Annotated in this window: 57 protein-coding genes, 1 tRNA gene and 1 pseudogene (1 of these 59 running past the window's edge); 51 read left to right on the top strand and 8 right to left on the bottom strand. The window is 33.6% G+C overall.

Annotated features, from left to right (window positions below; all coding sequences use genetic code 11):
• From LrDSM24759_RS03565 to LrDSM24759_RS03535, 7 genes are all read left to right on the top strand, one after another.
• Positions 1 to 1173, top strand: the 3' portion of a protein-coding gene (locus LrDSM24759_RS03565) for a peptide MFS transporter (RefSeq protein ID WP_117118130.1). It extends 318 nt beyond the left edge of the window; 1173 of the gene's 1491 nt are visible here — the last part of the coding sequence; its start codon lies beyond the left edge, outside the window; it ends in the stop codon at positions 1171 to 1173.
• A gap of 88 nt (positions 1174 to 1261) precedes the next feature.
• Positions 1262 to 2014, top strand: coding sequence for an amino acid ABC transporter ATP-binding protein (locus tag LrDSM24759_RS03560; protein WP_117118129.1), 753 nt, complete (start codon positions 1262 to 1264; stop codon positions 2012 to 2014).
• A gap of 3 nt (positions 2015 to 2017) precedes the next feature.
• Positions 2018 to 2845: a transporter substrate-binding domain-containing protein gene (locus LrDSM24759_RS03555; protein ID WP_117118128.1), complete on the top strand. Its 828-nt coding sequence runs from the start codon at positions 2018 to 2020 to the stop codon at positions 2843 to 2845.
• Positions 2838 to 3476 (top strand): amino acid ABC transporter permease, encoded by a 639-nt coding sequence (locus LrDSM24759_RS03550; protein ID WP_117118127.1) that lies wholly within the window; start codon positions 2838 to 2840, stop codon positions 3474 to 3476. Before LrDSM24759_RS03555 ends, LrDSM24759_RS03550 begins: the two co-directional genes overlap by 8 nt.
• A gap of 15 nt (positions 3477 to 3491) precedes the next feature.
• Positions 3492 to 4145, top strand: a complete 654-nt coding sequence (locus LrDSM24759_RS03545) for an amino acid ABC transporter permease (RefSeq protein WP_117118126.1) — start codon at positions 3492 to 3494, stop codon at positions 4143 to 4145.
• 104 nt (positions 4146 to 4249) lie between these two features.
• Entirely contained in the window at positions 4250 to 4756 is a 507-nt protein-coding gene (locus tag LrDSM24759_RS03540) for an acyl-CoA thioesterase (RefSeq protein WP_117118125.1), read from the top strand.
• A gap of 136 nt (positions 4757 to 4892) precedes the next feature.
• On the top strand, positions 4893 to 5690 hold the full coding sequence (locus tag LrDSM24759_RS03535) for a DUF4097 family beta strand repeat-containing protein (protein WP_117118124.1): 798 nt from the start codon (positions 4893 to 4895) through the stop codon (positions 5688 to 5690).
• A gap of 36 nt (positions 5691 to 5726) precedes the next feature.
• Here LrDSM24759_RS03535 and udk read toward each other — a convergent pair whose 3' ends face one another.
• On the bottom strand, positions 5727 to 6359 hold the full coding sequence (gene udk, locus LrDSM24759_RS03530; RefSeq protein WP_117118123.1) for a uridine kinase: 633 nt from the start codon (positions 6357 to 6359) through the stop codon (positions 5727 to 5729).
• 297 nt (positions 6360 to 6656) lie between these two features.
• On the opposite strand from udk, the gene LrDSM24759_RS03525 reads away from it, so the two are divergent.
• The 21 genes from LrDSM24759_RS03525 to LrDSM24759_RS03425 all read left to right on the top strand — a co-directional run bounded on the left by LrDSM24759_RS03525 (position 6657) and on the right by LrDSM24759_RS03425 (position 27219).
• Positions 6657 to 8156 (top strand): ABC transporter substrate-binding protein/permease, encoded by a 1500-nt coding sequence (locus LrDSM24759_RS03525; protein WP_117118122.1) that lies wholly within the window; start codon positions 6657 to 6659, stop codon positions 8154 to 8156.
• On the top strand, positions 8149 to 8886 hold the full coding sequence (locus LrDSM24759_RS03520; protein ID WP_117118121.1) for an amino acid ABC transporter ATP-binding protein: 738 nt from the start codon (positions 8149 to 8151) through the stop codon (positions 8884 to 8886). Before LrDSM24759_RS03525 ends, LrDSM24759_RS03520 begins: the two co-directional genes overlap by 8 nt.
• A gap of 117 nt (positions 8887 to 9003) precedes the next feature.
• The gene (locus LrDSM24759_RS03515; protein ID WP_117118120.1) at positions 9004 to 9540 is read left to right on the top strand and encodes a GNAT family N-acetyltransferase; all 537 of its coding nucleotides are present in this window, start codon (positions 9004 to 9006) and stop codon (positions 9538 to 9540) included.
• Positions 9541 to 9644: 104 nt separating this feature from the next.
• Entirely contained in the window at positions 9645 to 10517 is an 873-nt protein-coding gene (locus LrDSM24759_RS03510; RefSeq protein ID WP_117118119.1) for a phosphate ABC transporter substrate-binding protein, read from the top strand.
• 14 nt (positions 10518 to 10531) lie between these two features.
• Entirely contained in the window at positions 10532 to 11539 is a 1008-nt protein-coding gene (gene pstC / locus LrDSM24759_RS03505; protein ID WP_117118118.1) for a phosphate ABC transporter permease subunit PstC, read from the top strand.
• A complete protein-coding gene (gene pstA, locus LrDSM24759_RS03500) occupies positions 11539 to 12429 on the top strand; it encodes a phosphate ABC transporter permease PstA (protein ID WP_117118117.1) in 891 nt (296 codons plus the stop codon). The genes pstC and pstA overlap by 1 nt, the downstream gene beginning before the upstream one ends.
• 10 nt (positions 12430 to 12439) lie before the next feature.
• Positions 12440 to 13252, top strand: a complete 813-nt coding sequence (gene pstB, locus LrDSM24759_RS03495; protein ID WP_117118116.1) for a phosphate ABC transporter ATP-binding protein PstB — start codon at positions 12440 to 12442, stop codon at positions 13250 to 13252.
• A gap of 10 nt (positions 13253 to 13262) precedes the next feature.
• Positions 13263 to 14030 (top strand): phosphate ABC transporter ATP-binding protein PstB, encoded by a 768-nt coding sequence (gene pstB / locus LrDSM24759_RS03490; RefSeq protein ID WP_117118115.1) that lies wholly within the window; start codon positions 13263 to 13265, stop codon positions 14028 to 14030.
• Between the two features lie 21 nt (positions 14031 to 14051).
• Positions 14052 to 14765: a phosphate signaling complex protein PhoU gene (gene phoU / locus LrDSM24759_RS03485; protein ID WP_117118114.1), complete on the top strand. Its 714-nt coding sequence runs from the start codon at positions 14052 to 14054 to the stop codon at positions 14763 to 14765.
• A gap of 90 nt (positions 14766 to 14855) precedes the next feature.
• Positions 14856 to 15308 (top strand): MarR family winged helix-turn-helix transcriptional regulator, encoded by a 453-nt coding sequence (locus tag LrDSM24759_RS03480; RefSeq protein WP_117118113.1) that lies wholly within the window; start codon positions 14856 to 14858, stop codon positions 15306 to 15308.
• A gap of 131 nt (positions 15309 to 15439) precedes the next feature.
• Positions 15440 to 17194 (top strand): ABC transporter ATP-binding protein, encoded by a 1755-nt coding sequence (locus LrDSM24759_RS03475; RefSeq protein WP_117118112.1) that lies wholly within the window; start codon positions 15440 to 15442, stop codon positions 17192 to 17194.
• A gap of 102 nt (positions 17195 to 17296) precedes the next feature.
• Positions 17297 to 17764, top strand: coding sequence for a Dps family protein (locus tag LrDSM24759_RS03470; protein ID WP_117118111.1), 468 nt, complete (start codon positions 17297 to 17299; stop codon positions 17762 to 17764).
• A gap of 101 nt (positions 17765 to 17865) precedes the next feature.
• Positions 17866 to 18792, top strand: coding sequence for a ribokinase (gene rbsK, locus LrDSM24759_RS03465; RefSeq protein WP_117118110.1), 927 nt, complete (start codon positions 17866 to 17868; stop codon positions 18790 to 18792).
• Positions 18792 to 19490: a ribose-5-phosphate isomerase RpiA gene (gene rpiA, locus LrDSM24759_RS03460; protein WP_117118109.1), complete on the top strand. Its 699-nt coding sequence runs from the start codon at positions 18792 to 18794 to the stop codon at positions 19488 to 19490. Before rbsK ends, rpiA begins: the two co-directional genes overlap by 1 nt.
• A gap of 15 nt (positions 19491 to 19505) precedes the next feature.
• Positions 19506 to 20036, top strand: a complete 531-nt coding sequence (locus LrDSM24759_RS03455) for a hypothetical protein (RefSeq protein ID WP_117118108.1) — start codon at positions 19506 to 19508, stop codon at positions 20034 to 20036.
• A 30-nt stretch (positions 20037 to 20066) separates the two neighbouring features.
• Entirely contained in the window at positions 20067 to 20990 is a 924-nt protein-coding gene (locus tag LrDSM24759_RS03450; protein ID WP_117118107.1) for a nucleoside hydrolase, read from the top strand.
• Entirely contained in the window at positions 20990 to 21718 is a 729-nt protein-coding gene (locus tag LrDSM24759_RS03445; protein ID WP_117118106.1) for a GntR family transcriptional regulator, read from the top strand. Before LrDSM24759_RS03450 ends, LrDSM24759_RS03445 begins: the two co-directional genes overlap by 1 nt.
• A gap of 1 nt (position 21719) precedes the next feature.
• Positions 21720 to 22376 carry a DNA alkylation repair protein gene (locus LrDSM24759_RS03440; RefSeq protein ID WP_117118105.1) on the top strand — a complete coding sequence of 219 codons (657 nt, stop codon included), beginning with the start codon at positions 21720 to 21722 and terminating at the stop codon, positions 22374 to 22376.
• Positions 22377 to 22530: 154 nt separating this feature from the next.
• Entirely contained in the window at positions 22531 to 24939 is a 2409-nt protein-coding gene (locus LrDSM24759_RS03435; protein ID WP_117118104.1) for a phosphoketolase family protein, read from the top strand.
• Positions 24940 to 25093: 154 nt separating this feature from the next.
• Positions 25094 to 25744 (top strand): nitroreductase, encoded by a 651-nt coding sequence (locus LrDSM24759_RS03430; RefSeq protein ID WP_117118103.1) that lies wholly within the window; start codon positions 25094 to 25096, stop codon positions 25742 to 25744.
• Between the two features lie 107 nt (positions 25745 to 25851).
• The gene (locus tag LrDSM24759_RS03425) at positions 25852 to 27219 is read left to right on the top strand and encodes a hemolysin family protein (RefSeq protein WP_117118102.1); all 1368 of its coding nucleotides are present in this window, start codon (positions 25852 to 25854) and stop codon (positions 27217 to 27219) included.
• 63 nt (positions 27220 to 27282) lie between these two features.
• Here LrDSM24759_RS03425 and LrDSM24759_RS03420 read toward each other — a convergent pair whose 3' ends face one another.
• On the bottom strand, positions 27283 to 28734 hold the full coding sequence (locus LrDSM24759_RS03420) for an APC family permease (RefSeq protein ID WP_117118101.1): 1452 nt from the start codon (positions 28732 to 28734) through the stop codon (positions 27283 to 27285).
• A 209-nt stretch (positions 28735 to 28943) separates the two neighbouring features.
• Between LrDSM24759_RS03420 and LrDSM24759_RS03415 the strand changes: the two genes are divergently transcribed.
• The 5 genes from LrDSM24759_RS03415 (at position 28944) to LrDSM24759_RS03395 (ending at position 35499) form a co-directional block, all read left to right on the top strand.
• A complete protein-coding gene (locus LrDSM24759_RS03415) occupies positions 28944 to 31043 on the top strand; it encodes a putative ornithine decarboxylase (protein ID WP_117118100.1) in 2100 nt (699 codons plus the stop codon).
• A gap of 19 nt (positions 31044 to 31062) precedes the next feature.
• Positions 31063 to 32328 (top strand): methionine gamma-lyase family protein, encoded by a 1266-nt coding sequence (locus LrDSM24759_RS03410; protein ID WP_117118099.1) that lies wholly within the window; start codon positions 31063 to 31065, stop codon positions 32326 to 32328.
• 141 nt (positions 32329 to 32469) lie between these two features.
• On the top strand, positions 32470 to 33039 hold the full coding sequence (hpt, locus tag LrDSM24759_RS03405; protein ID WP_117118098.1) for a hypoxanthine phosphoribosyltransferase: 570 nt from the start codon (positions 32470 to 32472) through the stop codon (positions 33037 to 33039).
• Positions 33040 to 33384: 345 nt separating this feature from the next.
• Complete coding sequence (locus LrDSM24759_RS03400; protein ID WP_117118097.1) at positions 33385 to 34767, top strand: APC family permease; 1383 nt, start codon at positions 33385 to 33387, stop codon at positions 34765 to 34767.
• A 102-nt stretch (positions 34768 to 34869) separates the two neighbouring features.
• Positions 34870 to 35499, top strand: coding sequence for a phosphatase PAP2 family protein (locus tag LrDSM24759_RS03395; protein WP_117118096.1), 630 nt, complete (start codon positions 34870 to 34872; stop codon positions 35497 to 35499).
• 39 nt (positions 35500 to 35538) lie between these two features.
• Here LrDSM24759_RS03395 and LrDSM24759_RS03390 read toward each other — a convergent pair whose 3' ends face one another.
• Positions 35539 to 36852, bottom strand: coding sequence for an APC family permease (locus LrDSM24759_RS03390; protein ID WP_117118095.1), 1314 nt, complete (start codon positions 36850 to 36852; stop codon positions 35539 to 35541).
• A gap of 108 nt (positions 36853 to 36960) precedes the next feature.
• Here LrDSM24759_RS03390 and LrDSM24759_RS03385 point away from each other — a divergent pair, with 108 nt between their 5' ends.
• From LrDSM24759_RS03385 to wecB, 5 genes are all read left to right on the top strand, one after another.
• A complete protein-coding gene (locus LrDSM24759_RS03385; protein ID WP_117118094.1) occupies positions 36961 to 37671 on the top strand; it encodes a GH25 family lysozyme in 711 nt (236 codons plus the stop codon).
• Positions 37672 to 37682: 11 nt separating this feature from the next.
• A complete protein-coding gene (locus LrDSM24759_RS03380; protein ID WP_117118093.1) occupies positions 37683 to 38936 on the top strand; it encodes a DEAD/DEAH box helicase in 1254 nt (417 codons plus the stop codon).
• Positions 38936 to 40270 (top strand): PTS sugar transporter subunit IIC, encoded by a 1335-nt coding sequence (locus tag LrDSM24759_RS03375; RefSeq protein WP_117118092.1) that lies wholly within the window; start codon positions 38936 to 38938, stop codon positions 40268 to 40270. The genes LrDSM24759_RS03380 and LrDSM24759_RS03375 overlap by 1 nt, the downstream gene beginning before the upstream one ends.
• 48 nt (positions 40271 to 40318) lie before the next feature.
• A tRNA-Arg gene (locus LrDSM24759_RS03370) sits at positions 40319 to 40391 on the top strand.
• A 336-nt stretch (positions 40392 to 40727) separates the two neighbouring features.
• Positions 40728 to 41870 (top strand): non-hydrolyzing UDP-N-acetylglucosamine 2-epimerase, encoded by a 1143-nt coding sequence (wecB, locus tag LrDSM24759_RS03365; protein WP_117118091.1) that lies wholly within the window; start codon positions 40728 to 40730, stop codon positions 41868 to 41870.
• A 22-nt stretch (positions 41871 to 41892) separates the two neighbouring features.
• On the opposite strand, the gene LrDSM24759_RS03360 is transcribed toward wecB, so the two are convergent.
• Complete coding sequence (locus LrDSM24759_RS03360) at positions 41893 to 42417, bottom strand: GtrA family protein (protein WP_117118090.1); 525 nt, start codon at positions 42415 to 42417, stop codon at positions 41893 to 41895.
• Positions 42410 to 42856 (bottom strand): flavodoxin, encoded by a 447-nt coding sequence (locus LrDSM24759_RS03355; RefSeq protein WP_117118089.1) that lies wholly within the window; start codon positions 42854 to 42856, stop codon positions 42410 to 42412. Before LrDSM24759_RS03355 ends, LrDSM24759_RS03360 begins: the two co-directional genes overlap by 8 nt.
• Positions 42857 to 43016: 160 nt before the next feature.
• On the opposite strand from LrDSM24759_RS03355, the gene map reads away from it, so the two are divergent.
• The 3 genes from map to galU all read left to right on the top strand — a co-directional run bounded on the left by map (position 43017) and on the right by galU (position 45720).
• Positions 43017 to 43844, top strand: coding sequence for a type I methionyl aminopeptidase (map, locus tag LrDSM24759_RS03350; RefSeq protein ID WP_117118088.1), 828 nt, complete (start codon positions 43017 to 43019; stop codon positions 43842 to 43844).
• Entirely contained in the window at positions 43828 to 44748 is a 921-nt protein-coding gene (locus LrDSM24759_RS03345) for a YihY/virulence factor BrkB family protein (RefSeq protein ID WP_117118192.1), read from the top strand. Before map ends, LrDSM24759_RS03345 begins: the two co-directional genes overlap by 17 nt.
• Before the next feature lie 63 nt (positions 44749 to 44811).
• On the top strand, positions 44812 to 45720 hold the full coding sequence (gene galU, locus LrDSM24759_RS03340; protein ID WP_117118087.1) for a UTP--glucose-1-phosphate uridylyltransferase GalU: 909 nt from the start codon (positions 44812 to 44814) through the stop codon (positions 45718 to 45720).
• A 30-nt stretch (positions 45721 to 45750) separates the two neighbouring features.
• Here the strand turns inward: galU and LrDSM24759_RS03335 are convergent, their stop codons facing one another.
• On the bottom strand, positions 45751 to 46044 hold the full coding sequence (locus LrDSM24759_RS03335) for a hypothetical protein (RefSeq protein WP_117118086.1): 294 nt from the start codon (positions 46042 to 46044) through the stop codon (positions 45751 to 45753).
• Positions 46045 to 46133: 89 nt separating this feature from the next.
• On the opposite strand from LrDSM24759_RS03335, the gene LrDSM24759_RS03330 reads away from it, so the two are divergent.
• The 4 genes from LrDSM24759_RS03330 (at position 46134) to LrDSM24759_RS03315 (ending at position 50743) form a co-directional block, all read left to right on the top strand.
• Positions 46134 to 47093, top strand: a complete 960-nt coding sequence (locus LrDSM24759_RS03330; protein WP_117118085.1) for an alpha/beta hydrolase — start codon at positions 46134 to 46136, stop codon at positions 47091 to 47093.
• 118 nt (positions 47094 to 47211) lie between these two features.
• Positions 47212 to 48375 (top strand): thiolase family protein, encoded by a 1164-nt coding sequence (locus tag LrDSM24759_RS03325; RefSeq protein ID WP_117118084.1) that lies wholly within the window; start codon positions 47212 to 47214, stop codon positions 48373 to 48375.
• Positions 48375 to 49580: a hydroxymethylglutaryl-CoA reductase, degradative gene (locus LrDSM24759_RS03320; protein WP_117118083.1), complete on the top strand. Its 1206-nt coding sequence runs from the start codon at positions 48375 to 48377 to the stop codon at positions 49578 to 49580. The genes LrDSM24759_RS03325 and LrDSM24759_RS03320 overlap by 1 nt, the downstream gene beginning before the upstream one ends.
• Positions 49580 to 50743 (top strand): hydroxymethylglutaryl-CoA synthase, encoded by a 1164-nt coding sequence (locus LrDSM24759_RS03315; protein ID WP_117118082.1) that lies wholly within the window; start codon positions 49580 to 49582, stop codon positions 50741 to 50743. Before LrDSM24759_RS03320 ends, LrDSM24759_RS03315 begins: the two co-directional genes overlap by 1 nt.
• Positions 50744 to 51024: 281 nt before the next feature.
• On the opposite strand, the gene rlmD is transcribed toward LrDSM24759_RS03315, so the two are convergent.
• Entirely contained in the window at positions 51025 to 52398 is a 1374-nt protein-coding gene (gene rlmD, locus LrDSM24759_RS03310) for a 23S rRNA (uracil(1939)-C(5))-methyltransferase RlmD (protein ID WP_194007994.1), read from the bottom strand.
• 109 nt (positions 52399 to 52507) lie between these two features.
• On the opposite strand from rlmD, the gene recX reads away from it, so the two are divergent.
• From recX to LrDSM24759_RS03295, 3 genes are read left to right on the top strand one after another with little or no spacing between them, the layout of a single operon-like run.
• Positions 52508 to 53323, top strand: coding sequence for a recombination regulator RecX (gene recX / locus LrDSM24759_RS03305; RefSeq protein ID WP_117118080.1), 816 nt, complete (start codon positions 52508 to 52510; stop codon positions 53321 to 53323).
• 33 nt (positions 53324 to 53356) lie between these two features.
• Entirely contained in the window at positions 53357 to 53917 is a 561-nt protein-coding gene (locus LrDSM24759_RS03300) for a DUF402 domain-containing protein (RefSeq protein ID WP_117118079.1), read from the top strand.
• A gap of 1 nt (position 53918) precedes the next feature.
• Positions 53919 to 54410 carry a hypothetical protein gene (locus LrDSM24759_RS03295; RefSeq protein WP_117118078.1) on the top strand — a complete coding sequence of 164 codons (492 nt, stop codon included), beginning with the start codon at positions 53919 to 53921 and terminating at the stop codon, positions 54408 to 54410.
• A 1-nt stretch (position 54411) separates the two neighbouring features.
• On the opposite strand, the gene LrDSM24759_RS03290 is transcribed toward LrDSM24759_RS03295, so the two are convergent.
• Complete coding sequence (locus LrDSM24759_RS03290; RefSeq protein ID WP_117118077.1) at positions 54412 to 54873, bottom strand: hypothetical protein; 462 nt, start codon at positions 54871 to 54873, stop codon at positions 54412 to 54414.
• A 109-nt stretch (positions 54874 to 54982) separates the two neighbouring features.
• Between LrDSM24759_RS03290 and LrDSM24759_RS03285 the strand changes: the two genes are divergently transcribed.
• The 3 genes and pseudogenes from LrDSM24759_RS03285 to LrDSM24759_RS03275 form a co-directional block, all read left to right on the top strand.
• Positions 54983 to 55852: a hemolysin family protein gene (locus tag LrDSM24759_RS03285; protein WP_117118076.1), complete on the top strand. Its 870-nt coding sequence runs from the start codon at positions 54983 to 54985 to the stop codon at positions 55850 to 55852.
• Positions 55852 to 57420: a peptide chain release factor 3 gene (locus tag LrDSM24759_RS03280; protein WP_117118075.1), complete on the top strand. Its 1569-nt coding sequence runs from the start codon at positions 55852 to 55854 to the stop codon at positions 57418 to 57420. Before LrDSM24759_RS03285 ends, LrDSM24759_RS03280 begins: the two co-directional genes overlap by 1 nt.
• A gap of 71 nt (positions 57421 to 57491) precedes the next feature.
• Positions 57492 to 57671: pseudogene (locus LrDSM24759_RS03275) on the top strand (IS3 family transposase); the annotation flags it as partial.

Below are 57671 nucleotides of genomic sequence, written 5' to 3'. Positions count from 1 at the left end.
CCAATGGGAGTTGGTGCTCTATATACTTCAATTGTGTTCATTGTTTTAGGTACTGGTCTGTTAAAACCCAATGTGTCTGATATGGTTGGTCATCTTTATGGGCCTGATGATAATCGACGCGATGCTGGATTCAGTATTTATGTCTTTGGTGTCAATTTGGGAGCTGCTATTGCACCTATCTTGGTACCCTGGGCCAAAGATGGTTTTGGTTTCCATGCCTTCGGTAAAGTAGCAAACTTCCATGCTGGTTTCTCATTAGCAGCAATAGGAATGTTCATTGGTTTGGTTGTTTACTACTTTGGTGGTAAAAAGACACTTTCAGAAAAGAGCTTACATCCTGCTGATCCAATTCCTGCTGATAAATTACGTTCAGTTATTTGGAAGGCTCTTCTCATAATTATTTTAATTGGTATTCTTTTTGGCATTATGGCTGTTTTCAATGCCTTAAATATTGAAAACATTATTAACTTAATTACTATTTTAGCGATTGCCTTTCCAATTTATTACTTTGTAATAATGTTAAGAAGTCCAAAAGTTACAAAACCTGAACGCAAAAAAGTGCTCGCCTATATTCCTTTATTTATTGCTGGTGCAATCTTTTGGGGCATTGAAGAATCAGGTTCTACTGTTTTGGCATTATTTGCACAAAATAGAACTGTTCTTCATATTGGTGCATGGCACTTTGAAGCGGCTAACTTCCAAACTTTGAACCCACTATTTATTATGATTTTAACGCCATTCTTTGTATGGTTATGGGATACTTGGAAGAACCAACCATCAGCAGCTGGTAAGTTTGCCGCAGGTTTGGTATTTGCCGGGCTTTCATACTTATTTATGACCCTTCCAGGTCTTTTGCATCCAGCAGGTCGTGTAAGTCCTTTCTGGCTTGTTGGTTCTTGGTTCATTGTTGAAATTGCTGAAATGCTTATTTCACCAATTGGATTGGCTGCAACTAGTCGCTTAGCTCCAAAAGCCTTTAGTTCTCAAATGATGAGTTTGTGGTTCTTATGTGATGCTGTAGGACAAGCTGCTTTTGCTCAAATTGTTAAATTTTATTCAACTAAGACTGAAGTTCCATTCTTTGCTATTATCGGTCTTGTAAGTATCGTCTTTGGTATTATCCTATTCTTTATGGTAAAGAGTATTGATAAATTAATGGGCGATGCCAAATAAATATTGATGAATAAAAAAGAGATTCTAAATTTGAATCTCTTTTTTTGTAGTAAAATGGAAACGATAAGAAAAAATAGAGGAGAAAAATATGGCTACACCTATAATTGAATTTAAGCATGTAGAAAAATATTATGGGACTTATCATGCTTTAAGAGATATTAATTTAACTATTGATAGTGGACAAGTCGTTTCTATTATTGGACCATCTGGTTCTGGTAAGAGTACTTTAATTAGAACTATTAATGGTCTAGAACCAATTAATTCTGGTAAGTTGATTGTTAATGGCTTTGACTTAGCAGATAAAAAGACTGATCTAAATAAGATTAGAAAAGATGTGGGCATGGTTTTCCAACATTTTAATCTTTATGATAACCATACGGTACTAGAAAATATTACTTTAGCGCCTAAGATTGTTTTGAAGCGCCCTGATAAAGAAAATAAAGAAAGAGCAATGGATCTATTGAAGCGAGTTGGGTTAGAAAATCGTGCTAATATGTATCCCGCACAATTATCTGGTGGACAAAAACAACGTGTAGCAATTGCACGTTCACTAGCGATGGATCCTAAAGTGATTTTATTTGATGAACCTACTAGTGCACTCGATCCAGAAATGATTCAAGATGTTTTGGACGTTATGCGCTATGTTGCGGATCAAGGAATTACTATGGTAGTAGTAACTCACGAAATGGGATTTGCACGTGAAGTAGGAGATCGTTTAATTTTCTTTGATCAAGGTCAAGTTTTGGAGGATGAGAAACCAGAGGAATTCTTTGATCATCCACAATCAGAACGTGCACGTCAATTCTTAAGTAAAGTAATTACTGAGAAGTTGGGTGGCTAAAAAATGAAGAAAATAAAGAAAATTCTGGTTTTACCATTATTTATTTTATTACTGTTGGCAGTGTCGGGGTGTGGTCGCAGGCCAGAAGGGAATGTCTATACACAGACTAAAGAATCTAAGACGATTTATTGGGGTGTAAAGGCAGATACGAGATTATTCGGTTTAATGAATATTAAAACTGGAAAAATTGAAGGATTTGAAATTGACCTAGCCAATGCATTGACTAAACAAATTTTGGGTAAAAATGGTAAGGCTGAATTTGTTCAAACCACGCCAAAAACAAGAATTCCATTATTAAAGAATGGTAATATTGATGCTGCTATAGCAACGATGACTATTACTCCTGAACGTAAAAAACAAGTTGATTTTTCAACTCCATATTTTAATGCAGGACAATCGCTTTTAGTGAAAGATGATAGTGACATCAAAAATATTAGAGATTTAAATGGTAAAACAGCAGTAGCGGTAAAGGGAACAACTGCTGTTGCCAATGTTAAAAAGTTTGCTCCTAAGGCCAAAGTACTTGAGTATGATGATTATGGTCAAGCTTTTGCGGCTTTAAAGGCAGGCCAAGGCCAGGCTATGACCACAGATAATGGTGTTTTAGCGGGTATTGCTAGTGAAAACCCAGGTTATAAACTTGTTGGTGGCACTTATACAACTGAACCGTACGGAATTGCCGTTAACAAAGGACAAAATGACATGCTTAAGCAAATTAATAAAGCTTTAGAAGAATTAAAAGCAAATGGTACTTATCACCGTTTAGTTGTCAAATGGTTCTCCGGCATTCCAGGATTTAATGTAAAGGAGGCTGAAGGTCTCAATGGCTAAAATATTAGTAGATAATTGGCCACAATTTATTCATGGCTTTTGGAATACGGTTTGGTGCAGTTTAATTGCATTATTCTTTAGTCTTCTCTTAGGAGTGATTTTTGCTTTAATGGAAGTTGCACCTTCAAAGTTGGCTAGTGCTATAGCACATATATATATTGAAATTTTCAGAAATATCCCTTTATTGGTTATTACGATGATTTTTTATTTAGTTGTACCTCGATCAGGAATAAAAATGTCTGGTTTTGCTGCAGGTACAATTGGACTAGCTTTATATTCTTCTGCCTTTATTGCAGAAACTGTACGGGCTGGAATTAATTCGGTAGGTAAGGGCCAAATGGAAGGTGCCCGCTCGAATGGTATGACGTATAATCAAGCGATGCGTTATGTCATATTGCCTCAGGCATTGAAAATTGTAATCCCACCATTAGGGAACCAATTTGTTAATTTAATTAAGAATTCATCAGTTTTGGCCTTTGTTGCTGGATTTGATTTGATGTATGAAGCTGATACCATTGCTTTTTCAAGCTTGGAAACAATTAATACATATATCATTGTTGGGGTATTTTATCTTATTTTAACTTTGCCATTAAGTTATTATATGCGTTACTTAGAAAAACGTTTAGCCTAGGAAGGAGAAAGATAAATGGAAACTTTTATTCATGCTTATTCGTGGATTGATATTCGCTTTCTTCTTCAAGGATTGTGGGTAACAATCTATGTTTCATTGATTTCAATTGCCTTATCATTTGTGATTGGAATTATTTTGGGATTTATCCGTTATGTCAATATAAAGTATGTCTCAGCAATCGTTGGTTTTATCATTGATATTATTCGTAATTTACCCTTGCTGCTTATAATCTTCTTTACATACTTTGGATTACCTGAATTAGGATTGGTTACTAATCCAACTGTTGCTTCGATCATCGCCTTGGTAGTATTTGAAGGAGCGATGGTAGCAGAAATTGTTCGTAGTGGTATTGGAGCAGTAGATCCAGGTCAAATGGAAGGTGCACGTTCAAATGGGATGACCTATATGCAAGCAATGACTCATGTGGTATTGCCACAGGCCTTGCATAAAATGGTGCCATCATTGTTATCACAATTTGTATCTTTAGTTAAGGATACTTCTTTGGCAACAATCATTGTATTACCAGAGTTGCTATATCATGCCCAAATTATTTACGGTCAAAATTCTACTTATTTAATTCCGATGTATATAATCATTGCTGTAATGTACTTTATTGTATGCTTTTCATTGTCAATGTTTGCTAACCATTTACAAAAAACCGGTTGGTAAAGTAAGTTACATCAATAATAAAAGAGCTAACAATAGTTAGCTCTTTTATTATTGAGAATTTAAATTTGTTAAAATTAAGATAAAACGATAAGAGGAAAAGGTTTATGAAAACTATTAGCTGCAATGATACTTTAGTAGTGTCAAATCATCGAGTTTTAAATGCCGATTTAAATGAGCATGGAACAGTATATGGAGGAAGAATTCTTGAATTGGTGGATGGTCAGGCATCTATTGCTGCAATGCGAGTTGCGCGAAGGATGACTGCAACGGCTGCTATTGATAATGTTCAATTTCTGCGGCCTTTTGATTTGAAAGACTCAATGTGTATGGAGGCATATGTAACGGGCTTTGGTAAGCGTTCCATCGAAGTATTTGCTAAAGTAATTGGTGAACATTTAATGACAGGCGAACGTTTTTTAGGATTTTATTGTTTTATGACCTTTGTAATTCTTGATGCTAATAAATCGGTTCAATATGAAAAATTAATTGCCGAAACACAAGAACAAAAAAAGCTAACTGAGCTCTATTTGCAAAGAAGAAAATCACGGCAGGATCAACAACAAACACAACAGAATTTTTTATCAGATATTTCTGTTGAAAAACCATGGTAAATAGGCAAAATGCTCTAATTATGAAAAAGTATAAAATAGTTATTAATGAGATTTTGCCACTAAATAAATAAAGTAGTACAATAGTCAAATCAAAATCTTATTTTATGAATTTAGAAGTTTAACAAGAGGAACAACAATGAGTTTTTACGACATTCTTGGAATTAAATGTAAAGCTTATAATAAAAAAGTTTTTAAGTTGAATCCATTTTCCAATATCGTAGGAAAATTTACTAAGATAACAATTTTAGTTGAAACTGGAACAGATTATAAACTTATATTTGCCGGAAATGAAAATCTTTTACCTACATTTAAGGTTGAGGACGATACACTCTATATCGAGCAAACTCATCGTTTCAATAAACAGGGAATCCTAGCAAACCAAATTTTAAAAATTATTGTTCCGGCTTCAATCCAATTACAAAATTGTCGGCTTTATAATAAATTAGGCAATATTAACTTAATTAATTTAAAGATAAAAGAATTACAAATTAATTGTCATGCAGGAATATTGAAGGTATGTCATGCTAAAATCGAAAATGCGGATCTTAAAATTGGTCGTGGCAATTTAGAGATCCATAGTTCACGAATTAATTTAGGTTTATTATCGACTTATGATGGAGAATTAAAAGTACTTTGTTCTACTTTAAATGACGTAAAATTAAATGTCACTGAAGGAAATATTATTATGACTGATAATATTTTACAGGGTGGTTCAAGTCAATTATATTCAGGAAATTTTGCCTTAACTAATACTACTTTAAAGAGTGATTATAGTGTAAAAAATAGTGATGGTAATAATACCGCTTGGAATGTTAATGTTAAAAAAGCTGATCTTCAAAGTGAAAATGGCAACAATACTATGAAAGCAAAGCCTAATTCCACAGGCTTTATTTTGAAGATGATTGCTCGTGATGGTGATAATTTAGTCAAATAACAAAGAGGGAACCCATTTGGGTTCCCTCTTTGTTATTTATCGAGTTAATACAGAACGTATTTTTGTTGTTAACATATCAATCGCTACTGTATTTTCTCCACCTTCAGGTACGATTATATCTGCATATCGTTTTGTAGGTTCAATAAATTGATTATACATTGGTTTAACAGTTGAAAGATATTGCTTGATAACTGAGTCAACAGAACGACCACGTTGCTCGGTATCACGTTGCAGACGACGGATAAATCTAATATCTTCATCGGTATCGACAAAAACTTTTATATCCATTAAATTACGAAGACTTTCATCTGAAAGAACTAATATTCCTTCCAAAATTATAATATCTGCTGGTTCAGTATGAATTGTCTCTTTACTTCTAGTGTGGGCAGTAAAATCATAAACAGGCATTTCAACTGCTTTATAATTCATTAAGTTTTGTAGTTGTTCAACTAAAAGTTCCATATCAAAAGCATCAGGATGATCATAATTTATTTTCTTTCTTTCAGTCATTGAAAGATTATCATTATTTTTATAATAAGAATCTTGCGTAATAGTTAAAATACGATCATTTTGATGAAGTTGATTATAAATTTCATGTGCAATAGTTGTCTTACCGCTACCAGATCCACCGGCAATTCCAATAATAATTGGTCGTTCACTTTTAAGCATTACAAGTTCTCCTTTTTTAAACTATTACAATAATACTCTAAAAAGCACATAAATGGGGAATTTATCTAGATATATTTGGAATATTTTTTATTGAGGGTAAATTATTACTCAAATCACTTTATAAAATTATAGCCGGGAAAATAATCAGGTTATTTGCGGAATTAGCTAGCTAAATGCAAACGGGATATGATACTATATTAAAAATAATTTAAAATTTTTCTTTGGAGTGAAATTTTATGAAACGACGACGTAATTAAGTAGAAATAAGATTATTTAATGAATAAGGAGTTTATATTAATGCAAAAATACAAATTAACAAAATTTATTTTAATTTTAACTCTGCTGGTTACGCCAATTTTAGGTATTTTTAATTCAAAATCAGTTCATGCCGCCGATGAAAAAACTAAGACCGTGGCAACTGGTAGTATCATGAAAAAGATAAAGAAAAGTGGACAATTAGTAGTTGGAACCTCTGCTGATTATCCCCCGCTTGAATTTACTAAAACTCGCAATGGAAAAACTCAGTATGTTGGTGTAGACATGGAATTGGCTAAGGATATAGCGAAGGATCTTCATGTCAAACTAGTCGTTAAAAATATGAGCTTTGATTCTCTTTTGGTTGCACTGGAAACGGGAAAAGTAGATATGGTAATTTCTGCAATGTCACCCACAGCAGAACGCAAGCAAAGTGTAGCTTTTTCTAAAATATATTATCGTGCTAAGGGTGACTATTTCCTAGTAAACAAAAAAGATGCCAAGAAATACACCACAATAGCAAGTTTAAAGGGGAAAAATGTAGGTGCTCAGACTGGAAGTATCCAATATAATGAAATTAAAAAGCAAATGCCTGATTCTACAGTTAAGGGATTAGGAAAGGTTAATAATCTAGTACTAGCACTTCAATCAGGTAAAGATTCGGCGTTAGTTTTAGAAGAGCTCACTGCAAAAGCTTATCAAAATAATAATAAAAATTTAGTTGCTATTAAATCTAATTTAAAAACAAGCCAAACTGGTAATGCAATTGCCATGGCTAAGGGGCAACCAGACTTAGTAAAGGCTGTCAATAAAACTATTGATCGTGTGCAAAAAGAAGATTTAATTAATAAAAAGTATTTACCGGCAGCCGCAAAAGAAATGCAAACTGCTAATAAGCAAAGTACCATGCTTGCATATTGGAACTACTTCTTAAAAGGTGTTTGGTACACGATTGTTATTACTATTTTTTCAGTATTAATCGGTATCATTCTTGGAACATTGTTAGCTTTAATGAGATTATCCAAGAATCCCATTCTTCACTGGATCGCAGTTTGTTACATTGAATTTATTCGTGGAACGCCTCAAATGGTCCAAATTTTGTTTGTTTACTTTGGAATTGGATATTTAATTTCAAATATGTCTGCTTTATTAGCTGGGATTATTGCTATTGGATTAAATTCGGGAGCATATGTAGCAGAAGATATTCGTTCAGGAATCAACTCCTTACCTAAGGGTCAAAGTGAAGCTGCAAGATCTCTCGGATTGAGTAGAAGTAAAACATACCGCTACGTAATTATTCCCCAGGCAATAAAGAATATTTGGCCAGCTCTAGGTAATGAATTTATTACTTTGGTAAAGGATAGTTCTCTAGTATCAGTAATTGGTGTTGGTGAATTAATGTATGAAACACAATTAGTTCAAACTTCTACCTATAAAGGAGTGCTACCGCTTTTTATAGCAATGATAATTTACTTTATCTTGACGTTCTCGTTGACTAGATTATTGAATCACTTTGAAAAGAGGATGAAGACGAATGGCTAATAAAATGATTGAAGTAGAACATTTAAAAAAGAATTATGGAGAAAAAGAAATTCTGAAGGATATTTCTGAAACTGTTGATAAAGGGCAGGTTATTTCGATTATTGGTCCATCCGGAGCAGGAAAATCAACGTTTTTACGTTGTTTAAATGTTTTAGAAACGCCAACTGCTGGAAAAGTAATCTTTGAAGGCAAGGATTTAACTCATATTGATGAAAAAGAATTAGATGAATTACGTGAAAAAATGGGGATGGTTTTCCAAAATTTTAATCTATTTCCTAATATGAATGTAATTGAAAATGTTAAGTTAGCCCCAATGAAAGTTAAAGGTGTTAGTGATGCGCAAGCTACTAAGACCGCTATTCATCTTTTAAAGAAGGTTGGTTTAGAACAAATTGCCAACCAATATCCAACTAGCCTCTCTGGTGGGCAACAACAACGTGTGGCAATTGCCAGAGCTTTAGCGATGGATCCAGAAGTAATGCTTTTTGATGAACCTACTAGTGCCCTTGACCCAGAAATGGTCGGTGAAGTTTTAAAGACAATGCATGATTTAGCAGATTCAGGGATGACTATGGTAATTGTTACGCATGAAATGGGATTTGCTAGAGAAGTATCTGATCAGATTTGGTTTATGGCTGATGGATATGTAAAAGAAGTGGGTACTCCAGAAGAAATTTTTGATCATCCTCAAACAGAACGTGCTAAAGAATTTTTATCAAAGGTTTTATAACAAAAATAGTCTATGGATTGACATAGACTATTTTCTATTAATAAGTAAATAATTTTTACATAAAAATTACTTTTTCGTATAATAGTCATTTGTAAAGAATTGAAAGGGATGATAAGTATGAAGCTTAGACAAGCAACTAGTTCAGATTTTGATAAAATAATGACTATCTTAAAAGATGGTGCAAACCAACTTGCTGAACGTGGTGTGGAACAATGGCAAGGTGATTATCCATCTCCAGATCAAATTAAAGAAGATATCAAAAATGGTTGGGCCTATTTGGCACAATCCGATGATGGACAAACTGTCGGTGCAATTGCAATTGTTCCTGGTCCTGATCATGTTTATGATAATTTACATGGTAAATGGCTGTTAGATACAAATGATTATTTGGTGATTCACCGAGTAGCAATTCATTCAGATCATGCTGGACATGGTTACGCCACTCAATTGTTAGAAGGAGTAATTAATTACATTCGAAATCATCGTTCTGATATTGATTCAATTCGAATTGATACCCATGAAGATAATAAAGCAATGCAGCATTTAATTGATAAAATGGGCTTTACTAAAGTGGGAGAATTACATGGTGTTTATCGCCCTGATGAAATATCTTATGTATATGAAATGCTAACCAAGGATGAAAAGTCAAAATAGAGATAGGGTAACCTATCTCTATTTTTATTAGACTTAACAGTCTATAGGAATATTGTATATGGTAAAATACTAATTGTTTGTAAGAAATTTTATATGGAGTAGCCATGCGTAGACTTAATTCTAAAAAAATATCTTTTCTTTTTATTGCTTTCTTCTTAATTACTACTTTTACTACAGCCTGCTCTAATTCGAGTGCTAATAAAGTAACGGTAATGGGATCATCTGCCATGCAAGTGCTAGCTGAACAAGCTGGGAATGACTTTCATAAAGATCATCCCGATAGCAATATTATTGTTCAAGGCGGAGGATCAGGGACCGGATTAAGTCAAGTGCAAGCTGGGGCAGTAGAAATTGGAACTTCAGATGTATTTGCTGAAAATCAAAAGGGAATCGATGCTTCTAAATTAAAAGATTATAAAATTGCTGTTGTTGGCATTATTCCAATTGTGAATAAGGGAACTGGCGTAAAAGATTTATCGACCAAGCAATTAGCTGATATTTTTACTGGAAAAATTACTAATTGGAAGCAAGTCGGAGGTAAAAATCTCCCAATTACTGTAATTAATCGTTCAAAGGGAAGCGGAACTCGTTCTACCTTTGAAGGGTTAATTTTAGGAAAACAAAAGCCAATGAAGGCACAAGAGCAAGATTCAAATGGTACAGTAAGAAAAATTGTAAGTTCAACTCCTGGAACTATTTCCTATATTTCAGCTCCTTATGCTAAAGATAGTAATATTCAAAAGTTAAGTTTGAATGGAATTAAACCTAATGAGCAAAATATTACGACTAATAAGTGGCAATTGTGGTCATATGAACATGCATATGTTAAAGGAAAACCAAATAAGATGACTAAAGAATTCTTAAATTATTTACTTTCTAAAAAAGTTCAAAATAATCTAATTCCCCAATTAGGTTATATCAGTATCAATGCAATGAAAGTTACTCGTGATAGTAATAATCAAGTTATAAATAATTAAGGGTCGGAGAGTTAATGAATTTAGAAAATAATAACAAAGAAAATTTAAAAGATGTTGTTAATCAGGCCTTAGAAGACCAAACTATCAAACATGTTAAGTTAAATAAAATTGGTCCTGATAAGGCTAACGTTGATAAATTAACTAAACCTTCTAAAGAAACTCGTCAAGAATACTGGGGCAAAGGCTTAACTGCTGCGGCTATTTTGTTAATCATTATTTTAGTAGTATCAATTATTGGATTTATTGCTATTCATGGATTAGCAACTTTTACTCAAAATCATGTTAATCCTTGGAAATTTTTGACATCTTCAGATTGGGATCCTGGTGCAGGTAAAAATTTTGTTGGTGCTGCACCAATGATTGTTACTTCATTTGCCGTAACATTGTTTTCTGCAATTGTGGCAACCCCCTTTGCAATTGCTATTGCTCTATTTATGACTGAATATGCTTCTAAAAGAGGAAGTAAGTATTTGCAATTTGTAGTAGAGCTCTTAGTTGGTATTCCTTCAGTAGTTTATGGATTTTTAGGCTTAACAATTGTTGTGCCTTTTATTCGTAATATTTTTGGTGGAACAGGATTTGGTATTTTAGCAGCAACATTGGTCTTATTCGTAATGGTTTTACCAACTATTACTTCTTTAACAGTTGATGCTTTAAAGGCTGTTCCTGATCATTACCGTAAAGCATCTTTGGCCTTAGGAGCCACTCATTGGCAAACTATTTATCGGGTCGTGTTGCGTGTTGCTACGCCAAGAATTTTAACTGCTGTAATTTTTGGAATGGCTAGAGCATTTGGCGAGGCATTGGCTGTGCAAATGGTAATTGGTAATGCAGTATTAATGCCAAGCAATTTAATTAGTCCATCCGCTACTTTAACCAGTCAATTAACTAGTCAGATGGGTAATACAGTAATGGGAACTTTACCAAATAATGCATTGTGGTCTCTTGCATTATTATTATTGATTATGGCCTTATTCTTTAATTTCTTAGTGAGATTAATTGGTAGAAAGGGAGAAAAATAATGCATGCAAAGACAGCCAATAAGATTGCTACAGCTACTATTTATACCTTAGTGGGTATTGTAGTAATTATTTTGATAGGAATCTTGGGTAATATCTTGGTATCTGGTGTACCTCATTTATCCTGGCACTTTTTGACTTCTGAAGCTTCTTCTTTTCAAGCAGGTGGAGGAGTTAGAGATCAATTATGGAATTCTCTCTACCTCTTAATAATAACCCTAGTAATTTCGATTCCCGTAGCCATAGGAGCTGCAATTTATCTTTCTGAATATGCGGCCGATAATTGGTTAACAGGTTTGATCAAAACCACAATTGAAATATTAAGTTCATTACCTTCTATTGTAGTAGGATTGTTTGGTTACTTATTATTTGTAGTGCAATTTCATTTTGGCTTCTCTATCTTAGCCGGCGCTCTTGCTTTAACCTTTTTTAACTTACCTACTTTAACTAGTAATATTCAACAGGCCTTAGAAGGAGTTCCTCAAACACAACGGGATGCAGGACTAGCATTGGGACTATCTAATTGGAAGACTATTCGTGGAATTGTACTACCAGCAGCCTTACCTGGAATATTAACAGGAGTAATTTTAAGTGCTGGTCGTATTTTTGGGGAAGCAGCAGCTTTAATTTATACTGCGGGACAAAGTGGTTCAATCATTAGTTTCACTAATTGGAATCCATTTAGTCCTACCAGTTTCTTAAACGTAATGCGTCCGGCTGAAACACTAGCTGTTCATATTTGGCGTGTTAATACAGAAGGAATTATTCCAGATGCAAATATGGTTTCAGCTGCTACCGGTGCATTATTAATTATTGTAGTTATTTTGTTTAATTTAGGTGCACGTATATTGGGTAACCATTTATATAGTAAAATGACGGCAGCAAAGAGTTAGAGGTATTTTGATGGAAAATAAAACTCCTAGTTTTACTAAGGAACAACCACATATTATCAATTTTGATAAAAAAGATTGTATTTTATCAACAAAAGACTTAAGCGTATTTTATGGTGGAACCACGCAAAAATTATTTGATGCCAGTTTACAATTTAAAAAGAAAACAATAACTGCATTAATTGGCGGATCGGGTTCAGGAAAATCAACCTTTCTACGTTGTCTTAACCGTATGAATGATAAAGTTGCACGAGTAGACGGTGAAATTAATTATCATGGTTTAGATATTAATAAATCTAATATTAATGTTTATGAATTAAGAAAAAATATTGGCATGGTCTTTCAACGGCCCAATCCCTTTCCAAAATCTATTCGTGACAATATTACTTATGCTTTAATTGCTGACGGCGAAAGAAATAAGAAAAAGCTTGATCAAATTGTTGAAGAAAGTTTACGGGCTGCTGCTTTATGGGATGAAGTGAAAGATAATTTAAATAAGAGTGCTTTAGCTTTGTCTGGGGGACAGCAACAACGTTTATGTATTGCTAGAGCTTTGGCTTTGAAACCTGAAGTGCTTTTACTAGATGAACCAGCTAGTGCCTTGGATCCAGTCTCTACTTCAAAGCTTGAAGATACTTTAAAGCAATTACGTAGCGATTATTCAATGATTATGGTTACTCATAATATGCAGCAAGCTTCAAGAATTAGTGATTATACAGCCTTTTTCCATTTAGGACATGTAATTGAATATGATACAACAGCCAATATCTTCACGAATCCACAAGGAAAATTAACTGAAGATTATATTCGTGGCAGTTTTGGATAAGGAGAAAAACATGGTAGATAATGCAGGAGCAATTATTACTACTAAGGATGTACATTTAAGTTATGGTAGTCATGAAGCATTACATGGTATTAGCTTAGATTTCAAAGAAAATGAATTAACTGCTCTATTAGGTCCTTCTGGATGTGGTAAATCTACATTTTTACGTTGCTTAAACCGGATGAATGATGATATCCCGAATATAAAAATTACCGGTAATATTCGTTTTGAAGGCAAAAATATTTATAGTCCCAAAATGGATCTCGTTTGGTTAAGAAAAGAAGTAGGAATGGTTTTTCAGCAACCAGCTCCATTTCCCTTTTCTGTTTATAAAAATATTGCCTATGGGCTACAATTAGAAGGAATAAGAGATAAAGAGTTAATAGATCAACGTGTAGAAGAAAGTTTGAAACAGGCTGCAATTTGGAATGAAGTCAAAGATGATTTAAATAGAAATGCGCAGGACTTTTCGGGTGGTCAACAACAAAGAATTTGTATTGCACGAGCTTTGGCAGTACATCCTAAGGTCGTATTGCTGGATGAGCCTACGAGTGCACTTGATCCGATTTCAAGTTCTGAAGTAGAAGAAACTTTAGCAAACTTAAAGCATGAATTTACTTTCATTATGGTTACCCATAATTTGCAACAAGCAAGTCGAATTTCAGATAAAACGGCCTTTTTGATGAATGGAAATCTTATTGAATATGGGCCAACTGAAAAGATGTTTTTGAATCCTCAGAATCAAATTACAAGTGACTATCTCAATGGACGTTTTGGTTAGTAAAGGAAGGAGAGAAAGAAAATGCACGAAGTTTTTTTGGATGAATTAAAGAAGTTGAATACCAGGTTTATGAATATGGTCATTGATGTCAGTGAAGAAATTGATGATTCTACTCAAGCTTTTATTGACCATGATAAAAAGGCAGCCCAAAAATTAATTAAAGATGATAAAGATATTTCTGCTGATGCTCTTAAAGTAGAAAAAAGAACTTTAAAATTAATGGCTTTACAACAACCGGTTGCTAGTGACTTTAGAAATGTTATTGCTATTTTAAAAGCAACGACAGATTTGGAACGAATTGGTGAAAATGCAATGTCAATTTCTGCTGAAACGATTCGGGTAAAAGGTAATAAACGAATTGAAGCAACAGAAAAAATTATTACCGAAATGTCCCAAAAAGTAACATTTATGTTAGATCAAGTTTTAAAAGCATTTATTCAAAATGATGAAACTTTGGCACGTCAAGTGGCCAAAAAAGATGATGAAATTGATCAACTTTATGTAAAAGCTCGTCACTCTATTATTGATGGTGTTAAGGCGGATAATACTGCCGCTATTGCGGCTGCAAGTTATTTTATCGTGATTAGATTATTAGAACGCATTGGTGATCACGTAGTTAACTTGGCTCAATGGGTCGTCTATAAAGTATCAGGTGAATTGATTGACTTAAATGAAGATGAAAGTGTTGAAGATGAATTAGATCTTGACACTAATAATTCAAAAGATAAAAATTAAAAAATCTTCCTCTGGGAAGATTTTTTTGTTGAGCAATGACTATTAGATATCTAACTGTTATAATAATAAAAAACATGAAGGAATGATTTGATGCCAAGTAAAAAAGAAAAATTCGAACAAGCTAATCAGCTTTTTAGAATCTATATGAAAAATACACAGCGAATTTTTGATGCTTATGCATCGAAATTAGACTTAACATCACAACAAGCACGTTCCATTGCCTATATTAATCGGCATCCCGGCTTAATCCAACGTGAATTAGGAGAAAGATTTCGAGTAAGAAATGCCTCAATTACAAATATGCTTAAGAATCTTGAACGGGATGGATATATTGAACGTAGAAAAGATAAAGATTCTGCGCGAATAAAGCGGATTTATTTAACTCAAAAAGGAGAAGCCAGCGCAGAAAAAATTAACTTATTTTTTACTAAGATTAATGATCAACTATTGTTCAATATTGATGAACACGATCTGGATATGATAAATGAAGCGATGAAACATATTATCAAAGATATGAAAAATATCGAACTTGACTTTACATAAAGATATGCTTGAAAAGATATCTTTATTTTTTTAAGCAAATATTAGTTAGGCAATTGACAGTTAGATATCTACATGTTTAAATGTAAAACATAAGTTAGATATCTAACTATTTTTAAAAGGGAGAAATAGATATGGATAATCGAAATATGGCAAGAGGTCGAGAGGCCAAATCCAAATTTAGCATAAAGGATTTTTTTAGTTTAGTTAATAAATTGCATCCCCATTATTCACGTTTAATAATTGGCGTACTTTTAGGACTCTTAGGTACCGGAGCAAATTTAATTGTCCCTCAATTAGCACAACGCTTGATTAATAATTTTAAGTCGTTAAAGCCACAACTAATTATTTTAGCTGTTATTGTCTTTGTTGGTGGATTGATTGTTAGCGCTATCTCTGGCTACGTGTTAGGAGTCTTTGGTGAGAATGTTGTTTCTAACTTACGAAAGTTAGTATGGAAAAAATTACTAGCTTTGCCAGTCAAATACTTTGATAATAATAAAACAGGTGATACTACTTCACGACTTGTAAATGATACCTCGCAAGTAAAACAATTACTTGCCTCAACCTTACCGAATGCTTTAACCTCATTATTTCAATTTTTCGGTGCATTGATAATTATGATTGCTATGGATTGGCAAATGACAGTTATCATGTTTGTCGGAGTACCACTTCTGGTTTTGGCAATGTTACCAATCATGAGACAATCACGAAAAATTGGGCGTCAGCGCCAAGACGAATTAGCTAATTTTTCTAGTGAATCAACTACTGTACTAAGTGAAATTAGACTAGTTAAATCTTCTAATAGTGAGCAACATGAATTATCAAATGGACATCATCGAATTCATCAACTATATGATGTTGGAGTAAAAGAGGCATTTATTAATTCATTAACACAACCAATTACGAATATGTTAATGATGATTTTATTTTTAGGAATTCTGGGTTATGGTGCTATTCGGGTGATGAATGGTTCGATGACCATGGGTGCACTGGTTTCATTTTTAATGTATCTTTTTCAAATTATGAGTCCGGTCATTATTATCAGTCAATTTTTCAATGAATTGTCAAAAACTAGTGGTTCTACTGAGCGATTGCAACAGATTCTTAATGAAAATGAAGAATTTTTACCCGATAAAGAAGAAGTAGATATTGCAAATAAAGAATTAAAATTTGAAGATGTTAACTTCTCTTATGAAGATGGTAAGCAAATCTTGCATGACATTAATTTACATGCTGATCCAAATTCAGTAGTTGCATTTGCTGGACCATCTGGTGGAGGAAAATCAACTATTTTTGCTTTGATTGAACGCTTTTATCAGCCAACATCTGGTGAAATTAAGATTGGAAAAAGTAATATTAATGAAATTAACTTAACTAATTGGCGTAAGCAGATCGGTTTAGTAGGACAGGATTCAGCTGTAATGCCTGGAACAATTAGAGAAAATCTTGTTTATGGACTAGAAAAAGAAGTTACTGAAGATGAATTATGGCATGTATTGAAGTTAGCTTATGCAGATGGTTTTGTAAAAGAAATGGAAGAGGGTCTCAATACTCAAATTGGTGAACGAGGTATTAAATTATCTGGTGGGCAAAGACAGCGAATTGCCATTGCGCGAGCATTTTTACGTGATCCCAAGATTCTAATGCTTGATGAAGCAACGGCAAGTCTTGACTCTGAATCAGAAGCAATGGTGCAAAAGGCTTTAAACCAATTAATGAAAAATCGAACTACATTAGTAATCGCCCACCGTTTAAGTACTATTGTTGATGCAGATCAAATTTATTTTATTGATCATGGAACAGTGGATGGAGTCGGAACACATGAAGAATTAATAAAATCTACGCCAAAATATGCTCAATATGTAAAAAATCAATTTAAAAAATAATCTCATAATTAAAAGTGCTTATCTTTTTTGATAAGCACTTTTTGGTGTTAGGATAAAGCTGAATAAGGTAAGGAAAGAAGAAAAAATGAGGAGGTAGTAGTTATGGCATATCCTAAAACTGAACAAGCATTAAACCAAATAGTAGCAGATTTAACTCAAGCACACATGGTAGTGCACCAACACCACTGGTATATGTTAGGACATAGATTCATTAAGTTACATTTTTACTTAGATAAAGTAATGGCTGAACTTGCTGATCAACAAGACACAGTAGCAGAACGCTTGATTGAAATTAATGGTAGCCCAATTTCAACTTATGAAGAAGTTCTAGATGCAACTAAAATTCCTGACCAAAAGGGTTCTTGGGATTTAAGCATGGACGAAAGATTCCAAATTATTTTAGATGCTTATAAGACTATTCGTGATGATTACGAAGAAGGTATTAAAGTATCTGCCGCTGAAGGTGATGATTCAACTAATGATATGTTAATTGAATTCCATACTGCCGTTGAAAAGAGAATTTGGCTTCTTGCTGCTGAACTTGGTCAACGTCCTGGTGCCGGCGAATAAAAGTAAATTACAATTAAATATTATTGAAAGCATCTCAAGTAGGAGATGCTTTTTTTGATATAATTAAGTTACTAAAAGCTCATGAAAGGATATAGCAACTGATGAATAAAGTAACTATTATTGGATCAATCAATGTTGACAATATTTTACATATAAAAAAATTGCCTCAACCTGGTGAAACCATAGCTATGACAGAATTTTCTAAGGCAGCTGGTGGTAAGGGTGCAAATCAAGCTATTGCCAGTGTGCGTGGAGAAAATGAAACTGTATTTGTTGGTCGAGTAGGTGATGATGAAAATGGCAATTTTATGTTAAATCAATTTAAAGATAATGGCATTAAAATTGAACATATCGTTACTAGTAAGAATCAACAAACTGGTCAGGCCTATATCTTATTGCAGGAATCAGGTCAAAATTCAATTATTATTCAACATGGTGCTAATTTTGATTTAAGTGTTGAAGATGTTGAGGCCGCCAAAGAAGATATTACTAGTAGTGATTTTGTGATAGCACAATTTGAAACACCACTTGAAGCTACAATTGCAGCTTTTAAACTAGCCCATGAGGCTGGAAAAATTACTATTTTGAATCCTGCTCCTGCTAGAGGAGATATCCCCGAAGAATTATTAAAGCTAACTGATATTATTACTCCTAATGAAACAGAAGCAGAAAGTATTACGGGGATTAAAGTAACTGATGAAAATTCAATGCAAGCAAGCGCAAAATATTTTCATAATTTAGGGGTAAAAGGAGTAATTATTACCCTGGGAAGTATTGGTTCTTATGTCTCTTACGGAGAAATCTCAGAAGTAGTACCTGCTTTTAAAGTAAAGGCGGTAGATACAACTGCAGCCGGAGATACATTTATAGGTGCTTTAGCCAGTGAATTAAAAACTGATCTAAGTAATATTAAAGAAAGTATAATTTATGCATCTAAATCCTCTTCATTTACTGTGCAAAAGCTTGGGGCTTTTCCTTCAATTCCAGAACGTACAGTTGTAGAACAAGCTTTAAAGGAGGGAGAATAATGGATAAAAAAGAACAAGACCAACTAAAACGCGAAGCAGCCACCAAAGCGGCTGCCTTAGTAAAAAATAATTCTGTACTAGGAGTTGGTACAGGGTCAACAGTTGCATTTTTTATTGATGCTTTAGGACAACGAAAAGATCAAGAGGGGTTAACTTTAAAGCATATTGTTACTACGTCTAATCGTAGTAAAAAACAGTTAGAGAGTTTGGGTTTTAAAGTAGATGAATTAAAAGATATCGATCAAGCTGACTTAACTGTTGATGGTGCTGATCGTGTAGCTGATACCCTTGATGGCATCAAGGGTGGTGGTGGCGCCTTAACTTTAGAAAAAAATGTTGCTATTAATTCAAAACGTAATGTTTGGATTGTGGATGAATCTAAAGTTGTAGAACATTTAAGTGGGTTCCCACTTCCTGTTGAAGTTTTACCAATTTCAGCAGAGCAAAATTTTAGAAAATTTGCTGCTGAAGACTTGAAGCCACAATGGCGCGAGAATGAAGATGGTAGTCGCTATATTACTCATTATGGAAACTACATAATTGATTTGGCGATCGATCCAATTCCCGTACCTGAAGGACTAGCTGCTTATCTAGATAAAACCGTTGGTGTAGTTGAGCACGGACTATTTTTAGGAATTTGTAATGAAGTAATTATTGCTAAAAGTAATGGTACTATCGAAATCAAAGAAAGAAATTAAAAAGTGGATCATAAAATGAAAAATAATGAAGAAAATCAAGTAATCTCATCGCAACCACCAAAGGCGAAAAAACACTTTAACTGGCTTATTATCTTAGTAGTCATTATTGTTGCAGGAGTGGGTTACGTAATTTATCGTAATCACCAAGAAGCGACTACATTAAATGGTGCCTACAAAGTTACAGCTGAGGATGTTTTTATTGCAGAAAAGGGCGATAAAAGACCAGATTATTTCTATTTTAAAAAAGATGGTACCTTTCTTTATATGATGCCAGAAACCAAAAATTATTATGCTTCTTATGCAAGCGGTAGTTGGGTAAGTTTAGGTAATAATAAATTTAAACTTAATTTTGATTGGAATGGTGATAACGATCATTTTTCAATTACTGCTGAAAAATCTGGTAATTTACTAAAAACGTTTAAAAAGAAGGATTATTGGCCAACAAATGACATCTATAGCAGGATGAACATTCCAGAAACTCAATTTAGTAAAGAATATCAAAAAGCGCGTGAGTCAGCTGCAAAATATTCTGAAGATGATGATTAAAAATAATGGCTGAAAGGACGGAATAAAACAATGACAAAAAAGAGAGTAATTTTAAGTACCGATCCAGGAATTGATGATATTGCTGCAACAACGTTTTTACTATTTGATCCTCAAGTTGATTTACGTATGATTGTAGCTACCTGGGGCAATGTATCTTTGAAGTATACACTTCAAAATGCTTTGAAGTTAGAAACTTTTTTACATACTAAAGTTCCAGTTGTAGTTGGAGCTAATCAACCTTTAGTGCGTCCTGCAATCAGTGCAGCATCGGTTCATGGTGAAACTGGAATTGCAGGTTATGAATTTCCTAAAGAAGATACTAGTTTAATAAAAAAGGGCTTGGCTGCAACTTTAATGCACGAAGAAATTCAAAATAGTCCTGAAAAGGTCACTTTAATGGGAATTGGACCTTTGACTGATTTCGCTTTGCTCTTTAAGCAATATCCTGAAGATCTTGAAAAAATTGAAGAGATCGTAATTATGGGTGGAAATATTGGTCATGGCAATCACAGTCCTTTTGCAGAATATAATATTGCTGGAGATCCTGAAGCTGCCCAAATTGTTTTGCAAAGTGGGTTACCAACAAAAATTGCACCACTAGAAATTGGAAATAAGGCTCATATTACGGCATCTGAACTAGATAAAATTAAGGCATGCGGTGAAGTAGGTAATATGTTATATTCCTTATTTTCTAATATTCATGAGCCCGATGGTGATACACGTATAAAAATTTATGATCCAACTGCTGTAGGTATTTTACTTCAGCCTGAGTTCTTTAATCTTAAGCCTGCTCATATTGAAATTGAATTGGCTGGTCGTTACACTTATGGTGCTAGTGTAATGGACTTTTTGAGTGATAATCCTAATACTGAAGTTGCTACTGATGTAGATACCCATAAGTTTGCTGAATGGTTTATTGAAGAAATTAAACAAGCAGACCAAGGGAGAAAGTAATGGCCGATTTAGTTTATCGCTCAGTGATGCGTGACATCAAACAAAAAATTCTTAATAAAGAATATGATGGCATGCGTCTTCCCGATGAAAGATCATTAAGTGAGCAATATCACGTGAGTCGTTCTTCGATGAAACGTGCATTAGGATTACTTGCACAACAAGGAATAGTTTTTAAAAAACGTGGCAGCGGAACTTTTATTAATCCCCTTTATCTAAAAAATCAGGCCTTATTTAAATATGACGGCTCTAACTTGGGAATTACTGATTCTTTTAGTGTTCCGGGCAAAAAGCAAAGTATTGAATTACTAGATTATCAAGTAATTAAGGCAAACGATGATTTAAAACAAGATCTTTTTTTAAAAGATTCTGATTTTGTTTATCAAATTAAGCGTTTGCGTTTATTAGATGATCAACCTTTTATGATTGAAACAGGATTTATTCCGATTAAGATTACACCTGAATTAAATCCAGAAATATTAAAAAAATCATTATTTAATTACCTGGAAGATACCCAGTCAAAAACAGTAACTAGATCCTTTTTAACAATTACTGTTGAACCTTCTAATTTAGATGATCAAACAAAATTAATGCTGACCCCAAATGAACCAGTTGGAGTAATGGAAGGGATCTTTTTCCTCGATGATGGAACCCCATTTGAGGTGTCAAATATGCGAATTCACTACAAATATATGAAGTATAATACTTTTGTGAATTTGAATGGGGAATAAGATGGACTTTCAAAATTTAAAAGAAAAATTTATGCAAAATGCTGATGCTGGTGTAGCTGGCGAAATGCACCAGTATATGAAGAATAAATTTTTGTTTTATGGCTATCATACTCCTGCACGGTGTAAAATTTATGCGGAAAATCTAAAGCTGGAAAAGAAAAATAAAAAGATTGATTGGGATTTATTAAATCAAGCTTGGAATGATCCTTATCGAGAGATGCAGTATTTTGCTTGTGATTATTTAATAGCTTTGAAAAAGTATCTAATGTTTTCAGATATGGATAAAATTGAAAATTTCGTTCGAACAAAATCATGGTGGGATACAATAGATAGTTTAATTAAGCCTGTTGGTTATTTGGGATTACATGATGAACGGGTAAATGATTTAATGCTTAAATGGTCCCAAGATGATAATATCTGGATACGACGCTTTGCGATTGAACATCAATTACTGCGCAAAGATCAGATGAATACGGCATTATTGGCAAAAATTATTAAGAATAATCTTAATAGTAAGGAATTTTTTATCAATAAAGCTATCGGATGGGCTTTACGTGATTATTCAAAGACTAATCCCCACTGGGTTAAAAGTTTTATAAATGAATATTCTGAACAATTAACTCCACTTTCGATCAAAGAGAGTAGTAAGTACTTATAATAAAACAGGGCGGTTTTGACCGCCTTTTTTGTTTATGTTAAGAAAGCATAAAATTGGAACCTACCAATTAACTGAATGGTTGAATAAATGATTTAATTATTTTATTATTAACATGTAGGAATAAAAGTTTACACATAACTTTAAGGAGAAAATTATGGCAGTAAATTACGATTCAAAAGAATATTTAAATAGTGTAGATGCATATTGGCGCGCAGCCAACTATTTATCAGTTGGTCAATTATTCTTAATGTCAAATCCACTTTTAAAAGAAGAATTAAAAGCTGAAGATGTTAAACCTAAACCAATTGGTCACTGGGGTACTATCGTGCCACAAAACTTTATTTATGCCCACTTAAATCGTGCGATTAAAAAGTATGATTTAAATATGTTTTATATTGAAGGTTCTGGTCACGGTGGCCAAGTAATGGTTTCAAATTCATATCTTGATGGTTCATATACTGAAAGATATCCTGAAATTACCCAAGATGAAAAGGGTATGACTAAATTATTTAAACAATTTAGTTTCCCAGGTGGAGTTGCTTCACATGCTGCTCCTGAAACACCAGGTTCTATTCATGAAGGTGGGGAATTAGGTTATTCACTTTCTCATGGTGTGGGTGCAATTTTAGATAATCCAGATGTAATTGCTGCTGTAGAAATTGGTGACGGTGAATCTGAAACTGGTCCATTAGCTGCATCCTGGTTCTCAAGTAAGTTTATTAACCCAATTAAAGATGGTGCAGTAATTCCAATCTTACAAATTAATGGATTTAAGATTTCTAACCCAACTATTGTCTCACGGATGAGTGATGAAGATTTAACTAAATACTTTGAAGGAATGGGCTGGAAACCATACTTTGTATCTGCTTATAAAGATGGTGAATTTAATGGCTACAAGGACCATATGGAAGTTCATGAAGAAATGGCTAAAACTATGGATCAAGTAGTTGAAGAAATTAAGGCTATTCAAAAGAATGCTCGTGAAAATAACGATGATTCTCAAGTTAAATGGCCAATGATTGTCTTTAGAGTTCCTAAGGGATGGACTGGTCCTAAGTTTGATCTTGATGGTAATCCAATCGAGAATAGTTTCCGTGCCCACCAAATTCCAATTCCAGTAGCTCAAGGTGATATGGAACATAAAGACATGTTGATTGACTGGATGAAGAGTTACAAGCCAGAAGAATTATTCAATGAAGATGGTTCTCCAAAGGATATTGTTTTGGAAAACACTGTCCAAGGTGACCAACGAATGGCAATGAATCCTGTAACTAATGGTGGTATTGATCCTAAAGTCTTAAATATGCCAGATTATCGTGATTTTGCGATTAAATTTGATAAGCCAGGATCTGTCGAAAAACAAGATATGGCTGAATGGGCAAAATATTTAGATGAAATTGCTAAATTGAATCCAGATAATTTCCGTGGTTTTGGTCCAGATGAATCAAAATCTAACCGTTTATTCCAATTACTTGATAATCAAAAACGCCAATGGATGGAAAGTATCCACGAACCAAATGATGAAGATTTAAGCAAGACTGGTCGCTTAATTGACTCACAATTATCAGAACATCAAGATGAAGGTTGGCTTGAAGGATACGTTCTTACTGGACGTCATGGCTTCTTTGCTACTTATGAAGCCTTTGGGCGTGTTGTAGATTCAATGCTCACGCAACACATGAAGTGGTTGAGAAAGGCAAAAGAACAAGAATGGCGTCACGATTACCCTGCATTAAATATTGTAGATACTTCAACTGTTTTCCAACAAGATCACAACGGCTATACTCACCAAGATCCGGGTCTTCTTACTCACTTATTTGAAAAGGGACGTGCAGATTTAATTCACGAATATCTTCCAGCAGATACTAACTCCTTACTTGCTGTATCTGATAAGGCATTTAGAGATCGCGAAGTAATCAATGTTTTAGTTACTTCAAAGCAACCTCGTCCACAATGGTTTACAATTGAAGAAGCCAAGAAATTAGTAGATAAGGGTTTAGGTTATGTTGATTGGGCATCTACCGATAAAGATGCAAAGCCAGATATCGTATTAGCATCGACCGGTACTGAACCAACAATCGAAACTTTAGCAGCAATCGATTTACTTCACAAGCGTTTCCCAGAGCTTAAGATCCGTTACGTGAACGTAATTGATGTCATGAAGATGATGACTCCAGAGAAGAACCCTGAGGCAATGAGTAAGGAAGAATTTGACCGCTTATTCCCTAAGGATGTTCCAGTAGTATTTGCTTGGCATGGTTTCAAACCAATGATGGAATCAATTTGGTTTGATCGTGGTCGTGGTAAAGACGAAGTCCATATTCATGGCTATGAAGAAAATGGTGACATTACTACTCCATTTGACATGCGTGTTTTGAACCACATGGATCGTTTCGATTTGGCAAAAGATGTCATTGAAAGTGTACCAAGAATGGTAGATAAGAATGCTGCTTTCCTTAGTGAAATGGATGATTTAATTTCAAAACACCACCAATATATTCGTGATAATGGTAAAGATATGCCAGAAGTTACAGAATGGAAATGGGCAGGTTTAAAGAATTAAATAAAGGAGACTACAAATCGTAGTCTCTTTTATAATATATTTATAATGAATAACTAAATTTATTTGTAAAAATACTTGCAAATATTATATGAAATTACGTAATATTAAAGTAAGGGTATTTGGAAGAATATTTAGTTGTTAGGAGAATAATTATATGGAATTTGAAGAAGTTTTAGAAAAAGAACGGGCTGTAAGAAAATTTACTGATCAGAGGGTCAGTGAAAAAACAGTTCGTGCTATTTTAGCTGATGCGCAACGTTCACCTTCTTTATTAAATTCTCAACCATGGCGTGCCTACGTGGCATCTGGTGATGTAGTTAAGGAAATAAGAGCAAAATTCAAAAAATTGACTGAATCAGGTGAACAACCAAGGGAAGATTTTGCCTCAGTAATGAAAGTTGAATGGGATACTTATCCAAGTCAAAATATGGCTACTATGAGTGATACGTTAAATTATTTTCTTCGTGGAGAAATGAAACAATTTGATGAGGCTCAAATTACTTTGTTTAATGCTCCAACTTTGGTTTTCTTAACAATTCCTAAGAAATCACCAGCATGGTCAATTTTTGATCTGGGTGCATTTGCACAAACTTTAATGTTATCTGCAGTTGATCACGGTATTTCTGCAATGCCTGCTCACGCGATTGTTCGTTATCCTGATATTATTCGTCAATATATGCCAATTGGTGAAGATGAAGCAATTGGGATGGGAATTGGTTTAGGTTATAAAGATAAACGCGCATCAATTAATGATTACCGTTCTGTACGTGAAAACTTAGATCGAGTTGTAAAATTTATTAAATAATTAATAATCTTGAAAAGAACTAGAATCCGCTAGTTCTTTTTATTTTCAAAAAAATATTTAATGCTAGAATATAAGTGTGAGAATGTAAAAATATAAAGGTGAAAAATTTGTCTGCAAATACAATAACAACTAATTTAATTATCATACTTATTACTTTTGTAATTGCAACATTCTTTGTAATTGCGGAGTTTGCTTTAGTTACTACTAGACCAAGTCAATTAGAGGAAATGCTTGCCAACGGAACCGGAAATAAAAAGAAGGTTCAGCGTGCTTTGCACATGGTGCATAATTTAAATGAATCCTTGTCAACTACGCAAGTGGGGACAACTTTAGTCGGAGTTATTCTTGGCTGGTTTGGTGAATCTACCATTGAAGAATTGTTAACCGATTTATTTGGAATCGGACATTTTTTTGGAGAAAAAACTGCTGGAGTACTAGGAGCTGTTTGTGGGATTATCTTGCTTACTTATTTAGAAGTTGTGATTACTGAGATAGTTCCTAAAAATATTGCGATTGATATGCCAGTCAAATGTTTAATGGCAATTGTTAATCCATTAAATGTTTTTCATTGGCTAGTTTATCCTTTTGTATGGTTGTTAAATGTTTCGGCAAGTGGCATTTTACATTTGTTAGGAATGGAATCGGCAGATGAAGAACAGCAAGTTTATTCACAATCTGAGATTTTAAAACTTTCTAAGAATGCTGTTTCGAGTGGTTCCCTAGATAAAAATGATCTCGTTTATATGGAGCGTGCCTTTGAATTAAATGATAAGGTAGCTAAGGATATTATGACTGACCGAACAGAGCTAGAAGTACTAGATGTTACTGATAATGTAAGTAAAGCTCTAAAAATGTATTTAAAAGAGGGTTTTAGTCGGTTTCCAGTTGTACGTGATAACGATAAAGATGATGTAGTAGGATATGTCTATGCCTATGATATTATTAGCCAATACCAAGATGATCCTAAGGCGCCTATTGCACGGATTATTAGGGCAATGATCACTGTACCAGAATCAATGTTAATTCAAGAAATTTTACAATTAATGATTAAGCGTCATACGCCAATTGTACTAGTAGTAGATGAATATGGTGGAACGAGCGGTATTGTAACGGATAAAGATATTTATGAAGAATTATTTGGAACCATTAAAGATGAAATTGATGATGTTTCTGATGAATATATTATCCGGGATGATCATGATCAAATTCATGTATCTGGTAAAACTACACTTTATGATTTTGAACGTTATTTCCATGTGAAAATTAAGGCTTTTCAAGATAGTGATGTTATCACAATTGGTGGTTATATGATGGAACATTATCCAGATCTTGAACAAGGACAGAGTATTGAGTTCGGTGGGTTTAAATTCAAATTAAATAGTGTTGAGCAAGGTTTTATGCGTTGGTTTATTGTTTCAAAGCTAGAAGAACCAAAATCATCAGAAAAGCCAAGCTCAGATGAAAAAGAAAGTTAAGCATCAATGCATTAAATAAAAAAATACCTATTTCGATTATCCGATCGAAATAGGTATTTTTATTTAATTATTTTCTCGTATTTTTTCTCTTTTTCTAAGCCAAGGCATCACAAAGCCAAGTCCAAATAAAACAAGGACAGTGATAATATTCATGATTAATTGGTGATTAAATCCTTTAGTACCAAAGGCAATATTTTGAGGAATAAATCCTAAAGTTGCACAGATAAAGGTAAAAATTAAACACCAGAAACCCATAGTTAGAGCACCAGTTTTATTTTTAATAAAGACATAGCTAGAATGATATTTTTCCTGATGCATCCGCATTGCAACAAAGGCAAAGAACACCCAACAAGTTTTATATGGGGAAATAATCCCGTTCACATTTAAAAGCCAATTATAAATAGTATTAATGTTAGGTAAAGTACCGGTTAAGAGTAATAAGAATAAACTCAAACCAGCAGTAATAGTGTAACTATGAATTGGACGGCCGTTTTTGTTCTTTTTAGTAAGCCATTTAGGCATAAATTTGTCAGCAACATCTCCAGCAAAGACACGACTAGAAGCATCTAGAAGAACAGCAAGTTGTGCCATCATAAAGACTGCTTGAACTACTGCAAAAATATACATTAAGACTTTACCCATTCCTAAACTTTCACCAAGTAATTGGAAGGCATAGTAAGGTCCATTCATCTTAAAGTCATGAGGAATATGATGAGCATTAAAGAACATGGCTAATGCCAAAGTACCAAAAATAGTTAAGAAACCAGTCATAAGGGCTAATAGCCACATTGATTTAGGAAAATCACGCTTAGGATTCTTCATTTCGGAGACATAAGGTGCAGCTAATTCTGCTCCAGAAATAGCAAAAATTAAAAGTCCAGTAGTTGAGAAGTAATTTAAACTGAAGGAAGGCTTAAATGCACTCCAGTTAAACGGTTGGGTAGCAATATGATGTCCATGCATTACTGCATATCCTGCCAACAATACAAATAAGAATGACATGATAAACATTGCACCACCACCAATAAGTGATAAAACTTCAAGAGAATTCTTGAGGAGATTTTCCAAAAGAATAAAAACTAGGATAATAATAAATGTTAAAATACCAAACCAAAATGTAGACATTCTTTTATCTAGTGAATTATTTCCTAAAATCATCCAACTAAAAGATACGATTACTGAGTTTGACACATCAACAATATAAGGTACGCTTTGTACCCAATACATCCAACTGGTCCAATAGCCCAAGGTATCATTACTACTACGTCGTACCCAAGAGGCCAAGCCACCAGCTTGGTTATCAAAAGTTAAGCTCATTTGAGCCGAAATAAGTGCATATGGTAATACGTAAGAAAAGAATAGAAATATCCATGAAATGACTACTGAAAGTCCTTGATTTTGAAAAGGATAAAAAATATTCTCAAAACTAATAATTGTTACAAAATCGATTAAGGCAATAACTGGCCATGCCATATAGTGTTTTTTCTGTGGCTCAATATATTCCATATGTTCCATAAAAACCTCCAAAATAACTTCTTAAATCCTATTAATAAATTTACAGAATTATATTAGGAGGGCGTAGAGGTAAAAGTGGACTTAATATTTTCACTTGTACTTGTCTCCAAAATCTTTATAATTTATCCCTAAAGGATACCCGTCCCAAAATTATATAGTTTTTCATAAATAATTCAAGGCGGATTAGTTATCGTTATAGGAGGCATTTTTTGAATTTTTTAGATATTGCGGTGGGAAAAGATATTACCTTACCACAAAATTCAGAATGGAAATATGTTAGTTTAAACTCAAATCTTAATTTAGCCAGTGTAGCTGCTATTGTAATTAATTCTGATAATAGTCAGGATCTGACTTTAGTTAAAGAATTACAGGATTCATCAGGATTAAAGCCTCCAATTATTCAAGTCATTCCCAATAAGTTAGAAAAGAATATTAATTCTATTTTTACGCAAGCAACTAATTATCGCGATCAAATGGTGCCCCAATATTTACGTGATCTGATTCATTTTGCAACTGATCGACCAGTTAGTTTTACTACCCCGGGTCATCATAATGGACAATATTATGATAAACATCCCGCAGGAGTAGTATTTAATCGTTTTTTTGGGAAAAATTTGATGTATGCTGACACTAGTGATACAGTACCTGAACTAGGGGACATGATGATGCATGATGGCAGCCCCTTAACCGCCGAAAAACAAGCGGCTTTAACCTATAATGCTGATAAAGTTTATTTTTGTACTAATGGGACAACTAGTGCCAATTCAATTTGTGCTAGTGCATTATTAACTGATGATGATTTAGTATTGTTTGATCGAAATAATCATAAATCACTATATAATAGCGCATTGGTAATGACAGGGGCACGTCCAGTTTATATTCCAACAGATCGTAATGCTTTAGGATTAATTGGTGAAATGGATCCGGCCAAGCTATCAGATTCTGCAATTAGAGCTGAAATTGCCAAAGTTGATCCAGAAAGAGCAAAAAAGAAGCGACCTTTTCGTTTAGCAATTATTCAACTTGAAACTTACGATGGGATTTTTTATCGTCCTCAATGGATTATTGATAAAATTGGTCATCTATGTGATTACATTTTATTTGACTGTGCTTGGGGTGGCTTTGAAGGTTTTTTACCAGTGATGCATGAACTTTCACCACTTGATTTGAAGTTGGGTCCCGATGATCCAGGCATTTTAGTTACCCAGTCTCTGCATAAACAACAAGCAGGAATGGGCCAAGCTTCACAAATTTTAAAAAAAGATAGTCATATTAAAGGTCAAAAACGTTATGTAGATCATAAACATTTTAATAATGCTTATCTTAAATTCGTGACAACGAGCTATTCTTATCCTCTTTATGCTTCACTTGTACTTAATTCAGCTTTAACTACTGGTGCTGGCAACAAAAAGTGGTGGGATGATATTTTGCGTTTGGGGATTAAATTTAGAAAGCAGTTAATTAAAAAATCTGACCTATTTACTCCATTTGTCCCTAAAGACTTTATCAATCATTCAACTGATGAATTGGCTACTAATTCTACATTATGGCAAATAAATCCTGAAGATAAATGGCACGGGTTTAACAAAATTACCACTGGTGAAGCAATGATTGATCCGATGAAAATCACTTTGGCTACTACTGGTATTAATAATACGAATTCAATTTATGAATCTCGTGGTCTGCCAACACCAATTGTTTCTGAATTTCTAATGGAAAAAAGAATTATTCCCGCAAAGCATGATCTTTATTCATTATTATTTTTGTTAACACCAGGAGATACAAAAAAGGATTTAGATATTTTATTAAATGCTTTGCTAGAATTTGAAGAACTTTATAAGCAAAATGCAAATTTAGAACAGGTATTACCTAAATTAGTTGACCAATATCCTGACCGCTATCATAATTATTCAATTCAACAACTTGCTCAAGAAATGCATGATTATTATCGTGAGAATAAGACTTTCACCTTACAAAAGGAATTATTTGCCAAAAATAATTTGCAAAAGTACCCTCTTACTCCTAAAGAAGCAGATTATGAATTTATGAAAAATAATAGCGAATTAGTTGATCTTAAAGACGTAGAAAATCGCATTGCACTTGAAGGCGCGTTGCCTTATCCACCTGGTATTTTTGTTGTTGCGCCAGGAGAGCGATGGAGTAAAGTGGATAAACAGTATTTTGAAGTTTTACAAGGAGCAATTGAAGAATTTCCAGGTTTTGTACCAGAAATCCAAGGTGTCTATTTTAAAACAGATGAAAATGGTAAACTAATAGTTCAAGCAGAAGTTTTGAAAGAAAATAATTAGTAAAAGGAGATCATGAAAAGTGGTTTTATCTTGGAAAGAAAATTTACCACAAGAATTACAAGAAAAGGTTGCGAAAGTAGAAAAGAAAATTCAACCAAAGCTTGATGAAATTGATGAACAAGTTCTTTACAATCAACAAAGAGTTTTGGAATTGTTCAGAAAGCATCATGTTGGTGAAGAAGATTTGGTGCCATCAACAGGATATGGCTATGATGATATGGGACGTGACAAATTAGAAGAAATTTATGCTGATTATTTTAAAGTAGATGATGCCTTGGTGCGTCCTCAATTTGCTTCTGGTACTCATGCAATTGCAGTCGCACTTTTTAGTATGTTACGTCCAAATGATACTTTATACTATTTAACCGGCATGCCCTATGATACTATTCAAGAAGTGATCGGTTTAGCTGGGAATAAGCCGGGTAATATGAAAGAATATAGTATTAATTTTAAAACTACTGAATTGGTAGAGGGTAATGTTGATTATGAACAAGCACGTAAAGATATTATGGATCCATCGATTAAAGTGGTGGCTATTCAACGTTCTCTAGGTTATTCTACTCGTGCTAGCTTTACAGTTGACAAGATTAAAAAGATGATTGAATTTGTCAAAGAAGTGCGCCCAGACGTTAATATCTTTATTGATAATTGTTATGGGGAATTCTCAGAAAGTATTGAACCTACTTTTTATGGCGCAGATCTTATGGCCGGTTCATTATATAAAAATGCTGGTGCGGGATTAGTAAAAAGTGGTGCATTTTTAGTTGGACGTCAAGATTTAATTGACGGCGCTGGAAGTCGTTTAACGGTTCCAGGAGCAGGAAAAAGCGAAGGTGCTACTTGGGGCTATTTACGTGATATGTATCAAGGTTTCTTTATGGCGCCACATACTACCGGCGAAGCACTTAAAGGAATGATTTATACAGCGGCCTTATGTGAAGAAATGGGAATGGATGTTGCACCAAAATGGGATGCACCAAGAACGGATATTGTACAAACTGTTACTTTTGGTCAACCAGATCCAATGGTAAAGTTTTGTGCTGCTATTCAACATTATTCACCAATGAATTCTTTTGTAGATCCCATTCCTTATCACCAAGAGGGATATGAGGATGATGTTGTAATGGCTTCTGGTAGTTTTATTGAAGGCTCAACAATTGAATTATCTTCTGATGGTCCATTACGCGATCCTTATATGCTTTATATTCAAGGTGGTTTGTCATATGCCCATGACAAAATTGCGATTACTCGTGCTGTAAATGATACTTTTTATAAAAAAGGTTAAGTTTAATAATATAGATAGTAAAAACCGAATAATAATTGAAAAAGTACTCAGAATGAGTGCTTTTTTTAATTAGTAAATGTTATAATTCAACTAACAATTCCAACAAGTTTAAGCTTTAAGATATTGATAGTGGAGGGAAAAATGACAAAAAGCGATAATATCGATCAAATTATTGATCGAGTTTTATATAGTCAAGATGATATTCAAAAAATGTGTCAGAAATTAGGTCAACAATTAACTCAAGACTATGCAGGAAAAGATCCAATTGTTGTTGGTGTCCTAAAAGGTGCTGTTTTCTTTTTAACAGATTTAGTTCGTCAAATGGACGTTAAGATGCAAAATGATTTTATGGATGTATCTAGTTATGGTGACGGCTTTGAATCAAGTGGTAAAGTAAGACTAGATATTGATGTAGAAGCAGATGTAAAGGGACGCGATGTTCTTTTGGTTGAAGACATTGTAGATACTGGCCATACTTTGAAGTTTATGAAAGAACATTTACTCAAGCGTGGAGCCAAGAGTGTAAAATGTTGTGCACTTTTGAATAAGACTGAGCGTCGTGAAGAAGATGTAGTAGTTGATTATTACGGGGCTGATGTTGAGAATGAATTCGTTGTTGGGTATGGCCTAGATTATTTAAATGAGTACCGTAATTTGCCATATATTGGTGTTTTAAAACCTGAAGTAATTCAGGCTAACTTGAATCGTTAAAATAAAAATAAATTTAAATTAAAATTGACAATAATATAGTGTCATGTTTTAATAATTATTAATTAAAAAGAAGGGAGAAATACGATGAATAACTGGCATACCATGCAAAACTTTTTTAACTTTGCTTACTTTATGTAGAGTTTGTACTCGTGATTTGGGTACAAACTCTTGGCTGTTTGTACCTGAGCAAAGTATTTTGTTTTGGAGCTTTGCTAGGTAGTCTAGTAAAGCGAAAGTTATCATTGCGTTTCTTTACGTAAATAAAATTTGCAAAAGCTAACTAGATTATTCAGGTACAACTAGTTAGCTTTTTTTGATTGAAATTTTATGAAGCGAGGATAGATTATGAAATTTGATCTTCTTAGGAAGGAAAGTATTGGGAGATATTTAAATACTGATAAAAAATTTGCAAAAACTTTGGGAGCAAAAGACCTGTTAGCATTGGGAATTGGTGCGGTTATTGGAACAGGAATATTTATTTTACCTGGTACGGTTGCAGCCACAACTGCGGGTCCTGGAGTTACGCTTTCATTCTTGGTAGCAGCTCTGGTGTGTGGTTTATGTAGTATGTGCTATGCTGAATTGTCTTCAAGTATTCCGGTCGCGGGGTCTGCTTATTCATATGGCAACCTTCTTTTTGGAGAAATAGTGGGATGGATTTTAGGATGGGCCCTAATTTTGGAATATATGCTTTCAGTAGCGGCTGTTTCTTCAGGATGGGCAGCATATTTTAATGCTTTATTAAATAGTGTCAGTATCTCACTTCCTCATGCATTAACAAATGCTTATAATCCAACACAGGGTACATATTTTAATTTAATGGCCGCAATAAGTGTCCTATTGATTGCGCTTATGTTGTCAAGAGGACTAAAAGAATCAATGCGCGTTAATAATGTTGCCGTGGTATTAAAAATAATAATTATTTTTGTCTTTGTTGGAGTGGGCTTATTCTTTATTAAACCTGCAAATTACAAGCCATTTTTACCTTTTGGAACTAATGGTATTTTCCATGGGGCTACTACAGTTTTCTTTGCATTTTTGGGATTCGATTGTGTCTCGGCCTCTGCAGCTGAAGTGAAGAATCCAAAAAGAAATATGCCAATTGGAATTATTGGGACCTTAATAATTGCTGCCGTTTTATATATGGCTGTTTCGGTTGTCTTAACTGGAATGGTTCATTTTGATAAATTAAATATAGCTAACCCAGTTGCTTTTGCCTTGCGTCAAGTTAACCAAGGATGGTTAGCTGATTTGCTATCATTAGGCGCATTAGTGGGAATGAGTACGATGATGATATCAATGACTTATTCCAGTTCTCGTTTAGTTTATTCAATTGGTCGTGATGGGTTATTGCCTCCCCAAATTGGTAAAATTAATAAAAAGGGCTTACCGGGAAATGCTTTATGGTTAGTTACTTTAATTATTGTCTTAATGGGAGGATTTTTCTCATTAGATGAGCTAACTCATTTAGTCTCAATCGGTACTTTACTTGCTTTTACTTTTGTTTCATTTGGTGTTCTTTTACTTAGAAGAAGAAAAGACTTACCCGAACCCAGTTTTAAAGTGCCATTTTATCCTGTTTTGCCGATTATATCTGGCTTGGCCTGTATAGGAATGATGTGCTTTTTACCGCTAAATACTTTTATCTTTGCCGGAATATGGTTTGGTATTGGACTTATTATTTATCTAGTATATGGCTATCGTCATAGTAAAATTAATTCTAATTAAACATTACTCAAGAAATATTAGTTTGATTATTTGATCAAATCTTTTCAGTCCGTTTTTAAGATGATAAAATTAAAATATTGATTTTAAAGAAACGAGTAGATTATGAAAAGATTTAAAATAGCAATTTATTTTGGATTACCAATATTTTTGATTTTAGCCTGCTCAATTATGATTCAGGCCAGTTGGATCAGTAGTTTTGATAATTTTTATCAACAGTTGATTAGAAGTGTTGGTGGTCTCCATGGTTTTATGGTGGGAGTATCATTTCTTGCTTCACCAAAGATGAATATAGTGTGGATGGTTATTTTGGCAGTTATTCTCTGGTTAAAGAAGATGCGGCCAATGGCTTCTAGTATAGTAATCACGTTGCTTAGTGCAGACGCAATTGGTTTTGTAGTAAAGCATCTTATTCAGCGCGCAAGACCTGCCGGACATATGCCTATAGATGATGGCTTTAGCTTTCCAAGTGGCCATACCTTAGGTATGGGAATTCTAGTAATTTGGTTAATAATGGTATTGTTACCTAAAATTTTGAAAAATCGTACTACTAGAATTTGGGTAGATGTGGTTCTACTTATCTGGTTAGGATTAGTGATGTGTTCAAGAGTTTATTTACTTGCTCACTATCCATCAGATGTGTGTGGATCATTAGCGTTTGCTTTAATGTGGGTTGGAATAGTTGAATTATTCCTTCATAATATGGCAAAGAAATTGTGGAATATAAATATCTAACAAAATAAAAGTGGTGGATTCAATTTGAATCCACCACTTTTATTTTGTATCATGATTTGCTTTGCGACTGAAATAATAAATAGGTAGTCCGAGTAGGGTAATCACAATGCCTGTTAAGGAAAGCCAGAACTGGTTGATAAGGGTAAAGATAATAATAAAAAGCCCACCACCAATTGAAATAATTGGAACAATTGGATACCACGGGACCACATAAGGTCTTTCTAATTTCGGTTCTCGGAATCGCAAAATGACAACTGCTATGGAAATTAAAGTGGTAAAAACCCACATTACGAAAACTAGCATATTAGTTAACATATCGAAAGTTCCTAAAAGAATCATTAAGATTGAAAAGAAGAGAATTATTAAGGCCGAGATTGTTGGTACCCCGGTATTAATATTGGTTTTACCAATTTTATCGGCGAAAGGAAGAAATCTATCCTTTGCCAGTGTATAAGGAATCCTAATTCCAGTTAAAATAAAACCATTGATTGCTCCATAGACAGAGATTAATATTCCCAGGGTAATAATTTTACCACCTAAGTTTCCAAAGAGTTTTAGGGAAGCTAAGTAAGCTGTATTTTCATTGCCAATTATTTGATTAAAAGGTACCGTTTCAATAAAGGTATAATTAACTAAAAAATAAATAATAGTGATTGCAGAAAGGCCAATAATAATTGCACGGGAAAGATTTTTTTCGGGATGTTTTATTTCTCCCGCTAAATTAGTGACGTTTACCCAGCCATCAAAAGCAAATAGGGCCGCAAGCAATCCACCTGATAGTGCATTGGCAAAATTTTTACCGGGTGCAGTTTGAATAGGAAAGAAGCTGAAATTAATTTTATTGGTATTAAAGAGACCAAAAAGAACAATTAGGGCAATCGGTATAATCTTTAAGATAGTCATGATTGATTGCATTTTACTAGCAAATTTAGTTGAAATAAAATTTAACATCATTAAAAAGATAGCTAGTGCGAGTGCAATCAAAGTATTAAATTTGCTTGGAATATTAAATAAAACAGCAAATTGTTGAGCAAATATTACACTTAAGGCTCCGATATTTGCTGGAAAGTAAATTACCATTTGGGCCCAACCAAAAAGAAAGCCCCATGCTTTACCATAAGTGTATTCAATATATTTGATCGAGCCTCCAGTAACTGGAATAGCAGCAGCAATTTCTGAAACGGTTAAACCAGAAGCAATTGAGACAATTCCTGCTAATATCCAAACCAAAAGAGTTAAAGAAGGTGTGCCAGTTTGACTTGTAATCGCACTGATTTTAAAGAATACACCACCACCAATTACTGTTCCAACAACAGTGGCCAGTGCTTGACCGAAGCTTATTTCACGTTTCAATTTCTTACTCCTTTCGGCTGGTAATTTTAATTTCTATTATACTAAATTCTACTAATTCTGGTATCGAAGGATAGAATTAGTTAAAATAAGCGATAGGAGGAATGTCCTGTGCATCGTTTTCAGCATCGTTTTACTTTGCCTGCTATTATTATTCTTTTACTTATTGTAATTTGTGGTTTTTTATTTGCATTTTTTAATATGCGAACTAATACAACTGTACCGCGAGGATCGAATATGAGTGTCTTGGGAGTAGAGTTAGATCAAAATACTGATGGGGTAGATCTCCATAAATTGGAACATAATGGCATTTCTTTTGTCTATTTGCGAGCTACTCAAGGTAAAACATATTTTGATGATAATTATTTAATCTACCGTGATCGATTACAGGGAACTAAGCTTTCTTTTGGCTCAATCGTAACTTTTAGTAATCAAAGTAGTGCGACAGAACAATTCAATTATTTTGAGCAACAAGTCGGACAAAATACTGGAAACTTGCCAGTCATGATTGTACCAGCTGTAAAAGATAATTCTGCTAAATATTGGAATCAAATTGCACAGTTTAGTCAAAAATTAAATAATATTGGAAAACGTGTTCTAATTGCCGGTGATTATACTAAGAAAAAATATTTTCCGCACGGAACAGATTTCTTATATACTGGCGCAAGTTTACATAATAAAAAAGAGTATAGTTTTTGGTGCTATACACAGGCTGGTCGAGTAAAAAATGTTGATAATTTAAATAGTAATGTAACCATGTTTGCTTATATTGGTGGGATGAGTAATTATCAAGCACAATATGGTAGTAATTTTACACAGTAAGGAAATCTAAAATGTATCCAAACTCAATTAATCAAGTCTTAGAGAGAGAAAATAAAACTAACCCCACTTTAATTCAAGCTCGTACTTATGATGCAATCAAAAATGGCGCTAGTTTAGTTGCTTTAGCTAAAACTGGAACTGGAAAAACTCTTGCTTATGGTTTACCAACTTTGGTGAGAACAAAAGAATTAGCCGGTTTAACAATTATTCTCGAACCAACTACGGAATTAGCGATTCAAACGCGTAATGCCCTCCTTCCTTATGCCAAAGCGCTTGATTTAAAAATGTTAGCTTTAGTTGGTGCTGGAAATCGTAGACGACAACTAGAGCGATTAAGAAAAGAAAGACCGCAAATTTTAATTTGTACTCCTGGAAGATTATTTGATTTTATCTCTGATAATAAGATAAAAGTATCTTCGATCACTAGTCTAGTAGTAGATGAGGCAGATGATATTTTAGAGTTTACCAAAGCGGATTTGATTTCGTCATTAGGGCAAAACTTAAGCCCACAGGCTCAAATTTTACTGTTTGGCGCATCTGAATCTCAAATGACTAAAAGTGCAGAGGCATTATTTAATCGTACATTTTTACTGATTGATGTTAGACCAGAGCAACATTCTATCGTGAAACATTATTTTCTAAAAGTTTCGAATGAGTTTAAACTTCAGTATTTACAGCGTCTAGTTAAACTAGATAATTTTAAAGGTCTTTTATTTTTTGATTCCAATGACACTGAGGCCCGCACTGCTAGAATTTTTGCCCATAGTAAAAGTTCCTTTGAAGTTCTAAATAATGCTATTAATAAACAAAAAAGAGAAAAAATTTTAAAAAAATTTAAGCAGGGAAAAATTAGATTACTGTTTGCAACTGATATAGCGGCTAGAGGATTAGATATTCCTAATGTAACTTATGTGATCAATTTTGAAGTTCCAAGAGAATTAAATACATATATTCACAGAAGTGGAAGAACTGGGAGAATGAATCAAGCTGGAACAGTTCTTACTTTGGGAGATGATCATGATTGGCGAAATTTACGTAAGTTAGTTGGTGATAATTATGACATTGAACGCGTATATTTTGACGGCTATCATTTAACCACCACTCCCCCTCAAGAGCAGAAAAATAGAAAAATTGCTCAAGAAAAAAGTACGGCAAAAAACAAGCAAGAACAGAAGCAAGTTAAAGTTAAACATAAGAAAAATCGGTGGAAAAACAAAAAAAATAAGGGTTATCATCCAAAAAAGAACAATGGAGTTAAAAAATAATGGCAAAATTAGTAAAATGGCTTGAAACCTATATTTTACCTTTAGCTGCAAAACTAGCTTCAGTAAAATGGTTAGTTGCAATGCGAGATGCATTTATCACTTTGCTTCCAGTAACGATGGCAGGCTCGCTAGCAATCTTATTTAATAGCATGATTAATGTTTTTAAATTACAGTGGGGATGGGATGAATTAGCGCATATTCTACAACCCTTAATGATAGTTGATAACATTGTTTGGAATGGAACATTTGCTCTTTTTGCAATATATTTTGCTATTTCGTGGGGTTATCACCTAGGAAAAGCATTTGAAGTGAATCGATTTGTTACAAGTATAGTTGCATTAATTGCATTTGTAATGAGTATTACCAATATTGTTAAATTGAAAATTTCAACTGAGGACACTGTTGATTTAAAAAATGCAGTTGACGTTTCTCAATTTTCAACTTCTGGATTATTTACGGCGATTTTATTTGGGGCTCTAGGGGCCGGTTTATTTATCCTTATTTATAAAGCAAGGATAACGTTAAAGGTTCAAAGTAATATGCCACATGCAGAATGGGTGGCCTTATCAACTTTGTTGCCCTCTATTTTTGCAATATTTGTTGTAGGAATCGTCAACTATATTTTCCAACGTTTGACCGGAACCTATTTCGGAAGTTGGTTACTTAATGCAATTCAATCTCCACTTGTAAAACTAGGACAAGGTTTTGGAGTCGTGCTCTTAGTTACATTTTTAGTACAAATTTTTTGGTTCTTTGGAATTAATGGTGTAAGTGTTTTTACTCCAGTAATTGATTCATTATGGTTGACCCCAGAAAATAGTAATGTTAGTGCCGTTCATAGTGGGAGTCACATTCCCTTCATTTGGGTGAAAGATTCATTCAATGTTTTTGCATGGTTTGGCGGAGCAGGAGGAACTTTAATCTTAGTAGTAGCAATTTTAATTTTCTCTAAACGAGCTGATTTTAGAACGATTGCTAAAATGTCTCTGGCACCATCAATTTTTAATATTAATGAACCAGTCCTTTTTGGATTACCAGTTATTTTTAATCCCGTGTACTTAATCCCATTTGTGGTTGCACCTTTGGCGAATGTTTCTTTAGCGTACTGGGTAACAAAAATTGGCTGGGTTAATCCAGTACAAATTTTTGTTCCTAGTATAATGCCACCGATTATTGGTCCATATTTGGCATGTAACTATGATTGGCGCGCAATTGTCTTATCAATTGTAAATATGATAATTGCTCTTTTTATCTGGATGCCATTTGTTTTTGCTGCAGATAAAATTGCTAGTGAAGAAAATAATAAGCGAAATTTTTATATGCCACAATATTAAGAATAAGATAGTGTATTAACTAGTTTTATGATAAAGTAAAACTAGTCTGACCCCCTAGTTCATCTGGATAGAACAATGGTCTCCTAAACCGTAGAGGTGAGTTCGAATCTCACGGGGGTCATAAATAATAAAGGGCCTCTTTGTTTTCAAAGAGACCCTTTTATAATCCTAACCATGGTTTTGAAAGAATTAAATAAGATAAATAAATAGAAATGAATAAAGATATAATACCGCATATGCCTAAATATAAGCGTGTTCTTTTATCATAGAATGTATTAAAACTAAAAACTAGTAAAAAGACAGTAATTATTATCATAAAACCTGTAAAAAGCAAAAGCCAGTTCATAAAAGCCTCCTTATTAATAATTAAAGCAAAATATGCATAATATTTAAATATGACTGGTACAAAATCTATTGACTTTAGGGTATAGTAGAAGTAATTGTATGGAGGTATTATATGAAGAAGATCAAAGTAATGACTGTTTTTGGAACCCGGCCAGAGGCGATAAAAATGGCTCCCTTAGTCTTAAAACTGAAGCATGATGACAGATTTGAAGAAGTAACGGTGGTAACAGCACAGCACCGTGAAATGCTAGATCAAGTTTTAGATATCTTCAAAATTAAGCCCGATTATGACTTTAACATTATGCACAAAAACCAAACCTTAGGTGATATTACTGCTAAAGTTCTTTTAGATATGGGAAAAGTAATTAAGGAAGAAAAGCCCGATATTGTTTTGGTCCATGGAGATACAACTACAAGTTTTGCTGCTGGGTTAGCAACATTTTATGAACAAACAACTTTAGGACATGTTGAGGCTGGCTTAAGAACTTGGAATAAATATTCACCTTATCCTGAAGAAATGAATCGTCAAATGACAGATGATATGACAGATCTTTACTTTGCTCCAACAGAATTAAGTAAAGCAAATTTGATTAAGGAAAATCATAATGCAGACAATATTTTTGTTACAGGAAATACTGCAATTGATGCTTTACAACAAACAGTTCAAAAAGATTATCACCATGATGTGCTAGATGAAATTAAACCAGGAAATCGCGTGATTTTGGTAACTATGCACCGTCGAGAAAATCAAGGAGAACCAATGAGACGTGTCTTCAAAGTGATGAAACAAGTAGTTGATTCACATGATGATGTTGAAATTATTTATCCTGTTCATTTATCTCCAAGAGTTCAAGAAGTTGCGCAAGAAGTTCTAGGTGGAGATCCAAGAATTCACTTAATTGATCCACTTGATGTGGTAGATTTCCATAACTTAGCTAAACGTTCATACTTTATTATGACAGATTCTGGGGGGGTTCAAGAAGAAGCACCGTCTTTAGGTAAGCCTGTTTTGGTATTACGTGATACAACAGAAAGACCAGAAGGAGTTAAAGCAGGTACTTTAAAGCTTGTTGGAACTGAAGAAAATGAAGTTAAGACAGAAATGCTGCGCTTACTAGAAGATCAGACTGCTTATGAAGAGATGGCAAACGCTAAAAATCCATATGGTGATGGTCATGCAGCTGATAGAATTATGGATGCAATATATTATTATTTTGCTAAAGATACTGAAAAACGTCCAAATGATTTTGAATAAAAAGGCCATAAGTAGCTTTTGACTACTTATGACCTTTTTTTATCGGAGAATTTGTCATCTTTTTAAACATTTTTGCGAATTTACTACTAGATTCAATAAAGATAGATTTTGTAGTAAAGTAATTAAATAATCCGACTCCAATTTGATCAATTGATTTAACAAAAATGGTGTTCCAATGTAGCAAAGAAAGACCACAAAACATGATTAAGTTATCTGGTACTAAACTCAAAATTCGATAAAAAAAGAAAAGAACCAATTGGTAACAGACCCCATGACTTAGGTCTTTATTATGAGTAAAAACTCCATGTTTGTTAAAAGAAAAAGAAGAGAAGGTTGAAACAATGAATGCCATAATATTGGCCCAAAACCAGGGAATCTTTAACCAATTATGAAAAAGTGCAAACGCGATAATATTAATGATCGAAGCTAAGAAGCCAAAGAAAGTATAGGCATAAAAGTCATGATGCCGGGCTACTAGTCGATTACCTAATTTACGAATTTCTCCCTTATTGATAGATTTGCTCTCAGAGGGATAATCTTTAGCCATTTAAAGAACCAGCCATTTCCTTTGCGGCTTGATCAATTAAGGCTATATCATCATCTTCAACTGCATTTTCAATGGTTACAGGTTTAGCAGCTTCAATTGCACCTATTTTGGTGAAGGCTTTCTCAAAATCGTAAACATTTTCACAATAATGGTCCTTATAAGTTTTATCTCCAGAACCCATTACAGCAAATTTTTTACCAGTTAAGTCTAGTTCTAATAATTGATCATAAAAATCTTTTAATTCATCGGTCATTACACCTTCACCATAGGTATAGGTAACAACAATGCAAAGATCAGCTTCTTCAAATGAACTTGCATCAGCAAAGCTAATATCAATACTTTCGACATCAATACCAAGATCTTGTAAATCTTCTTCCAGTATTTCTGCCATATCCTCGTTATTACCTGTCATACTTGCGAATACGATCTGTGCTTTCATTTTTTAAACTTCTTTCCTCAATAGATATATTTTATTATACTAGATGGGAATTCGTTATGGGTAAAGAGATAAAGAAAAAGTTTAAAAAAAGCTTTATAATAATAATTGTATTTAAATAATGTTAAGTAAGTAAATTTTTTAAATTTAAGGAGATTGTATTTTGATTACTATAAAATCTAAACGTGAACTACAAGGTATGCAAAGATCTGGTCGCCTTTTAGCATCAATGTTTGAAGGCTTACGTGATGTAATTAAACCAGGTATTTCAACATGGGAAATTGAAGAATTTGCCCAAGACTTTATGAAAAAACATGGTGGTCGTTTATCTGAACAAGGTTTTGAAGGATATAAATATGGAACTTGTGTTAGCGTAAACGATGAAATTGCTCATGCTATTCCGCGTAAGGATAAAATCCTTAAAGAAGGAGATTTAGTTAAAGTTGATGTAACTTGCAATTTAGATGGCTATGAAACTGATTCATGCACTACTTATGCGGTAGGAAAGATTTCTGAAGAAGATCAAAAATTGATGGATGTTACCAAAAAAGCAATGTACATGGGAATTGATCAAGCCGTTGTTGGTAATCGAATTGGTGATATTGGTAGTGTAATTCAAAAATATGTTGAAGAAGACAATGGCTTTGGTGATGTACGTGAATTAGTCGGTCATGGGATTCAACCTACCATTCATGAAGATCCTGAAGTACCTCATTTTGGAAAAGCTGGGCATGGTTTACGATTACGTGAAGGGATGACCATTACTGTTGAACCGATGGTTGAAGCTGGTGGTGATTGGCGTATTAAGCAAACTACGGTAAATGATCCTAATGATGATTGGGTTTACTATGCTACTCCAGATGGTTCAAAATCAGCCCAATTTGAACATACTTTTGCTATTACTGAAGATGGTCCTAAGATTTTAACTTTACAGAAGCCATATGATGGGCTTGAAAAATATATTCCTCATTTTGATGAAGATGAAGATTAGTTTTAGTAAAAAAATAAAACTTTATTTAAATGAGTTAATCAAAGTTATTGCTCAAGGTGAAATAAATCAACATTCGATTATTATTGCTTATTATGCTTTATTTAGTATTTTTCCAATTATTATTATCGTAGGAAATATTTTACCTCTATTTAAAATTGATACGCGACCAATTACAGATTATTTGAAATTAATCTTTCCGGCGCAAATTTCTGAATTGGTGATTCCAATTATTAATACCTTGTTGAAAAAACGCTCTAGTGGATTTATTTCTTTTGGTATTATTTTATCTATTTGGTCTTTTTCGGGACTAACCAATTCGATACGGCTGGCAATGAATAAAATATATGGAGTCGATCAAAAAGAAAAACAGCGAGCATGGTGGTATGTGTTGTTTGCACGAACATTAACATTTATTATCACTGCTCTACTTGTACTCTCTTTTTCAGGAATACTGTTTCTTTTTATGTTTGGTCGACAAATAATGGAATTTTTAGATCCTATTTTTAATTTCTCATTAGGGTGGGTTTATAAAATTGAAAGTTACAAGTGGCCGGTAATTATTTTAATGATTGTGGTCATTAATTTGTATATTAATCTTGCCTTGCCAAATATCGATACAGCTAAAAGAAAAATCTGGCCTGGAGTCTGGGTTACTACAATATCATGGCTCGGTTTATCTTATGTTTTTGGTTTATACTTGCGTAATTTTGGAGTACGTTGGCAAAACTATGGCATTATCGGCTCATTTATTGTATTTATGCTTTGGTTAAATTTGGGAGCTTTATTATTGCTATTTGGGGTTTGTGTTAATGCAACTAGTGATCAATTAAAGTATGGTCCTACCAAATACAGCACTAATAGTTTAATTTCTTTTTATAAAAGAAGACGAGATAGTTCCCATTAAAGAATTTATTAGTAGTATAATTAAAGAGAATTACAAACTTACTTATTGAGGAGAATTAATAGTATGAAAGTCAGAAAGGCAGTTATTCCTGCAGCAGGCTTAGGAACAAGATTTTTACCTGCAACTAAGGCGATGCCAAAAGAAATGTTGCCAATAGTTGATAAACCAACAATTCAATTTATTGTTGAAGAAGCAAAAAAATCTGGAATTGAAGATATTTTGATTGTTACTGGAAAGTCAAAACGAGCAATTGAAGATCATTTTGATTCTAATCCTGAACTCGAAGCTGATCTTGAAGAAAAGCATAAAGACAAACTTTTGAAGTTAACTCAATCAATTACTGAATTAGGAGTTAATCTTTACTACACCCGTCAACCGCATCCAGCAGGTTTAGGTGATGCTATTTATCGTGCCCGTAGTTTTGTCGGTGATGAACCTTTTGTTGTAATGCTTGGTGATGATTTAATGGACGATCAACAACCGTTAACTCAGCAATTAATTGAACGTTACAATAAAACTCATGCTTCAACTATTGCAGTAATGAAAGTCCCTCATGAAGAAGTCTCTAAGTATGGGGTAATTGATCCATCAGGCGAAATTGAAGATGGTTTATATAATGTTGAATCATTTGTAGAAAAGCCTGCAGTTGAGGATGCACCAAGTGATCTTGCAATTATTGGTCGTTATCTTTTAACTCCTGAAATTTTTGACATTCTAGCTCATCAAAAACCAGGACGTGGAGGAGAGATCCAATTAACTGATGCTATTGATACAATGAATAAAACCCAACGTGTATTTGCACATGAATTTAAGGGAGCTAGACATGATGTGGGTAATAAGGAAGGCTACTTAGAAACTGCAATCCAATATGGTTTAACTCACCCAGAAACAAAGGATGCTCTAAAAGAATATATTATTAATTTAGGTGCTGAACTTGCTAATAGTGATAAGGCTGAAAAGAAAAATAATTAAGACAAAAGATCGAGTAAGAACTCGATCTTTTTATTTTAAATAAATTTGTTTATTTTCATTGTTAATTTGTAAGCCAAAAATATTATAGGTTGAATGTAAATATTCAATAAAAACTGGAATATTTTTTTGCTTAATTTTACCTAGTAAAGAGTTAAGATCTCTTAAGGTTCTAGGATTACCTTCTTTGCAAATTAAACAACATTTATCAGAAGTTAAATTAATTTTGCGGATGGGTATAGCGTGTTTTAATGAATCATTTGAATAAAATAAATTAAGATTTTTATCTAAATCTTGAGTTAATTGGAATAAATTTGTTAAAAGCATGGTATACTGTTGAATATTAGTTTGATAGTCTAATTATTTATTTTAGCTATTCTAATTTTACTTTAAAAAGTTAAGGATCGAAATACACAATGTTCAAAAAGCATAAAAAATTATGGATTGGAATAATTTCTTTAATAACAGTTTTAATTGTTGGATTTGCTGGAGCTGGCTATTATTTTTATAATGTAGCGATTGTCCCTGGACATAAAAGCTTTTTAAGTAAAAAACAACCATTAAAAAAGAGTGATCCCTTATATAGGCAGACTAAATGGTATAATAATGCCAAAAAAGAAAAGTGGTATATAACTTCAACCGATGATAATTTAAAATTGGATGCAAATTATATTCCTGCTATCCATAAAACGAATAAAACAGTAATTCTTTTGCATGGTTATATGAACACGAAGGATACAATGGGGCCTTATGCAGCCATGTTTCATCAATTAGGATATAATACATTACTTCCGGATGCGCGTGGACATGGTCAGAGTCAAGGTAATTATGTTGGTTATGGCTGGCGTGAAAAGGGTGATGTACGCAAGTGGGTAAATAAAGTAATCAAGCGTAATGGAAAAAATAGTAAAGTAGTAATATTTGGTGTAAGTATGGGTGGAGCAACCACGATGATGACAAGTGGTCAAAAAATGCCAAAACAGGTAAAAGCCTATATTGAAGATTGTGGTTATACTAATGCCAAAACGGAAATAGAACATGAAGCCCAGAGTATCTACCATATGCCAGCTTTTCCGCGTTTTCCATTGGTGGAAGTTTTGAGTGGCTATACTAAACTTAAGGCTGGATATTTTTTAAATGATGCTGATAGTCTTAAACAACTTAAGCAAAATCATAAGCCGATGCTCTTTATTCATGGTGAGAAAGATACTTTTGTTCCTACGAAGATGGTTTATGCTAATTATCATGCAAGTTCAGGACCGAAGGAATTATGGCTTGTTCCGGGTGCATCACATGCAAAATCTTTTGCTACGCATCCTTCTGAATATCAGCAAAAAATTGAAAAGTTTTTAAATAAATATGTATCTAAAAAGTGAAGTCGCGGGACTTCACTTTTTTCTTTAGTTTTGTTAAAGTTTTTAATTTTTCTAAATTAATTAGTTATTATTTTTAATGGAGTATATAAAAATTTATATTTAAAAGTGAGAAGTAACTATGGAAGAAATATATCTTATTGGAGCTCAAAGAACTCCTTTTGGCCGTTATCGTGGTTTTTTCAAAGATAAAAGTGCAATTGATCTAGGTGTAATGGCCTTAGAAGGGCTAATTAAAAAAACGGGAATCGCCAGAGATAAAATTGATAGTGTTTTAGTTGGGAATGTATTAAGTGCCGGGTTAGGCCAAAATGTAGCTCGTCAAATTGCTTTAGGTGCAGGCCTTCCTGAATCTGTAGTAGCAAGTGTAGTAGATGACGTCTGTGGTTCAAGTTTGAAAGCACTTCGTTTTGCTCAAGGACAAATGGCCTTAAATGATTTTGGTGTAGCTGTAGTAGGTGGAGCCGAAAGTATGACTAACGCTCCATTGGTCTTACCAAAGGCAGAAAAGAAGAGTGAAACTCCTAATTTTAAGGATACTTTACAAGTTGATGGTATTGGTGATGTATATTCACAAAAACCAATGGGTCTTACTGCTGAGAATGTTGCTGATCGTTATCATGTTACACGAGAAGAAATGGATAAATTTTCTTTAAAGTCTCATCAAAAGGCTGCCAGAGCGGTAGAAAATGATTGGTTTAAGGATGAAATTATTCCGGTGACCTTAAATGGGGAAACTTTGACTAACGATGAAACCATTCGTTCAGATACAACCATGGAAGCTTTGGGTAACTTAAAGCCAGTTTTTAAAGAAGATGGACGTGCAACGGCAGGAAATTCATCTCCTTTAAGTGATGGCGCCAGTATGTTGTTAGTAGCAACTAAAGCAAAAGTTGAAGAATTAAATCTTAAACCAATCGCTGTAATCAGTAATTTTGCTGAAATTGGTTGTGATCCTGCCTATATGGGTTATGCACCTTATTTTGCAATTAATAAATTATTAAAAAAGACTGGCACTACGGTTGATGATTATGATTTATTTGAAATCAATGAAGCCTTTGCTGCACAAGCTGTTCCTGTTGCACGTGATTTAAACATTCCAGAATCTAAGCTAAATATTGCTGGTGGAGCTATCAGCTTAGGCCATCCATTAGGAGCTACTGGGGCACGTTTAATTGGTGGCATTGTTAACAGTCTCAAACAAATCAATGCAGAACGTGGAATCGTTTCTCTTTGTATTGGTGGTGGACAAGGAATAGCTTATGAAATCAGGCGAGTGGATTAATGAAGTTTTATAAATTATCACCTACCGAACGTCGAAAAGTTTTACAGGAAAAGGGAGTCGAATTAAGCCCTATTACTTCACAACTGCTTAAAAATTTAAATAATCTCAGTGAAAATGTTGTTGGAAGCATTTCATTACCCTTAGGACTAGTAGAGAATTTACTAGTTAATGGAAAAGAATATATGGTGCCGATGGCAACTGAAGAACCTTCTGTTATTGCCGCTGCCAATCATGGTAGTAAAATTTTTGCTCGTCATGGTGGGGTCTCAGTTATTAATCGACGTGATGGAATTTATGGACAAATTGTTTTACAGGTAAATAATGATTTTAAGCTTGAAGATTTGAATAAAAAAGTACCTGAATTAATTAATCTGACCAATAATAATTTTGCTAGTTTAGTTCACCATGGTGGTGGAGTGAGAAAGATTACTAGTAAACAAGAGAATAGTTTAGTGTATTTAAAAGTTTTAGTAGATCCTGCTCAGGCAATGGGAGCAAACAAAACTAATGCTATTTTAGAGTTTTTAGCTAATACTTTATTAGATTTTACTGGAGTTGAAGAAAAACTTTTCGCAATTTTGTCTAATTATCCTAGTCAATTAGCAACTGGGAAAGTATCATTGCCATTAACAAGTGTAGGTGGCAAAGAAGTAGCCCAAAAAATAGTTTTATTGAGTGAGATAGGGATGCAAGATCCATATCGTGGTGCCACTAATAACAAAGGAATTATGAATGGTGTCGATGCAGTTTTAATTGCAACAGGAAATGATTTTAGGGCAGTTGAAGCAGCAACAGCAGTTTTAGCTAGTGAAAATGGTTATCATAGCTTAAGTAATTGGAAAATAGAAAATAATCAATTAATAGGTGAACTTACATTGCCAATGCCAATTGGTGTAGTAGGTGGATCTATTTCGGTCCGACAGGATATTCAAGATTCTTATCAAATTTTAGGAAAAATCGATAGTGAAACTTTGGCTTCAATTATTATTGGAATAGGTTTGGCTAATAACTTAGCAGCCTTGTTGGCAATCTCTACTGCTGGAATTCAAGCCGGTCATATGAGTCTACAAGCAAGAAATCTAGTTGCTACTTTAGAAACAAGTGATAAAAATAAAGAAGTTATTTTAAAGAAAATGCGTAAATCTAAAAGGTATACATTAGAAGATGCACAAAATTTTTTACAAGAACTCGAGGAGAAAAAATAATGCAAGTTGGTATCGATAAAATAGGTTTTTATACCCCTAATAAATATGTAGATATGGTAGATTTGGCTAATGCTCGTAATGAGGATCCGAATAAATTTTTAATCGGAATTGGTCAAGAAAAAATGTCTGTTGCTGATGAAACGCAAGATGCAGTTTCAATGGGAATTAATGCTACCTTAGATTATTTAGATGAAATTGATAAAGATAAAGTAGGATTGATGATTTTTGGTACTGAATCAAGTGTTGATCAATCTAAATCGGCTTCATTATTTGTAAAAACTGCTCTTAAGTTACCTCCAGAAGTTAGAACTTTTGAAGTAAAAGAAGCTTGTTTTGGCCTAACAGCGGCTTTGATGATGGCTACGGATTTTGTGAGATTACATCCCAAGCAAACCGCAATCGTCATTGGAAGTGATATTGCCCGCTATGGTATTAATACTAGTGGTGAAGTAACTCAAGGAGCAGGAAGCATTAGTATGCTAATTAAAGTTGATCCTAGTATCTTATCTCTTAATGAGGGACATAGTGCATATAGTGATGACATTAATGATTTCTGGCGCCCCAATAATTCTAAAACTGCCTTGGTTGATGGAAAATATTCAACACAGGTATATTTAGATTTCTTTACAAAGACTTTCGAAGATTATAAAAAGCAAAAACACCTTCAAACAAGTGATTTTGATGCTTTGATCTATCATTTACCATTTACTAAAATGGGACTTAAGGCCAACCGTTTGGCTTTAGCTGATCAAAATGAAGCAATAAGTGAAAAATTAGGGCAAAGTTTTGAAGCAAGTAAACACTTAAGTGCTAATGTGGGTAATATCTATACTGCTTCACTTTATTTAAGTTTACTTAGTTTATTGCAAAATGGTGAATTAAAGGCAAATGATTTAATAGGATTATTCTCTTATGGTTCAGGTGCAATGGCAGAATTCTTTACTGGTAATGTAGTAGAAGGTTTCAAAAAACAATTACGGCCTGAAAAAGTTCAAGCAAGATTAGAAGCAAGAACTAAGCTTACTGTGCCAGAATATGAAGCAATTTTTACAAAAGCATTGGCAGATCCAATCGAAGGAAAAGAATTAGATAGTGATGAAAAACCAGGAACTTGGTATTTTGCTGGAGTAAAAGATGGAATTAGACTATACAAAATGAAGTAATAAAAACTAAGACGATTTATTTGTAATTGGTTCTAAAGCTCCTATACTTAGGAAGTGGAAGAGGTAGAAATTTTATTTAATTAAAGATCTTATCTCCAATTGTAGAATTTTAACCTAGATTCTCAAATATATAACAAACCAAATAATCATTATCCTTACAAAAAGTATGTGGCAATGTTACAGCATGATGCACAAAAACATCAAATGTGAAAACTAGATGTTTACCTCCTCCAACAAAAAACCAGCAAATTGTTTTACAATTTGCTGGTTTTATTTTGGCTTTATTTGCGTAATACTAATTTAGTGACACCTTCCCAACGAGGAGTTTGGGGCATCATATCAACTGGTTTGATCAGACGAACATCATATGCTTCACTTAAAAGCACTAAATCTTTGGCAAGTGTTGAAGGATTACATGAAATGTAAACAAAAGTTTTTGGTTTTACTTCAAGTAATGTTTTAATCAATTGTTTATTCAACCCAGTTCTAGGAGGATCGACAATTAGAGCATCAATTGGCACACCTTGCTTTTTTAAATCAGGAAGGACTTTTTCAACGGTTCCTTGAATATATTGTGCATTTTGAACATGATTCAAGCGACAGTTTTCTTGAGCGTCATCAACGGCCTCAGGGATCGATTCAATTCCGATCACTTGGCGAACTCTGTCACTGGCTAAAATTCCTAAAGTACCAACACCTGAGTAAGCGTCAATCAGAGTTTGATCTGGTGTAAGATCTAGTAGTTTTAAGGCTTCACTGTATAAATTAGTAGTTTGTGCTGGATTTAATTGGAAGAAAGCACGTGGAGAAAGTTTGAATTTTTTCTCTAAAATTTCTTCCATAATATGTGATTTTCCGGTCAATTTAATCGTTTTGTTACCCCATACTTGAGCATTTTGCCATTGGGTTTCATTTTGAAAAACTGATACTACATGAGGAAGCTGCATGATGTCTTGAGCGAGTTTTTTAAGTCCAGGAATATTTTTCCCAATAGTAATTAAAGTTACTTGAATTTCCTGGGTGGCCTTTGATTCGCGCACTACAACAGTTTTAATTCCATCTAAATGTTTACGGTAATTAGCAATATGAAGATGGGCTTTATCGATTAAATGTTTAATAGCTCGTTCTGTTTTCTGTGTTTGAAGTGATTGAGTTGGCATTTCTGGAAGATCAATCAAGCGATGCGAGTTTGGTGCGTATAAACCAAGTCGAGTTTTTCCTTTGAAAAGTTCAATCTGATATTGAGCCTTATTGCGATAATAAAGTTCTGCTGGTGCAGCCAATGTTTTTTTTACTTTGATTTTTTGATAGTTACGTGGATGATATTTACGTAAAGCATCAAGAATCAAGTGCTGTTTAAATTCAAGTTGTTTATTATAAGCTAAATTAGCAAGTTCTAAGCCACCAGTTTCTTGATTAACCCCCTTAGGGAAAGGAACTCTATCTGGAGATTTCTCTTTTATTCTAACCAATTCGCCTTCCAAGTAATGGGGGTGTTCATTGGTAATCTTTGCGACAACGACTTCTCCAGGCAAAGCACCAGGAATAAAAATAATTTTCTTTTTATAATAGCCAATTCCTTCACCATTTATTCCTAAACGTTTAATAGTAATAATAATATCTTTTTGTCGTTTATTTTTAGTAAATTTTGTCAAAATTTAGTCTCCATTTCTTTTCCAATAGAAAAAGTGTCACAATTATCATATAAAGGATTAATCGGATACACAAGTAATCGCGTAAATTTTTAAATCTAAGGAGGTTTCTATGTCAATTGTCACTAAGGTAACAGCTCAAAGACGCAAGGGACATTATAATATTTTTCTAGATGACCACTATGCTTTTAGTGTTAGTGAACAAACTTTAACTAAATTTCGTCTTTTAAAGGGAGTTGAATTAACAAAAGATCAAGTAAATGAGATTAAGGACGCAGAAAAAGATAGTAAAGCGACAGAGTTAGCAATTAATTATTTAAGTTATCAACCACGATCAACTGCTGAGGTAAGACAATATCTTACCAAAGCAGAAATGACTGAGAATGCGATTGAAAATGCAGTCGTTAATTTACAAGATTTAGGATATTTAGATGATTATAACTTTGCAAAATTATTTGTTAAAAATAATCTTCAAGTAGGAAAAGATGGGCCTAATGCTATTAAACAAAAATTAGGCCGAAAAAAAGTAGAAAGTAATTTAATTGAAGATGTTTTATATGAAATTGAGAATGAAGCGTGGCTTGAACCCGGCTTAAGATTAATTCATTCTTTGGTGCATCAACAGGGAAAATTATCCACTAAAGAAATTGAACGAAAAGCACAGCAAAAATTATTATCGCATGGGTTTAATAAGGAATTAAGTGATTTAATTGTTGCAAAATTAGATCTAAAAAATGATGAGCAAGACCAGTTAATTGCCTTAAAAAAGCAAGGAATAAAAGTATATAAACGATATCGGAATGACGATAGCTTTACACGTAATCAAAAGGTTAGACGCTACCTCTATCAACATGGCTTTTCTGGAAATGAAATTGAGCAATTTTTAAATGGAGAAATAGTTGATCTTTCTGAAATAGATGAGTATTAATTTGCTGTATAATAATTGTGAGAGGTGAGCAAATTGGCATTGCCTAAAGAAGGCGACTATATTGCGGTAGAATCTTACAAACATGATGGACAGCTCCATCGTAAGTGGCGTGACACAATGGTCGTAAAAATTGAAAAGAATATTATAATTGGAGTTAATGATAGAACTCTGATAACAGAAAGCGATGGCAGAAAATGGGTTAGCCGAGAACCTGCAATTGTTTATTTTCATAAAAAATTTTGGTTTAATGTTATCGTGATGCTTCGCCCTGAAGGAACGGCGTATTATTGCAATCTAGCTAGTCCCTTTGTTATTGATCGTGAAGCTTTAAAATATATCGATTATGATTTAGATGTAAAGATTTTTCCCGATGGAGAAAAAAGATTACTTGATGTCGATGAATATGCTTTAAATAAAAAGCGTTGGCACTATGGTGAAGAAATTGATACTATTTTGCGTGGATCGACAATTGAACTATTGCAATGGATTGATAACAAAAGAGGCCCCTTTGCACCAGATTTTGCTAAGATTTGGTATGATCGTTACACCGATCTTAAACCTGAATACAAACATAATTTTTTGAAGGGAAAATAAAATGAAAAAAGAAGAATTTGCCGCATTGAACTTTATTGGAAAAGTATTTTTACCTGGACAAATTGATGAAAATAAAAGTTATGGACAACAAGTTCAAGAAACAGAAAATGATCCTGTATTTAAGAAATTCATTGAAAGAAATGGCTTATCTAATCAAAGAGCAAGCTTAGTAGTATTTGCACCAGAAACCTTTATGTTTTGGTATGGCGTCGTAACTGATAAAAAAATCAATCAATTACCTAAGCAATTAAATCATTTTAATTTACCTGCTAGTGAAGTAGCAGAAATTGAAACTAATAATATGAATCTAAGCTTTTTTGGTCAGCCATTAAATTTTGTGATTCCTACATTTTTAGATAAATTAGCGCAAAGTGATGTGGTATTCCATGAAAATCCAGGAGATAGTAAAAATCCATATTTACTTACCACTCTTAATTTAAGTACAAAAAAACTGGCACAAATATTATATTTGGATGCCAGTGTGCAAAAATAGATTATTTTTGTTGAGGGTCAATTGAAAGATTATCATATTCGATGTATGCACCAATGCAAGTAGAAACAAGCATAATTACGAAGACCCAACCTATTGAAGTGCCAGTAATAGCTGACAGTGGTAATAATAAGCGAATAAAAATCGTAGCAGCAATACATAAAAAGAAATCAAGGATTAAGTTCCCAATTAAAAGGAGCTTTCGTCTTTTTACACTAAAGAAACGTAAAAATTGTTTAAAAAGATTATCATTGATCTCATCTGAAATTAAATCTAAGGGGCGTTGAATAGTTGCCTTGATGGCAAACATGATTAGGGCCCCAATAATAGCTCCAATTATTGTACGTCCCGAATCTCCAGCATGTCTAACAAGCGCATTATAAGAAATACCAATTAGGCCTAAACTACAAAGATAAGGAATTAGAAGTAAAAATATAAAAACTAAGTATATACGTTCTTTTTTCATATGATGTACCTCATTTCATGGTCTATATTTTATCATATTTATTGACTATGATATAATGACGTTCAATTATATGGAGAATCTGGTTTAAAAGAAAGAGAAGGTTAACCCCATGAGTAAAGGCGCTCCGGCGAGTGATTTATTCAGTAAAATTAAAGCAAGATTTCATAGTGAAGAAACAGTTGAACCAGCTGAAAAAATAAAAAAAGACCTAACACGACTTTATAAAAATAATGAAATCACAGAACGTGAATTTTCAATGATGGAAGGAATCGTTGACTTTCAGACAACAATTGCACGAGAAGTAATGGTACCTAGAACAGATGCTTTCATGATTAATATCCAAGATGATCTAAAAGAGAACCTTGAAGAAGTATTGCGTCAACCTTATTCTCGTGTTCCTGTATATGATGGGGAAAAGGATAAGATAGTTGGTATTATCCATATTAGGACTATTTTACGAGTTGCTTGGCAAAAGGGATTTGATAAGCTTACTTATAAAGATTTAATTTCAGAACCACTTTATGCTTCTGAACTAACTCAAATTGATGAATTACTTAGTGAAATGCAAAGCACGCAACGCCAGATTGCAATACTAACGGATGAATATGGTGGAGTTGTTGGTTTAGTGACAATTGAAGATTTAATCGAAGAAATCGTAGGAGATATTGACGATGAGGTTGATAAATCTGAAGTACTTTTTAAGGAACTAACATCACATAAATATATAGTATATGGTAAGATGCCCTTAGCTGAATTTAATGACAAATTTAATACTGCTTTAGAAGTAGAGGATGTTGATACGATTGCGGGCTATGTAATAACTAAGCTAGGGATGATACCTGCAAAAGGGGAAAAGTTAAGCATAACTCTCAAGAATGGGATGACCTTAACTACCAGAAGAATGAAGGGGTCCAGGATACTGACACTCTTATTAACAATTCCTGATAAAGATGAAAAAGAGGAAGATAGTAAAAAGTAATGAATAAATTAACTGATGAAGTAAAAAAGAGAAGAACATTCGCAATTATCTCTCACCCAGATGCGGGTAAAACAACAATTACTGAACAAATGCTTTTATTTGGTGGAGTAATTCGTAATGCTGGTACAGTTAAAGCAAGAAAAACTGGACATTATGCAACAAGTGACTGGATGGATATTGAAAAAAAGCGTGGTATTTCTGTAACTAGTTCTGTTATGCAGTTTGAATATCAAGGTAAGAGAATTAATATTTTGGATACACCGGGTCACCAAGATTTCTCAGAAGATACTTACCGTACCTTGATGGCGGTCGATGCAGCCGTGATGGTTATTGATTCGGCCAAGGGTATTGAACCACAAACCAAAAAACTATTTAAGGTAGTAAAACAACGCGGTATTCCAATCTTTACTTTTATGAATAAATTGGATCGTGATGGACGTGAACCATTAGATTTGATTGCAGAACTTGAAGACTTATTGGGAATTGAAGGCGTGGCTATGAATTGGCCAATTGGCATGGGTAAACAATTAAAAGGTTTATATGACATTGCTAATAACCGAGTTGAACTTTATCGAAAAGATGGAGAAGATCGTTTCATTCCTTTGAATGAACAAGGAAAATTAGATGAAAATAGTGAATTAACTAACGACAGTCTATACCAAAATACACTTGATGACATTGAGCTTTTAAAAGAAGCTGGTAATCAGTTTGATGAGGCTAAAGTTTTAAAGGGTGACCAGACTCCAGTATTCTTTGGTTCTGCTTTAACTAATTTTGGCGTTGAAACATTTTTAGATAGTTTTGTTAAACTTGCTCCGTCTCCTGAAAGCCACATTGTAAATGGTGATAAAATTTTGAAACCAGATACTCCAGAATTTTCAGGTTTCGTTTTTAAAATTCAAGCTAATATGAATCCACAACATCGCGATAGAATTGCCTTTGTGAGAATTGGTAGTGGAGAATTTAAGAAGGGAATCGATGTAAATTTAGCCAGAACTGGTAAGCCGGTTCGTTTAAATAATGCTACTGAATTTATGTCAAGTGAGCGTGTTCAAGTTTCAGAAGCAGTAGCAGGAGATATTGTCGGCTTATACGATACTGGAAACTTCCAAATCGGTGATAGTATTTATGCTGGTAAGGATAAAATAGAATATCCTGAATTACCTCAATTTACACCAGAAATTTTTATGCGTGTTACACCTAAAAATGTAATGAAACAAAAGTCCTTTCACAAGGGGATGACTCAATTGGTGCAAGAAGGAGCTATTCAATTGTATCGTGGGTGGAGTACTGATGACTATATTTTAGGTGCAGTGGGTCAATTGCAGTTTGAAGTATTTGCTTACCGAATGAAGAATGAATACAATTCTGAAGTTGAACTTCATACTTTGGGTAATCGAGTAGCGCGTTGGATTAATCCAGATCAATTGGATCCCAAAATGTCTTCTTCTAGGAACTTATTAGTTAAGGATAAAGATGGTGAACCTTTGTTTTTATTTGAAAATAATTTCGCTGAAAGATGGTTCAAAGATAAATATCCTGACGTAGAATTAACTTCAAGATTATAAAGAAAAGAGCAAGAATATTTAAATATTTGATATGAACCCCGAAATTCGGACAAGAATTTCGGGGTTTTATTATGTCCAAATTAACAAAGCAAGATAAAATTGATATTTATAATTATTGGAAAAAATATGGAAAATCTTCTACATGGTTAAGTAAAAAATATGGAGTTAATTCAAGTAATCTCCGTTATATGCTTAATTTAATAGATCGTTACGGAAGTAATATTTTAAATCGATCTCATACAACTTATCCA

This window comes from Lactobacillus rodentium, assembly GCF_003423665.1.
In the GTDB taxonomy this organism is placed as follows: Bacteria; Bacillota; Bacilli; order Lactobacillales; family Lactobacillaceae; genus Lactobacillus; species Lactobacillus rodentium.
This window is presented reverse-complemented; position numbering and strand designations above follow the sequence as displayed.

Excerpts from the sequence above, each read along its gene's own strand:
- LrDSM24759_RS03560 (WP_117118129.1), top strand. The coding sequence starts at position 1,262 with ATGGCTACACCTATAATTGAATTTAAGCATGTAGAAAAATATTATGGG.
- LrDSM24759_RS03555 (WP_117118128.1), top strand. The coding sequence starts at position 2,018 with ATGAAGAAAATAAAGAAAATTCTGGTTTTACCATTATTTATTTTATTA.
- LrDSM24759_RS03550 (WP_117118127.1), top strand. The coding sequence starts at position 2,838 with ATGGCTAAAATATTAGTAGATAATTGGCCACAATTTATTCATGGCTTT.
- LrDSM24759_RS03545 (WP_117118126.1), top strand. The coding sequence starts at position 3,492 with ATGGAAACTTTTATTCATGCTTATTCGTGGATTGATATTCGCTTTCTT.
- LrDSM24759_RS03540 (WP_117118125.1), top strand. The coding sequence starts at position 4,250 with ATGAAAACTATTAGCTGCAATGATACTTTAGTAGTGTCAAATCATCGA.
- LrDSM24759_RS03535 (WP_117118124.1), top strand. The coding sequence starts at position 4,893 with ATGAGTTTTTACGACATTCTTGGAATTAAATGTAAAGCTTATAATAAA.
- udk (WP_117118123.1), bottom strand. The coding sequence starts at position 6,359 with ATGCTTAAAAGTGAACGACCAATTATTATTGGAATTGCCGGTGGATCT.
- LrDSM24759_RS03525 (WP_117118122.1), top strand. The coding sequence starts at position 6,657 with ATGCAAAAATACAAATTAACAAAATTTATTTTAATTTTAACTCTGCTG.
- LrDSM24759_RS03520 (WP_117118121.1), top strand. The coding sequence starts at position 8,149 with ATGGCTAATAAAATGATTGAAGTAGAACATTTAAAAAAGAATTATGGA.
- LrDSM24759_RS03515 (WP_117118120.1), top strand. The coding sequence starts at position 9,004 with ATGAAGCTTAGACAAGCAACTAGTTCAGATTTTGATAAAATAATGACT.
- LrDSM24759_RS03510 (WP_117118119.1), top strand. The coding sequence starts at position 9,645 with ATGCGTAGACTTAATTCTAAAAAAATATCTTTTCTTTTTATTGCTTTC.
- pstC (WP_117118118.1), top strand. The coding sequence starts at position 10,532 with ATGAATTTAGAAAATAATAACAAAGAAAATTTAAAAGATGTTGTTAAT.
- pstA (WP_117118117.1), top strand. The coding sequence starts at position 11,539 with ATGCATGCAAAGACAGCCAATAAGATTGCTACAGCTACTATTTATACC.
- pstB (WP_117118116.1), top strand. The coding sequence starts at position 12,440 with ATGGAAAATAAAACTCCTAGTTTTACTAAGGAACAACCACATATTATC.
- pstB (WP_117118115.1), top strand. The coding sequence starts at position 13,263 with ATGGTAGATAATGCAGGAGCAATTATTACTACTAAGGATGTACATTTA.
- phoU (WP_117118114.1), top strand. The coding sequence starts at position 14,052 with ATGCACGAAGTTTTTTTGGATGAATTAAAGAAGTTGAATACCAGGTTT.
- LrDSM24759_RS03480 (WP_117118113.1), top strand. The coding sequence starts at position 14,856 with ATGCCAAGTAAAAAAGAAAAATTCGAACAAGCTAATCAGCTTTTTAGA.
- LrDSM24759_RS03475 (WP_117118112.1), top strand. The coding sequence starts at position 15,440 with ATGGATAATCGAAATATGGCAAGAGGTCGAGAGGCCAAATCCAAATTT.
- LrDSM24759_RS03470 (WP_117118111.1), top strand. The coding sequence starts at position 17,297 with ATGGCATATCCTAAAACTGAACAAGCATTAAACCAAATAGTAGCAGAT.
- rbsK (WP_117118110.1), top strand. The coding sequence starts at position 17,866 with ATGAATAAAGTAACTATTATTGGATCAATCAATGTTGACAATATTTTA.
- rpiA (WP_117118109.1), top strand. The coding sequence starts at position 18,792 with ATGGATAAAAAAGAACAAGACCAACTAAAACGCGAAGCAGCCACCAAA.
- LrDSM24759_RS03455 (WP_117118108.1), top strand. The coding sequence starts at position 19,506 with ATGAAAAATAATGAAGAAAATCAAGTAATCTCATCGCAACCACCAAAG.
- LrDSM24759_RS03450 (WP_117118107.1), top strand. The coding sequence starts at position 20,067 with ATGACAAAAAAGAGAGTAATTTTAAGTACCGATCCAGGAATTGATGAT.
- LrDSM24759_RS03445 (WP_117118106.1), top strand. The coding sequence starts at position 20,990 with ATGGCCGATTTAGTTTATCGCTCAGTGATGCGTGACATCAAACAAAAA.
- LrDSM24759_RS03440 (WP_117118105.1), top strand. The coding sequence starts at position 21,720 with ATGGACTTTCAAAATTTAAAAGAAAAATTTATGCAAAATGCTGATGCT.
- LrDSM24759_RS03435 (WP_117118104.1), top strand. The coding sequence starts at position 22,531 with ATGGCAGTAAATTACGATTCAAAAGAATATTTAAATAGTGTAGATGCA.
- LrDSM24759_RS03430 (WP_117118103.1), top strand. The coding sequence starts at position 25,094 with ATGGAATTTGAAGAAGTTTTAGAAAAAGAACGGGCTGTAAGAAAATTT.
- LrDSM24759_RS03420 (WP_117118101.1), bottom strand. The coding sequence starts at position 28,734 with ATGGAACATATGGAATATATTGAGCCACAGAAAAAACACTATATGGCA.
- hpt (WP_117118098.1), top strand. The coding sequence starts at position 32,470 with ATGACAAAAAGCGATAATATCGATCAAATTATTGATCGAGTTTTATAT.
- LrDSM24759_RS03400 (WP_117118097.1), top strand. The coding sequence starts at position 33,385 with ATGAAATTTGATCTTCTTAGGAAGGAAAGTATTGGGAGATATTTAAAT.
- LrDSM24759_RS03395 (WP_117118096.1), top strand. The coding sequence starts at position 34,870 with ATGAAAAGATTTAAAATAGCAATTTATTTTGGATTACCAATATTTTTG.
- LrDSM24759_RS03380 (WP_117118093.1), top strand. The coding sequence starts at position 37,683 with ATGTATCCAAACTCAATTAATCAAGTCTTAGAGAGAGAAAATAAAACT.
- LrDSM24759_RS03375 (WP_117118092.1), top strand. The coding sequence starts at position 38,936 with ATGGCAAAATTAGTAAAATGGCTTGAAACCTATATTTTACCTTTAGCT.
- wecB (WP_117118091.1), top strand. The coding sequence starts at position 40,728 with ATGAAGAAGATCAAAGTAATGACTGTTTTTGGAACCCGGCCAGAGGCG.
- LrDSM24759_RS03360 (WP_117118090.1), bottom strand. The coding sequence starts at position 42,417 with ATGGCTAAAGATTATCCCTCTGAGAGCAAATCTATCAATAAGGGAGAA.
- LrDSM24759_RS03355 (WP_117118089.1), bottom strand. The coding sequence starts at position 42,856 with ATGAAAGCACAGATCGTATTCGCAAGTATGACAGGTAATAACGAGGAT.
- LrDSM24759_RS03345 (WP_117118192.1), top strand. The coding sequence starts at position 43,828 with ATGAAGATGAAGATTAGTTTTAGTAAAAAAATAAAACTTTATTTAAAT.
- galU (WP_117118087.1), top strand. The coding sequence starts at position 44,812 with ATGAAAGTCAGAAAGGCAGTTATTCCTGCAGCAGGCTTAGGAACAAGA.
- LrDSM24759_RS03335 (WP_117118086.1), bottom strand. The coding sequence starts at position 46,044 with ATGCTTTTAACAAATTTATTCCAATTAACTCAAGATTTAGATAAAAAT.
- LrDSM24759_RS03330 (WP_117118085.1), top strand. The coding sequence starts at position 46,134 with ATGTTCAAAAAGCATAAAAAATTATGGATTGGAATAATTTCTTTAATA.
- LrDSM24759_RS03325 (WP_117118084.1), top strand. The coding sequence starts at position 47,212 with ATGGAAGAAATATATCTTATTGGAGCTCAAAGAACTCCTTTTGGCCGT.
- LrDSM24759_RS03320 (WP_117118083.1), top strand. The coding sequence starts at position 48,375 with ATGAAGTTTTATAAATTATCACCTACCGAACGTCGAAAAGTTTTACAG.
- LrDSM24759_RS03315 (WP_117118082.1), top strand. The coding sequence starts at position 49,580 with ATGCAAGTTGGTATCGATAAAATAGGTTTTTATACCCCTAATAAATAT.
- recX (WP_117118080.1), top strand. The coding sequence starts at position 52,508 with ATGTCAATTGTCACTAAGGTAACAGCTCAAAGACGCAAGGGACATTAT.
- LrDSM24759_RS03295 (WP_117118078.1), top strand. The coding sequence starts at position 53,919 with ATGAAAAAAGAAGAATTTGCCGCATTGAACTTTATTGGAAAAGTATTT.
- LrDSM24759_RS03290 (WP_117118077.1), bottom strand. The coding sequence starts at position 54,873 with ATGAAAAAAGAACGTATATACTTAGTTTTTATATTTTTACTTCTAATT.
- LrDSM24759_RS03285 (WP_117118076.1), top strand. The coding sequence starts at position 54,983 with ATGAGTAAAGGCGCTCCGGCGAGTGATTTATTCAGTAAAATTAAAGCA.
- LrDSM24759_RS03280 (WP_117118075.1), top strand. The coding sequence starts at position 55,852 with ATGAATAAATTAACTGATGAAGTAAAAAAGAGAAGAACATTCGCAATT.